Annotated in this window: 51 protein-coding genes and 1 pseudogene (2 of these 52 cut by a window edge); 27 read left to right on the top strand and 25 right to left on the bottom strand. The window is 57.2% G+C overall.

What is annotated here, in order from left to right:
* A protein-coding gene (locus CWM54_RS22205) for a lytic transglycosylase F (protein WP_100698511.1) crosses the window boundary here: on the bottom strand, positions 1-370 show its beginning. The gene continues 1208 nt to the left of window position 1, outside the view; only the first 370 of its 1578 coding nucleotides appear in the window; the start codon lies at positions 368-370; the stop codon falls past the left edge of the window.
* 588 nt (positions 371-958) lie between these two features.
* Between CWM54_RS22205 and CWM54_RS22200 the strand changes: the two genes are divergently transcribed.
* Entirely contained in the window at positions 959-3217 is a 2259-nt protein-coding gene (locus CWM54_RS22200; RefSeq protein WP_133123767.1) for a TonB-dependent siderophore receptor, read from the top strand.
* Between the two features lie 263 nt (positions 3218-3480).
* Here CWM54_RS22200 and CWM54_RS22195 read toward each other — a convergent pair whose 3' ends face one another.
* The 3 genes from CWM54_RS22195 to CWM54_RS22185 all read right to left on the bottom strand — a co-directional run bounded on the left by CWM54_RS22195 (position 3481) and on the right by CWM54_RS22185 (position 6246).
* Entirely contained in the window at positions 3481-3849 is a 369-nt protein-coding gene (locus CWM54_RS22195) for a helix-turn-helix transcriptional regulator (protein ID WP_100698509.1), read from the bottom strand.
* Between the two features lie 33 nt (positions 3850-3882).
* Complete coding sequence (locus CWM54_RS22190) at positions 3883-5643, bottom strand: tannase/feruloyl esterase family alpha/beta hydrolase (protein ID WP_100698507.1); 1761 nt, start codon at positions 5641-5643, stop codon at positions 3883-3885.
* Positions 5644-6015: 372 nt separating this feature from the next.
* Positions 6016-6246 carry a potassium:proton antiporter gene (locus CWM54_RS22185; RefSeq protein WP_100631202.1) on the bottom strand — a complete coding sequence of 77 codons (231 nt, stop codon included), beginning with the start codon at positions 6244-6246 and terminating at the stop codon, positions 6016-6018.
* A 21-nt stretch (positions 6247-6267) separates the two neighbouring features.
* Between CWM54_RS22185 and bamA the strand changes: the two genes are divergently transcribed.
* Complete coding sequence (bamA, locus tag CWM54_RS22180; protein ID WP_012969159.1) at positions 6268-8691, top strand: outer membrane protein assembly factor BamA; 2424 nt, start codon at positions 6268-6270, stop codon at positions 8689-8691.
* 39 nt (positions 8692-8730) lie between these two features.
* Here bamA and CWM54_RS22175 read toward each other — a convergent pair whose 3' ends face one another.
* Entirely contained in the window at positions 8731-9897 is a 1167-nt protein-coding gene (locus CWM54_RS22175; RefSeq protein WP_100698505.1) for an SMP-30/gluconolactonase/LRE family protein, read from the bottom strand.
* A 130-nt stretch (positions 9898-10027) separates the two neighbouring features.
* Here CWM54_RS22175 and CWM54_RS22170 point away from each other — a divergent pair, with 130 nt between their 5' ends.
* On the top strand, positions 10028-10975 hold the full coding sequence (locus CWM54_RS22170; protein ID WP_100698503.1) for a LysR family transcriptional regulator: 948 nt from the start codon (positions 10028-10030) through the stop codon (positions 10973-10975).
* A gap of 270 nt (positions 10976-11245) precedes the next feature.
* Positions 11246-11599, top strand: coding sequence for an anti-adapter protein IraM (gene iraM / locus CWM54_RS22165; RefSeq protein WP_061156114.1), 354 nt, complete (start codon positions 11246-11248; stop codon positions 11597-11599).
* Between the two features lie 38 nt (positions 11600-11637).
* On the opposite strand, the gene CWM54_RS22160 is transcribed toward iraM, so the two are convergent.
* The 3 genes from CWM54_RS22160 to CWM54_RS22150 are packed head-to-tail and all read right to left on the bottom strand — an operon-like array spanning position 11638 to position 14190.
* The gene (locus tag CWM54_RS22160) at positions 11638-12399 is read right to left on the bottom strand and encodes an inositol monophosphatase family protein (RefSeq protein WP_012969157.1); all 762 of its coding nucleotides are present in this window, start codon (positions 12397-12399) and stop codon (positions 11638-11640) included.
* A 10-nt stretch (positions 12400-12409) separates the two neighbouring features.
* Complete coding sequence (locus CWM54_RS22155) at positions 12410-13423, bottom strand: LacI family DNA-binding transcriptional regulator (protein ID WP_100681905.1); 1014 nt, start codon at positions 13421-13423, stop codon at positions 12410-12412.
* Positions 13420-14190 carry an MBL fold metallo-hydrolase gene (locus CWM54_RS22150; protein ID WP_012543176.1) on the bottom strand — a complete coding sequence of 257 codons (771 nt, stop codon included), beginning with the start codon at positions 14188-14190 and terminating at the stop codon, positions 13420-13422. The genes CWM54_RS22155 and CWM54_RS22150 overlap by 4 nt, the downstream gene beginning before the upstream one ends.
* A gap of 162 nt (positions 14191-14352) precedes the next feature.
* Between CWM54_RS22150 and CWM54_RS22145 the strand changes: the two genes are divergently transcribed.
* Genes CWM54_RS22145 through CWM54_RS22130 form a run of 4 tightly spaced genes read left to right on the top strand, consistent with a single transcriptional unit; the run spans position 14353 to position 18301 of the window.
* The gene (locus CWM54_RS22145; RefSeq protein ID WP_100698535.1) at positions 14353-15384 is read left to right on the top strand and encodes an ABC transporter ATP-binding protein; all 1032 of its coding nucleotides are present in this window, start codon (positions 14353-14355) and stop codon (positions 15382-15384) included.
* Positions 15385-15413: 29 nt separating this feature from the next.
* On the top strand, positions 15414-16553 hold the full coding sequence (locus tag CWM54_RS22140) for an extracellular solute-binding protein (RefSeq protein ID WP_008807278.1): 1140 nt from the start codon (positions 15414-15416) through the stop codon (positions 16551-16553).
* Between the two features lie 60 nt (positions 16554-16613).
* Positions 16614-17447 (top strand): ABC transporter permease, encoded by an 834-nt coding sequence (locus CWM54_RS22135; protein ID WP_100698501.1) that lies wholly within the window; start codon positions 16614-16616, stop codon positions 17445-17447.
* The gene (locus CWM54_RS22130) at positions 17444-18301 is read left to right on the top strand and encodes an ABC transporter permease (protein WP_100681907.1); all 858 of its coding nucleotides are present in this window, start codon (positions 17444-17446) and stop codon (positions 18299-18301) included. Before CWM54_RS22135 ends, CWM54_RS22130 begins: the two co-directional genes overlap by 4 nt.
* 46 nt (positions 18302-18347) lie before the next feature.
* Here CWM54_RS22130 and CWM54_RS22125 read toward each other — a convergent pair whose 3' ends face one another.
* A complete protein-coding gene (locus CWM54_RS22125; protein WP_100681908.1) occupies positions 18348-18626 on the bottom strand; it encodes a YjcB family protein in 279 nt (92 codons plus the stop codon).
* 507 nt (positions 18627-19133) lie between these two features.
* Here CWM54_RS22125 and CWM54_RS22120 point away from each other — a divergent pair.
* Positions 19134-20738 (top strand): EAL domain-containing protein, encoded by a 1605-nt coding sequence (locus tag CWM54_RS22120; RefSeq protein WP_100698499.1) that lies wholly within the window; start codon positions 19134-19136, stop codon positions 20736-20738.
* Here CWM54_RS22120 and soxS read toward each other — a convergent pair.
* Positions 20723-21052: a superoxide response transcriptional regulator SoxS gene (gene soxS, locus CWM54_RS22115; RefSeq protein WP_004151738.1), complete on the bottom strand. Its 330-nt coding sequence runs from the start codon at positions 21050-21052 to the stop codon at positions 20723-20725. The genes CWM54_RS22120 and soxS overlap by 16 nt on opposite strands.
* Positions 21053-21136: 84 nt before the next feature.
* On the opposite strand from soxS, the gene soxR reads away from it, so the two are divergent.
* The 4 genes from soxR to CWM54_RS22090 all read left to right on the top strand — a co-directional run bounded on the left by soxR (position 21137) and on the right by CWM54_RS22090 (position 26057).
* Positions 21137-21595: a redox-sensitive transcriptional activator SoxR gene (gene soxR, locus CWM54_RS22110; protein WP_004206331.1), complete on the top strand. Its 459-nt coding sequence runs from the start codon at positions 21137-21139 to the stop codon at positions 21593-21595.
* A gap of 259 nt (positions 21596-21854) precedes the next feature.
* Complete coding sequence (locus tag CWM54_RS22100) at positions 21855-22523, top strand: glutathione S-transferase family protein (protein ID WP_100681910.1); 669 nt, start codon at positions 21855-21857, stop codon at positions 22521-22523.
* A gap of 390 nt (positions 22524-22913) precedes the next feature.
* A complete protein-coding gene (locus tag CWM54_RS22095) occupies positions 22914-24263 on the top strand; it encodes an NCS2 family permease (RefSeq protein WP_061156104.1) in 1350 nt (449 codons plus the stop codon).
* Between the two features lie 147 nt (positions 24264-24410).
* On the top strand, positions 24411-26057 hold the full coding sequence (locus tag CWM54_RS22090) for a Na+/H+ antiporter (RefSeq protein ID WP_012543172.1): 1647 nt from the start codon (positions 24411-24413) through the stop codon (positions 26055-26057).
* Positions 26058-26219: 162 nt separating this feature from the next.
* Here CWM54_RS22090 and CWM54_RS22085 read toward each other — a convergent pair whose 3' ends face one another.
* Positions 26220-27101, bottom strand: coding sequence for a LysR family transcriptional regulator (locus CWM54_RS22085; RefSeq protein ID WP_061156103.1), 882 nt, complete (start codon positions 27099-27101; stop codon positions 26220-26222).
* A 104-nt stretch (positions 27102-27205) separates the two neighbouring features.
* On the opposite strand from CWM54_RS22085, the gene CWM54_RS22080 reads away from it, so the two are divergent.
* From CWM54_RS22080 to CWM54_RS22050, 7 genes are all read left to right on the top strand, one after another.
* The gene (locus CWM54_RS22080; protein WP_100681911.1) at positions 27206-27613 is read left to right on the top strand and encodes a CidA/LrgA family protein; all 408 of its coding nucleotides are present in this window, start codon (positions 27206-27208) and stop codon (positions 27611-27613) included.
* The gene (locus CWM54_RS22075) at positions 27610-28299 is read left to right on the top strand and encodes an LrgB family protein (protein WP_061156101.1); all 690 of its coding nucleotides are present in this window, start codon (positions 27610-27612) and stop codon (positions 28297-28299) included. Before CWM54_RS22080 ends, CWM54_RS22075 begins: the two co-directional genes overlap by 4 nt.
* A 510-nt stretch (positions 28300-28809) precedes the next feature.
* Positions 28810-29367 carry a fimbrial protein gene (locus CWM54_RS22070; RefSeq protein ID WP_162678155.1) on the top strand — a complete coding sequence of 186 codons (558 nt, stop codon included), beginning with the start codon at positions 28810-28812 and terminating at the stop codon, positions 29365-29367.
* Positions 29368-29427: 60 nt separating this feature from the next.
* Positions 29428-30117 (top strand): fimbrial assembly chaperone, encoded by a 690-nt coding sequence (locus CWM54_RS22065; protein ID WP_100681913.1) that lies wholly within the window; start codon positions 29428-29430, stop codon positions 30115-30117.
* Positions 30071-32650 carry a fimbria/pilus outer membrane usher protein gene (locus CWM54_RS22060; protein WP_100681914.1) on the top strand — a complete coding sequence of 860 codons (2580 nt, stop codon included), beginning with the start codon at positions 30071-30073 and terminating at the stop codon, positions 32648-32650. Before CWM54_RS22065 ends, CWM54_RS22060 begins: the two co-directional genes overlap by 47 nt.
* A 36-nt stretch (positions 32651-32686) precedes the next feature.
* Positions 32687-33238 (top strand): fimbrial protein, encoded by a 552-nt coding sequence (locus tag CWM54_RS22055; protein WP_100698533.1) that lies wholly within the window; start codon positions 32687-32689, stop codon positions 33236-33238.
* Positions 33239-33258: 20 nt separating this feature from the next.
* Complete coding sequence (locus tag CWM54_RS22050; RefSeq protein ID WP_100698497.1) at positions 33259-34356, top strand: type 1 fimbrial protein; 1098 nt, start codon at positions 33259-33261, stop codon at positions 34354-34356.
* Positions 34357-34407: 51 nt separating this feature from the next.
* Here the strand turns inward: CWM54_RS22050 and actP are convergent, their stop codons facing one another.
* The 3 genes from actP to acs form a co-directional block, all read right to left on the bottom strand.
* Positions 34408-36063, bottom strand: coding sequence for a cation/acetate symporter ActP (actP, locus tag CWM54_RS22045; RefSeq protein ID WP_100698495.1), 1656 nt, complete (start codon positions 36061-36063; stop codon positions 34408-34410).
* Positions 36060-36371 (bottom strand): DUF485 domain-containing protein, encoded by a 312-nt coding sequence (locus CWM54_RS22040; RefSeq protein ID WP_061156094.1) that lies wholly within the window; start codon positions 36369-36371, stop codon positions 36060-36062. The genes actP and CWM54_RS22040 overlap by 4 nt, the downstream gene beginning before the upstream one ends.
* Positions 36372-36554: 183 nt before the next feature.
* Entirely contained in the window at positions 36555-38513 is a 1959-nt protein-coding gene (acs, locus tag CWM54_RS22030) for an acetate--CoA ligase (RefSeq protein ID WP_061156092.1), read from the bottom strand.
* 100 nt (positions 38514-38613) lie between these two features.
* On the opposite strand from acs, the pseudogene CWM54_RS22025 reads away from it, so the two are divergent.
* Together CWM54_RS22025 and gltP are read left to right on the top strand one after the other, a co-directional pair.
* Positions 38614-38814 (top strand): annotated as a pseudogene (locus CWM54_RS22025) (hypothetical protein).
* 111 nt (positions 38815-38925) lie between these two features.
* Complete coding sequence (gene gltP, locus CWM54_RS22020) at positions 38926-40239, top strand: glutamate/aspartate:proton symporter GltP (protein ID WP_061156091.1); 1314 nt, start codon at positions 38926-38928, stop codon at positions 40237-40239.
* A 34-nt stretch (positions 40240-40273) separates the two neighbouring features.
* On the opposite strand, the gene CWM54_RS22015 is transcribed toward gltP, so the two are convergent.
* Positions 40274-40960 carry a tetratricopeptide repeat protein gene (locus tag CWM54_RS22015; protein ID WP_100681917.1) on the bottom strand — a complete coding sequence of 229 codons (687 nt, stop codon included), beginning with the start codon at positions 40958-40960 and terminating at the stop codon, positions 40274-40276.
* 353 nt (positions 40961-41313) lie between these two features.
* Positions 41314-43461, bottom strand: a complete 2148-nt coding sequence (gene fdhF, locus CWM54_RS22005) for a formate dehydrogenase subunit alpha (protein WP_077625462.1) — start codon at positions 43459-43461, stop codon at positions 41314-41316.
* 272 nt (positions 43462-43733) lie between these two features.
* Between fdhF and CWM54_RS22000 the strand changes: the two genes are divergently transcribed.
* From CWM54_RS22000 to CWM54_RS21990, 3 genes are all read left to right on the top strand, one after another.
* The gene (locus CWM54_RS22000) at positions 43734-44462 is read left to right on the top strand and encodes a response regulator transcription factor (RefSeq protein WP_100681918.1); all 729 of its coding nucleotides are present in this window, start codon (positions 43734-43736) and stop codon (positions 44460-44462) included.
* 83 nt (positions 44463-44545) lie between these two features.
* Complete coding sequence (locus CWM54_RS21995) at positions 44546-45304, top strand: type IV toxin-antitoxin system AbiEi family antitoxin (protein ID WP_040971113.1); 759 nt, start codon at positions 44546-44548, stop codon at positions 45302-45304.
* A gap of 5 nt (positions 45305-45309) precedes the next feature.
* Entirely contained in the window at positions 45310-46227 is a 918-nt protein-coding gene (locus CWM54_RS21990; protein ID WP_100698491.1) for a nucleotidyl transferase AbiEii/AbiGii toxin family protein, read from the top strand.
* Between the two features lie 124 nt (positions 46228-46351).
* On the opposite strand, the gene CWM54_RS21985 is transcribed toward CWM54_RS21990, so the two are convergent.
* The 4 genes from CWM54_RS21985 to CWM54_RS21970 form a co-directional block, all read right to left on the bottom strand.
* Positions 46352-47359, bottom strand: a complete 1008-nt coding sequence (locus tag CWM54_RS21985; RefSeq protein ID WP_022065799.1) for a carbohydrate kinase family protein — start codon at positions 47357-47359, stop codon at positions 46352-46354.
* A 74-nt stretch (positions 47360-47433) separates the two neighbouring features.
* Positions 47434-48375: an ABC transporter substrate-binding protein gene (locus CWM54_RS21980; protein ID WP_012543155.1), complete on the bottom strand. Its 942-nt coding sequence runs from the start codon at positions 48373-48375 to the stop codon at positions 47434-47436.
* Between the two features lie 30 nt (positions 48376-48405).
* Positions 48406-49404 carry an ABC transporter permease subunit gene (locus CWM54_RS21975; protein ID WP_004206363.1) on the bottom strand — a complete coding sequence of 333 codons (999 nt, stop codon included), beginning with the start codon at positions 49402-49404 and terminating at the stop codon, positions 48406-48408.
* Positions 49401-50921, bottom strand: a complete 1521-nt coding sequence (locus CWM54_RS21970; RefSeq protein WP_100681922.1) for a sugar ABC transporter ATP-binding protein — start codon at positions 50919-50921, stop codon at positions 49401-49403. The genes CWM54_RS21975 and CWM54_RS21970 overlap by 4 nt, the downstream gene beginning before the upstream one ends.
* 179 nt (positions 50922-51100) lie before the next feature.
* Between CWM54_RS21970 and CWM54_RS21965 the strand changes: the two genes are divergently transcribed.
* Both CWM54_RS21965 and yjdP read left to right on the top strand, forming a co-directional pair.
* Positions 51101-53386, top strand: coding sequence for an ATP-binding protein (locus CWM54_RS21965; RefSeq protein ID WP_061156084.1), 2286 nt, complete (start codon positions 51101-51103; stop codon positions 53384-53386).
* Between the two features lie 70 nt (positions 53387-53456).
* Positions 53457-53795 carry a DDRRRQL repeat protein YjdP gene (gene yjdP / locus CWM54_RS21960; RefSeq protein ID WP_100681923.1) on the top strand — a complete coding sequence of 113 codons (339 nt, stop codon included), beginning with the start codon at positions 53457-53459 and terminating at the stop codon, positions 53793-53795.
* Positions 53796-53817: 22 nt separating this feature from the next.
* Here the strand turns inward: yjdP and phnP are convergent, their stop codons facing one another.
* From phnP to phnK, 5 genes are all read right to left on the bottom strand, one after another.
* Complete coding sequence (gene phnP, locus CWM54_RS21955; protein WP_100631217.1) at positions 53818-54576, bottom strand: phosphonate metabolism protein PhnP; 759 nt, start codon at positions 54574-54576, stop codon at positions 53818-53820.
* Positions 54577-54591: 15 nt separating this feature from the next.
* Positions 54592-55155 (bottom strand): ribose 1,5-bisphosphokinase, encoded by a 564-nt coding sequence (phnN, locus tag CWM54_RS21950; RefSeq protein WP_100631218.1) that lies wholly within the window; start codon positions 55153-55155, stop codon positions 54592-54594.
* A complete protein-coding gene (phnM, locus tag CWM54_RS21945; protein WP_100698489.1) occupies positions 55155-56291 on the bottom strand; it encodes an alpha-D-ribose 1-methylphosphonate 5-triphosphate diphosphatase in 1137 nt (378 codons plus the stop codon). The genes phnN and phnM overlap by 1 nt, the downstream gene beginning before the upstream one ends.
* Entirely contained in the window at positions 56288-56974 is a 687-nt protein-coding gene (phnL, locus tag CWM54_RS21940; protein ID WP_100681926.1) for a phosphonate C-P lyase system protein PhnL, read from the bottom strand. The genes phnM and phnL overlap by 4 nt, the downstream gene beginning before the upstream one ends.
* 108 nt (positions 56975-57082) lie before the next feature.
* On the bottom strand, positions 57083-57671 hold the 3' portion of the coding sequence (phnK, locus tag CWM54_RS21935) for a phosphonate C-P lyase system protein PhnK (RefSeq protein ID WP_012543148.1). It continues 170 nt past the right edge of the window; the window shows 589 of its 759 coding nt (coding positions 171-759); its start codon lies off the right edge, out of view — the gene reads right to left on this strand; its stop codon occupies positions 57083-57085.

Here is a 57671-nt window from a genome sequence, read left to right as displayed (position 1 = left end):
GCACAAAAACGATATGTAGCTTCAGGTGGCGCTGTTTGAACTTTTTATCCTTCGCCAGTTGCTTATTAAGATCTTTTTCCAGCGCCATAAAGATGTCGTGCGTTGCGCCACGCTGGGTGCCTTTATCAATAAAAAAGAAGGTTTTGCTGTAGGTGGTTAATACCCGAATGGTGCGCCGGTCGGTCATGCCGGGCAGATCGCCTTTCCACGGCTGCAGCATATCGTCGATGTGGATCGACAGCGTATTGTCTTCGGTTGCGACTGGCGGCGCTTTTTCCGCCTCCGCCGCAATCAGAAGAGGGGCGAATAACAGCGCCGCGAGGCAGGTGAGCCAGGCGATAAACAGGCGTGATAGCAAGTTGGCGTTCATGGAGGAACACTCCGCAGGGGGATGTGATTATTTTAGCAGAACGGCTGTCGTTAGCCGGGCACGACAAGGGCGTAAAAAACATAACGATGCCGACAAATAGTTTTCTCCCATTTTATCGCTCACTATTAATGTGCTTTTATCTTTGCTTTAACTATGGAGATAATATGGCGGAAATGTGTTTTTTTAATGATAAATAGAAAATAATGATGATATTTTTATTTTATGCTTCTCCATTTGTTTTGTTGTAACCGTTTGATTATTTGTGTTTATTTTATTTTTCTCCGATATTGATTATTATCATCTTGATAATGAATCTCATTTTTATTACCGTAACACAGCACATTACTCTTATTATTCGCTGTCTGGATTACGCTATCAAAGAATAGCGCGCAGCGCTTTTTCTCTAATGATGAAACAGGGCACTTAATTTTATTATGCCTCATGCTGTTTTCTTATTCCCATGACTATCGGGAAGGGGCTGACCTACGCCAAAATCTGGCGAGGCGCAGAGGCGAGTATTTTATCCCATTGTTTTTTCAATTGGGGAAGGCGTTATGCCCGACAGCAACAGAAAACAGGGCATATTCTATGAAATACACGTCTCACTTCCCGCTGGGGATCGTCATTCCTTTGCTCGCCTGTAGCGTGCCGCTGCAGGCGGCAGAGAATATGACTGAACAATCGACGCGCGATGAGAGCACCCCAACGGCCGAAAACCACGAGGAAACGATGGTGGTGACCGCTGCCAGGCAGAACCTGCAGGCGCCGGGCGTGTCGACCATTACCGCAGAGGAGATTCGCAAACATCCCCCCGCCCGCGATGTATCGGAGTTAATTCGTACGCAACCTGGGGTAAACCTGACCGGCAACTCCACCAGCGGGCAGCGCGGCAACAACCGGCAAATTGATATCCGTGGCATGGGGCCCGAGAATACGCTGGTGCTGGTCGATGGTAAACCGGTGACCAGCCGTAACTCGGTGCGGTATGGCTGGCGCGGCGATCGTGACTCCCGTGGCGATACCAGTTGGGTGCCAGCGGAGATGATCGATCATATCGATGTGATCCGCGGCCCGGCGGCGGCGCGCTATGGTAATGGCGCGATGGGCGGGGTCGTCAACATCGTGACCAAACCGACCACGCCAGAATGGCATGGTTCGTGGAATACCTATATGAATGCTCCGCAGCACCGTAAAGAAGGGGCGACGAAACGTACCAACTTTAGCCTCAATGGTCCGCTGTCGGACAGTGTCAGCTTCAATCTCTGGGGTAATCTGAGTAAAACCCAGGCTGATGCTCAGGACATTAACGCCGGGCATGAAGCTGAACGTACCGGTTCCTACGCCGGTTCTTATCCCGCCGGACGTGAAGGGGTGGTGAACAAAGATATTCACAGTAAGCTGCGCTGGGAGTTCGCCCCGATGCAGGCCCTGGAGTTTGAGGCTGGCTACAGCCGCCAGGGCAACCTCTATGCCGGCGACACGCAAAACACCAATACCAGTACGCTGGTGAAGAGTATGTACGGGAAAGAGACCAACCGTCTCTACCGGCAAACTTACGGCGTCACATGGACCGGCGGCTGGGATAATGGCGTGACCAGCAACAGCTATGCCCAGTACGAACATACCCGTAACTCGCGAATGAATGAAGGGCTGGCGGGCGGTACGGAAGGGATCTTCTCCAGTAGCGAGTTTTCAGATATCGATCTGGCCGATGTCCTGCTACATAGCGAAGTGAATATTCCGTTTACGCTGGGGGTCGATCAGAATCTGACGCTGGGCACCGAATGGAATCAGCAGCGGATGAAAGATGGCGTATCGACAACCCAGGCGCTCTCTTACGGGACTATCGACGGTGTGTCGGCTACCGGTCGTAGCCCGTACTCCAGCGCCGAGATCTTCTCGCTGTTTACCGAAGATAATATGGCGCTAACGGACAGTACCATGCTGACGCCCGCTCTGCGCTTCGATCACCACAGCATCGTCGGCAATAACTGGAGCCCCTCACTGAACCTCTCCCAGGAGTTGACGGATGACTGGACGCTGAAGCTGGGCATTGCCCGCGCTTACAAGGCACCTAACCTCTACCAGTTGAACCCGAACTATATTCTCTACAGCAACGGTCAAGGCTGTTACGCCAGTAGTTCCGCCTGCTATCTGATGGGGAATAGCGACCTGAAAGCGGAGACCAGCGTTAATAAAGAGATTGGTCTTGAGTACAAGCATGATGGCTATCAGGCGGGAATCACCTGGTTCCGTAACGACTATCACAACAAGATTGAGTCAGGGTACGCGGCGGTGGGCACCGCCAGCAACGGCACCACCAATATCTATCAGTGGGAAAACGTACCAAAGGCGTTAGTGGAAGGCCTGGAAGGAACGCTGAATCTTCCGGTGGGGGAGACGGTTAACTGGAGCAATAACCTGACATGGATGCTGCAGAGCAAGAATAAGACGACAGGCGACCGGCTGTCAGTGATCCCGCAGTTTACCCTGAACTCGACTTTGAGCTGGCAGGTTCGTGAAGATCTCTCCCTGCAGAGCACCTTTACCTGGTATGGTCGACAGAAACCAAAACGCTTTAATTATAAGGGCGAGGCGGTCAGCGGCAGCGAACTAAACGAAGTCAGCCCATACAGCATTGTCGGCCTCAGCGCGACCTGGGATGTGAACAAAAATCTGAGCTTCACCAGCGGGATAGATAACCTGTTTGATATTCGCCACTACCGGGCAGGGAATGCGCAAACGACCGGCAACGCGACGACGGGGGCTTATCTGTATGGCGCGGGTGCGGAGACCTATAACGAGTCGGGGCGGACTTTCTTTATGAGCGTTAATACTCATTTCTGATGATCCTGATGAGGAGTAAACCGGGTGCAGCACGACCCGGTTTTTTTATTTCAGATGAGAGCGGAGGAGGTGGTTATAACTCGTGACAAAATCTTCACGCCCTCTACATTATTAGCTCAAAATATCCTTTTATACTGATTTCCGTCGCGCAAGGTCGTTGATCCCGACCGGGTTCGATAATAGCATCCTGCTATTTCCCTTCTGTAATATCCCCTGTCCCCCTTCCATTCCCAACCGCAGCGATGCGGAGGAGGGGGACCTCCTTATTTTTGCCGCGTGATCTGATAGCGATACTGAGTGGGTGTGAGCGCATGATATTTTTTGAAGGTACGATTAAACGCACTGAGATCGTCATAACCGACCATCATACAAATATCGACGATTCGGTAACCAGGCGTCGTCAGCAATAAACGGCAACACAGCGACATGCGCTGCTGGCGGATATATTCCATGGGCGAACGATCAAAATAATGGCGGAAGAGTCGAAATAAATGCCAGGGGGAATAACCAGAGATATCGCTCAGATCGTTGACGGTCAGTTTCTTATCCAGATTATTATCGATCCACAGGAGCAGGTCGTTTAATACCGATTGCTGGAGCGTTTTGCTACGCATGATTGCGGCTACTCCCATAACGAATGGCTCCTCAGCGAGGAGCCTTGGGGTTTATTGAACAGTGAGTTCGCCGTGGCGAACCTGATAATTTTTTTGATTATCAGGGCCAATATAGTCGCTGGCGGGTTTTGCCAGCTGCAGATGACCAAACGCGGTTGATTGTTCTGCATGATAATTTTCACCGTCATTCACGTCGCCGTGTCCGTTATAACGGGCAATGGCCGGAAAGGGATACGCCGGGCGAGTCGCGATAACGGCTGGGGCGGCGTCAGCGTAAGGCTGACTGACTTTCTGCACGCCATGAAACTGCGTTTGGGCATCTGGTTTTTCTGTCATCGGCGGCAGGCTGGTGGCGGCTGGCGCCCGTTTTCCGGCCATGATCTCTTGCGGTGCGATGCCTTCCTCGGTCCAGCGCATCAGTGGAGTCAGGAGATCAATTTGATCGTAACCTTCGCCATTACCGCAATGAGCCACCCCTGGCAGCAGAAACAGCCGCAGGAAGGTATCCGTTGCGGCATGGCCCATCTCTGCTTCTACGCCGCGGTAATAGGCGATAGAAAAGGCTGGGCTGACGGAGTCATCGGCCAGACCGTGCCACAGGATAAGCTTGCCGCCGCGCTGTTGATAGGCATGAAGATTGGTATTTGCCGCGTTATAGAGCGGTGCCAGTTGAGCGACGGCGTCAAAATTCTGCTGGTTCAGTGGGAAATCCCGCATCGATTGGATCTTCTGTTTTCCTCCCGGCAGGAGTACGGATTGCAGAGCCGGCAGTACCATCATTTCCGACATCGAGTGGCCGGTCGGGGTCTCGGGCACTGGCCAGCGTAGCTCGGAGCCCAGCGGCAGACCGCCAGCGACAAACTGGGCGCCATGACTGTCGTAAGCGCCGCGGTAGAGCTTTTTCACCACCTCGATCTCTTCCTGCGTCAGGCAGGCGGAACGGTCCTGAGCGTTGGAGGGACAGCGGGGGAGCCATGACTCAGAGAACTGACAGGCATACGGATTTTGCAGGATACCATCCTGCACGCCGGAAAGCGTCGGGCAGTGAGCCAGCACGGCCTGGTGAATCAGAGGAAGGCGATCTTTCAGCAGGATAGCGGTACCGTCCGGACGCTGATTGGCGGCCACATTCCAGCCGTGGAAGAAGGAATTCTGAAACTGGAAAAAGGCCGCAGGCGCGCCAGCGCTGATACCGTCAAAATCTTGCGGAAAGCGCTGTGCTTCCATCAATGCTTCGCGACCGCCGTCCGAGCAGCCCATAAAGTACGCGTACTTTGGTTGCTGGCGGTAAAGCGTCTGAATCACCGCTTTGGTCAGCACGGCGGTCAGGTGGTTGGCGCGCCAGGCAAAATCGATGCGCTTTTGCGGATCCTCGGCCCATGAAGCATCCATCATACTGCCATGGTGCCCCATATCGGTTGCTGCCACCACGAACTCGCCGTTCATTGCCGGCAGGCAGCCGCTGGCATTCGACAGACTCAGGTTAATACTCCCGCACAGTCCGCCGCAGCCGACCTGCAAGAAACGTTGACTCCAGCGTTGGGTCGGCAGGGCAATCTGCACGCCAATCAGGGGGGCGATAGTGGCGCTCACCTTGCACCAGCTTCCCTGCGCGGAGTTCTGCATTTCAGTGTGGTTGATAGTGACCTTTGCGCCAACGGCGGCGCTGAAGTCGGTCGCGCTCAGCGCATCGCATGTTAGCGCGGGGAGAACCATCGGCAGACTGGCGGCAGCCTGCGTGGGTGAAGCGAACGATAACCCAAAGAGGGCGCAGAGGATGACGGGTAAGATCGTCTTGAGTAAGCGTGTCATACGCAGTTCCCTGTTGCTAATGATGGGAGGCGGCAGGATGGCGAAGCCTATGCCTCACCTTCCCTGGCGAGGCGCCACTGCTTGGCTATTGTAGATAACGATAGACTTTCCTTGATGCCTTGATAAGGCGACCCTACTGTATTCTGCTATTTTGAGGAAAATATGGAGATGTTCGTTAACGGCATCTGGCGGTGTATACGGGGTAGAATGTTGTGATATCAGCTGCATAATTTATTCAATTTCTCTTCATTATATCTGCTGGGTTTCAGGATATTTTCCTCCCTGTTCCTGGTGATCCCAGAGAGCATCATTCCTAACGAGAATTTTCTCCCTTTCCATTAACAAGAAAGGGGGCTTTTTTAATAAAAACGTTCAGGTAAATCTAAATATAGCTCTGGTGTTGGCCATTAGAACCACGGCGTTCAGGAAAAGTTCCATCATTAAATATATTTTTAAAGATGATTTAACATCCTTTTTTTCTCCATTTTGTCGCCATAATTGCATGTAATTCTGCGCCTCGCTCAGGTTATTTTCTGTCGCATATTTTAGAGATGCATCCTGAACAAATAAGCTCAACGCCAGCAGAACACTGCTATTGCTCATTATCTCGTAGACGACACATTCATGTTAAAAAAGACTCATATCATCAGCGGATTATTGATCGCCCCTTTAACGTTATATGCCGCAACATCATATCAAGTTGATGATATCCGTTTTGAAGGGCTACAGCGCGTGACCGTCGGGGCGGCGCTATTAAGTATGCCATTGCACGCGGGAGATGCGGTGACGCCAGAAGATGTCAGCGAGGCTGTGCGCGCGCTGTATGCGAGCGGCAATTTCGAGAATGTGCAGATCCTGCGCGATGGGAAAACGCTGGTGGTGCAGGTTAAGGAACGGCCCACTATTGCCAGCGTCAGTTTTTCCGGGAATAAGTCAGTGAAGGATGATGCGCTAAAGGAAAATCTCACCGCGTCCGGTATTTCTGCAGGTAGCGCACTGGACAGAAATTCGCTTAGCGAAATAGAAAAAGGGTTACAGGATTTCTATTACAGTGCGGGGAAATACAGTGCGCAGGTTCACGCGGTGGTGACCCCGTTACCGCGTAATCGCGTTGACTTAACGTTCGTCTTTCAGGAAGGCATCTCGGCGAAAATCGCACAAATAAACATTATCGGTAATCAGGCGTTTCGGGAAGAGACGCTCCTGGACCAGCTTCAGCTACGCGATAATGTGCCGTGGTGGAACGTGGTAGCCGATAAAAAATACCAGAAGCAGAAGCTGGAAGCCGATCTGGAAACGCTGCGCAGTTTTTATCTCGATCGCGGCTATGCGCGCTTTGCTATCGAGTCCACGCAGGTCAGTATGACGCCAGATAAAAAATCCCTGTATATCACTATCGCCCTCAATGAAGGCGAACGTTATCGGGTCGACCGAACTCAGGTGACAGGCGACCTGGCGCAGCATGGCCCAGAGATCGAGGCCCTTGCCCAGCCGCTGGCGGGGGCATGGTACAGCGGGGCGCAAGTCACCACAGTTGAAAATGAGATCAAAAAGCGTTTCGGTAAGTATGGTTATGCCTGGCCGCAGGTGACGACCACGCCGGAAATCGATGATGCGCATCACCGCGTGGCGCTGCATATTCAGGTCAACGCGGGCCGCCGCTACTCGGTACGCCAGATCCGCTTTTCCGGTAACGACACCTCCCGGGACGCGGTGCTGCGTCGTGAAATGCGCCAAATGGAAGGGGCGTGGCTCAACAACGAAAAAGTCGAACAAGGGAAAGTACGTCTTGACCGAACGGGTTTTTTTGAGAACGTTGAACAGCAGATCGTTCCGGTCAGTGGGACGGCAGATCAGGTCGATGTGGTCTACAAGGTGAAGGAGCGCAACACCGGCTCATTTAACGTGGGCCTGGGATTTGGTACGGACAGCGGCGTGAGCTATCAGCTTGGCGTGACTCAGGATAACTGGCTGGGAACGGGTAATAGCGTTAGCTTCAACGGGACGCGCAACAGCTACCAGTCTTATCTTGAACTGGGGGCGACGAACCCGTGGTTTACCGTCGATGGCATCAGCCTGGGCGGAAAGATTTTTTATAACAGCTATGATGCTTCCGATGCGGATGCCGGGAGCTATAACCAGCAGAGCTATGGCTTAGGCAGTACGCTGGGGTTTCCCATTAGCGAAAATAACTCCCTGAACCTGGGACTGGATTATGTTCATAATCGCCTGACCAATATGGATCCGGAGCTGACGACCTGGCGCTACCTCAGCTCCCGGGGAATCGAGCCCAGCGTGGTGACGAAAGATGGCGACAGCGGCGCGAAATATAGCGCCAACGACTATTTTGTGAGTCTTGGATGGGGATATAACGATCTCGATCGCGGCTTCTTCCCGCGTGCGGGAAACAAGAGCAGTCTTAGCGGTAAAGTGACCCTCCCCGGTTCGGATAATAGCTACTACAAGCTCTCATTTGACACCGCCCAGTATCTGCCGCTGAGCGAGAATAAGCGCTGGGTCTGGATGGAACGTTTGCGTGCAGGCTATGCCGGTGGGTTAGACGGCAAAAGTGTACCGTTCTACGATAACTTTTACGCCGGCGGCTCGTCGTCAGTGCGCGGCTTCTCTTCTAACACCATTGGGCCTAAAGCGGCCTATTACCGCTGCAATGGTAGCGAAAGCAGCTATAGCGCCTGCCCGCTGGACGCCTCATCTGATGCGGTCGGCGGGAATGCCATGGCGGTGCTGAACAGCGAATTTATCATTCCAACCCCCTTTGTGAATGATAAGTACGCCGATAGCTTGCGAACCTCGCTGTTTGTTGATGCCGGGACGGTCTGGAGCACATCCTGGCAGAACACCGCGCAGACGCTGGCGGCAGGGATCCCTGATTACGGCGATCCGGGTCATATTCGTCTCTCCGCGGGGATTGCCGTGCAGTGGATGTCTCCCCTCGGTCCACTGGTCTTCTCCTGGGCAGAGCCATTTAAAAAGTATGATGGCGATAAAGCAGAACAGTTTCAGTTTAATATTGGCAAAACCTGGTAAAAACGCAGGCAGGTCCAACGGGCCTGCCTGCCGTGTGGATCAGGGTTGCACCACTTTCCAGATGGTATATTTCTCTTCTCCCGGCTTTACCGCCTGAGCGAAGTGTTGGTTCAAATGGCTGGCGGTGAACATTACCGCGCCATCCGGGCCGATAGTCGGCGTATCGGGCCAGTACACGCGATCGTCAGCGGCCAGCAGGGTGAACCGCCCGCTCTGCGGGCGATAACGGACAATACCGTTATGGGTCACATCGGTGATATAGAGTGCGCCATGCTTATCGACCACGATCCCATCGCTATTCCCGCCGACCTCACCCGCGGTACGGATGGCCGCGGCGAGCTGGCGTTCGTTCATCGCGGGATCGCGCAGCGCGGCGGTGGCGATGGTCCGCGCCGTGGTACCGGTGGTGACCGTCCAGTAGAGGGTTTCCTGGTCCGGTGACAGCGCAATACCGTTGATACCAAGCATAATCGGGTTGCCCGGCCAGACCGTTTCCCCATGTGAAACCACCTGCAGGCCGGCAACCGGCATCAGCGCCGGGTGCTGGTTCAGTACCCGGCGGACCGTCCCGCGGTTAGCATCCACGACGATCAGTCCGGCCTGATTGTCCGGCGCGCTGCGCAGGCCGCTGTCGGCGATATATGCCACCCGGCGCGCCTCATCGACCACAATATCGTTGAGGAAGCTTCCTTCCCGGTCGGCGACGCTGTCGAGTGGAATGCGCTGCACCAGATGACCGTCGCTGAGCGCATAGATCATGATTTTTTGCGCCCCCGGCGGCGCCGTCTTTTCGCCTGCGACAAAGCCCTGATCTAACGCCCATAGCCAGCCGTTGCGGTTATCGACGTAAAAGCCCAGCACATTGCGCAGGTGCGTGCGGGGATCGGCGCTGATGCTGTTGGCCGCGGTGGACGGAAAGGCAGTGAGTCGTGCCGGGCCGCTCAGGGACTTGGTATCGAGCAGACTGAGCGTGGCGGGCGCCTGGGTCGAAATCAGACGTGGGGTGCTGACAAACGCCCGACCGGCGGCGTCAAAGTGCAATCCTGCGATGGGCGCATTGACGGAATGCGCATCGACGCGCTGCTGCCAGGTGACCCCGGTATAGCTGCGCCATAGCGCCAGATGGGCAGGGGCGTCAGGCCCGGCCGCCAGTGCGGTCTGCCCCAGGGACAGCAGGCCGAGAACGAAGAGTGAAAAACGATGCATCATGGTCTCCAGAAAGCAGTAAAAAAAGAGGGGCAGATAGCCCGGTTAAGCCTCGGTAAACGATTTTATTAAATCCCTTCGGGAAGATAAGATGCCTGGAATGACAATCATTTGTTCTCTGGAGAACCAAATGGCCCGGCGGTTTGATTATCTTGCGGATGTGGAAGTCTTTCTGGCGGTGGCCGAGCGCGGGTCGTTTACCGCCGGCGCGGTGGCGCTGTCGTCGACGCCGTCGGTGTTGAGCCGGGCTGTCACCCGTCTTGAAGCGCGCCTGGGGTGCCAGCTGCTGCGTCGCTCCACCCGGCGGATCAGCCTGACCGAGGCCGGAAGCGCCTATCTGAGTCAGGTCCGCCAGGCGTTTGAGGTGCTGGATAATGCCGAACGGGAGACGCAGGGGCAAAAAGGGGCGTTATCCGGGCACGTTAAATTGAGCGCTCCCACCACCTGGGGACACTATCGTTTGCCCGCCCGGCTGGCGTTGTACCGTCAGCTGCACCCCGACGTACAGATTGAGCTGAATATTACCAACCGTAATGTCGATATTATCGCTGAGGGCTTCGATCTGGTGGTGCGCCAGGGACATTTACCCGACAGCGGCCTGGTGGCAAAAAAGCTGGAAGATGCGGCGCTATGTCTGGTGGCCTCGCCGGCCTATTTACGCTCGACAGCGAGACCGCTGAGTAAAATAGCCGATTTGCGCCACCATTCATGCCTGACATTTATTATGCCGGCAACGGGAAAAGTCGCCGAATGGGTATTTCGTGAGGATGGCCAGGATATCAGCTGGCTGCCAACGTCATCTCTGCATGTTTCCGATGATGTGCTCGGGGTGGTCTCGCTGGCCCTGCAGGGGGCGGGGATCTGTCAGAGCTATGCGTTTATTGTGCAGGAGGCGATCGCGCGCGGGGAGCTGGTTCCTGTTCTTCCGGCGTTCGCCGGACGTTCACGGCCTTTCTCGGTGCTTTACCCGCCGCATAAAAGCCAGTCAGCCGCTGCCCGGGCATTAATTACCCTGCTGACCATGCCAGTCGAGGCGCTGGCGACGCTGCGCGCGACATTGCCTGATACCCATGACTGAGAGCTCATCCACAAGGACTAAGACGTTTTGTCAATTATGTTTATATTATCTTATTTTTTATTATATTTTCTTTTCTGTGGTTAATTTATTTCTTTTTTTATAGAGGCTAATCATTAATCTCTTAATGAAGAATTAAGGTTACCGATAATGGGTTATGTTGTTAGGGATTGTCTTAAGTCACATAATTGTCAGGTGTGCTTGCAGTTTATAATAATGGATGCTATCACTATATAAGCTAATAATTTGTAACATCTGTTATAAGGAAGGAATATGAAATGGACTATTCTTAATACTCTCATCTGCCCGCAATCCGGCATCGCCTTTTCGGCAATATCCAGCCTGCGTTTCTTAAAGTTTATTATGTGGTACGAGGCCGATGTGATACTGCTGCCCGGCGAGTCGATGAAGCTCTATTCCTCGAGAGTTTTAATTAATGACCAGTATCATTCATTAAAAATCTACAATATTGCGGTGTATGACGAGGCGCAGTGGGAGAAATTACGCGAACGGCCATCATGCCCGTATCAGGCTGGCGGCAAGCGGTCTGACTCCTGTTTTTTCCAGTCCTTTTGCGCGATTAAGCGCTGCCCGAATAATATTCCCCGCGGTGAACCCTGGCGTTAGCCCGAGAACGCCGCCGGTCGGCTACCGGCGGCGCGATGTTATTTGACCAGCAGGGCGGCCATTCGTGGCTGGACGCTTGCGCAGCCGGCGAGGACGAGGTTGCCTTGCCGCAGCCCTTCATTGGCGAGAAATGCATTGCACGTTCCCCCCGCCTCCTCAATCAACAGCATCCCCGCCAGCGCGTCCCAGCTGTTCATATGCGCTTCAAAATAGCCATGGATCTGACCGGCAGCGACATGCGCCAGCATCAGGGCGCCCGCGCCAAAACGGCGATACTCCAGGCCGGCGTCGAGCAGCGTGTCGATGGCCCGGGCATAGTCGCTGGCCGGGGCGCGGCTTGAGCGCCCCATGCCGATCACCACCGCGTCGGGATCCGGCTCGCGCAGCGTCAGGCGACGACCGTTGAGAAATGCCCCTTCGCCGCGGCCGGCGAAGAAAAACTCATTGCGATCGGGGGCGTAGATGATGCCGAGCGAGAGTTCGCCCTGGCACACTCTCGCCAGTGAGATACACCAGTAATCCATGCCAAGGATAAAGTTGGTGGTGCCATCCACGGGGTCAAGCACCCAGACGGTGTGCTCATCGCCTTCGAAACCGCTCTCTTCACCGAGGAAACCCTCCTGCGGAAAGTGCGCCTTCAGCCACCCTTTAATCTCCTGTTCTACCGCGAGATCCGCTTGCGACACAAAGTCCTGGCGCGATTTTTTATCGACCTGCAATCCCGCATCGCGCAGCGCCTGGGCGTGGGCGCCTGCCTGGCGAATCAAGGCGCATAATGACTCTCGTTGTGCTTCCGTCATGGTCCTGCTCTCAGATAACAAAGGGCGACGTGCGCCGGTGAATTAACGTCACCTCCACCCAGGTGGTGCGTGAAGGTTGTAAAGGGTCGACGGTGCGCTCCTGCAGCCGGGCGAGCGCCTGGCGGGAGATCGCCGCCACATCCTGATGTAGCGTGGTGAGCTGGTAGCTATATTGCGCGGTCGGCGGCGTGTTATCAAAACCAATTAGCTGGTAATCCTCAGGCGCCTGTTTGCCGCGCTGGCGCATTCCATCGAGAAAGCCGCAGGCAAGCTGGGCGTTGGCGCAGAAGATCCCCTCCAGCGCCTCGTCGGCGAGCGCTGCGGCCTGAAACCCGCCCGTATAGCCCTCTTCCGGGCAGGTGAGGATCGCCAGATCGCGTTCGACGTCCGCTCCGCGCGCCTGCAGTGCCCGGCTGAATGCTTCCCCACGCATGCGCCCGGCCCAGGTGGAAGGAGAGTGGTTGAGCCAGCCAAACCGCCGGCAGCCGCTGCGCAGCAGCTGGTCGGCCGCCAGTTCGGCTCCCGCGACGTTATCAGAGCAGACGTAATCCACCCCGGGGATCGTCGGCTGGCGGTTTATGCCCACTACCGGGATATGCTGCTGGACGCACTCGTTCACCAACGCCTCCGGCGGCTGGCCGGAGGTGACGATAACGCCGGAGACGCGAAACTGCGTGAAACGGCGCAGGGTGTGCGCCAGGTCCTGCTCGCTGTGGATCTCGCTCACCAGCGCCTGAAAGCCCTGGCGCTGGATCTCGTTGAGCAGCGCATCAAGCAGAGCGCTGCGAAAAGGATCGCTGATGCGCGAGACGACCACGCCGATTAAGTGGCTGCGCTGGCGATTGAGCCCCTGGGCAAGGAAGTTAACCTGGTACCCCAGCTCTTCGGCGGCGCGCAGTACCCGCGCCCGGGCGTCGGGAGAGATGCTACCGTTGCTGCTCAGCGCGCGTGACACCACCGCCCGGGAGACGCCGGCCAGTCTGGCAACGTCCTGGGCGGTGACGCTGGGTTTACGTGGGCTCATAGGGCATGCGCCTCATCGGCGAATGCGGGACGCGGCAGCGTAAAGTGGTCCCCATCCTGCGACACGAATAATCCCTGCCACGGCTGACAGGCTTGCTTCAGCGCCGACAGGGCGGCGTCCTCGCAGTGATAGAGCCCCAGCGCCGGGAGCTGCAGCGTTCTGAACAGCATCAGGCAGGAGGGGAAATCGCCATGAGAAGCATCGTCGTCAAGGGCCGCCACTGAGGCACATTCCTGAAACGCCAGCCCGGCGCCGGCCATCAGGGCTATCGAGTCGGCGGTTGGCCGGCCATCGCCGCTGTAAAACAGCGTCTGCCCGGCAATGGTGATGCGGATGGCGCGATTACTCAGCTCATGCTGGGTGGCGGCGGTGCGGATCTGCCAGTCCTGCCACGTCCAGGCTTCGCGGCATTCCTGCCAGTCGATGGTGAAACCAGGGTCCGCCTGAGGCCAGTTCGCCAGCGCGGCCAGCTGCATGAGCACCGGCTGCTGCGCTGGCTGGCAGTAGATAATCAGCGGCTTCTGACGGGAGCCACTTTTCCAGTAATTCAGCAGCGCCGTCAGACCGGTACAGTGATCCGGATGGACGTGGGTGAAGTAGATTGCGTCAATATCATTGACCCCACCGCCGCGCTGCCAGAGTGCGCGGGGAACGGTGGGGCCGCAGTCGATTAACCACTGTTTGTTGTCCGCGTCGATCACCCGCAGCGCGGAGGTATTTTGCGTGCAGGAAAAGGCGCTCCCGCAGCCAAGCACATCTATTTTCATTGACCCTCGCCAAAATTTTTTGCCGCTTAATTAAATTGTCATAAATACCCGACAAAGTAGGCTCACATCATGTCGAGTTAACGTTGCATTTTTTTTACAGCCAAATGAACACGTGTTCACCTTGCTAAAAAAATGCCGCAGCAGCGCTTTCAGGTAGCGAATATGAGTTATTTACAGATCACCGGCCTTAAAATTAGTTATGGCGATAACGTGGTTTTACATAATATCGATCTGGCGGTCGAGCAAGGGGAAATGATTGCCCTGCTGGGTCCGTCGGGATGCGGAAAAACCACGCTGCTGAACGCGCTCTGCGGCTTTATTCCGGTGCAAAGCGGCGAGATGGCTATTGCCAGTCGAACGATCACCCATCTTGCGCCGGAGCAGCGCAATATCACCATGGTGTTTCAAAGCTACGCCCTGTGGCCGCACCTGACGGTAGCGCGCAATATCGGCTATGGCCTGAAGCTGCGCAAATGGCGCGGGGCGGATATCGCGCGGCGGGTGGCGGAGCTGCTGCGAATAGTGAATCTTGAGGGACTTGGCGAGGTGAAAGTGACCGAACTGTCGGGCGGTCAGCGGCAGCGGGTGGCGCTGGCAAGAGCCCTGGCCATAGAGCCCCAGGTGCTGGTGCTGGATGAGCCGTTATCTAATCTGGATGCCAAAGTGCGCCTGAATGTGCGCCATGAAATTAAATCTCTGCAAAAGAGACTGGGTTTCACATCATTAATTGTCACCCACGATCAGCAGGAAGCCTTAGTGATGGCGGACCGCATTGCGGTATTAAATCAGGGGCGTATTGAACAAACTGGCACCCCGGAACAAATATATCAACATCCTGCGACGCCCTTCGTCGCTGATTTTATGGGCGCCGATAATAAAATAACCTCCGGTGAATTATCCGCTGCCGCAATATCCGGTTTATCCGCCGCTCAGCAGGGGGAAAAAGTTATTTATTTTCGCAGCGCTGATGCCGCGCTCGCTGAATTAACGCAGCCTGCGCCGCAGGAGGGACTTGCTCTGGAGGGCGTGGTGGAGCAAAGCGCGTTTCTGGGCAATCTGTATCGCCACAGCGTGCGCTGTCATGACCGCCTGCTACTGGCCGATGCCGCGCAATGCTGGCCGACGAGAAGCCGCGTTCGGCTCCATGTGCCAACGCCGGCCCTGCATATTTTTCCTTTACCACTATCACAGTGATATCAGCGTGTTCATTCTGGGGACAATCCATGTTGACTAAGACGAAAGCAGCGATCGTAACGACCCTCTTCCTGAGCCTTGGCGCACAGGCCGACACCATTCTGAATGTCGCCACCGCGGGCGATCAGAATATGGTGGATTATGTAAAAACCTGGCTGGGGCCAAAATTTGAAGCCGCTCATCCCGGCGTCAAGGTGCGGGTGATCGGTACCGGCCCCGGCGACGCCGGGTCGAATAAAATTAGCGAGAAGCTAACGGCCCAGCAGGAGAGCGGCGCGCAGCAGTGGGATATCGACGTCGCGGTAGTGCACCAGAAGGCGGGCGGTGAGCAGGTGGAAAAGGGATTACTGCAAAAATACCGTCAGGATATTCAGACCGGCGGCATGGTGAGTTCGCCGAGCGCCACTCAGGCGCTGGGCGTTAACGTCGACGGATACGTCATGCCGATGTTCTTAAGCCAGACCGCTATCGCCTGGAACAGCGATCTGCTCAGTACCCCACCGGCGTCGTATGACGAGCTGGTGGCCTGGACGCAGAAACATCCGCAGGCTTTTGGCTATAACGGCATCAAGAACGGCATGTCCGGCGTCAGCTTTGTGGTGGGCTGGATCTACGCCTACGGGACCGACGCCCAGCGTCTCTCCGCCGGGCCCTATGATAAAAGCGTCGAAAAAGGCTGGCAGCAGGCCTATGAGAAGCTGAAGGCGTTCAATAAAAACGTAACTTTTACCCCGGGCAACGCCGGGACGCTCGACATGCTGAGCCGGGGGGAAATCGCCATGGGCCCGGTGTGGGTCGATATGTTCTATAGCTGGAAAGATCAGGGCAAGCTGCCGCCCTCGATCAAGCTTGCTTTACTGGCGCCGGGTATGCCGGGTCAGCCGATGTATTACGTCATCCCGGCGAAGGCGGCGAATCCGCAGCTGGCGCGCGACTTTATCGCGCTGGCCACCAGCCCGGAAGTGCAGGCGCAGGGGATCGTTAAGCAGTTTAACTGGTATCCGGGCATCGACGCCGGCCAGGTGAAGCCGAAGCTGGATACGGCGACCTGGCAAAAGCTGTTTGCCGAAATCTCGCCGGAAGCGCTGGCAAAGTATGGCAAAAGCTTCCCGATCGCTCCCTATTTTGACGACATCAAAGAGGGTTACGAAAGCCAGGTGGCCAACTAACGCCTTCTCCCGCCCGGGTTGTCGGCCCGGGCGCTTTCTTGTGCTGACGCCAGGTGCATTATGTCCAGTTCATTAAAATATCTGCTGCTGGTTGCTCCGGCGGCGCTGATGATCGCGATCCTGTTTTTGTATCCGCAGGGGTTTTCGCTGGTCTCGGCGTTTACCGCGCCGGGACAGCCGTTCACGCTCGATCACTTCCGCAAGGTCTATGCGCTTTACGCCAGTGATGTGCTCTTTTCGCTGATTATCGTACTGGTCTCAGTGGCGCTGTTAGCGCTGATCGCCATTACCCTGTCGGCAGTGATTGCGCTGTCACCGTGCCGACCCGTTGTTCGTCTGCTGGGTTTTTTGTATCGCTTACCGCTGTTTATTCCGTTTATCGTTGTCGCCCAGATGATGCGCACTTTTCTCGCCAAAAATGGCCTGATGAACAATGCGCTGGTGGCGGCCGACCTGGTCACACCGCTGGAGACGCTCTCCTGGCTGGGATGGAAAGGGATAGTGATCACCTTTGTCTGGAAGCAACTGGCCTTTGCCACGCTGCTGATCTGCGGAGCGATGGCGGCGCTGGAGTCGTCACAGATCCTTGCTGCGCGTAACCTTGGCGCCTCCCGGCCGCGGATCCTGTTCGATATCATGCTGCCGCAGGTCCTGCCGACCATCGGCGTGGCGCTGGTGCTGTCGACGGTGACCATGATGTCGGTGCTGTCGGTACCGTTGATGATCGGCGTAGGGACGCCGACGATGCTGACGGTGGATATGGCGTTTCGCGTGAATTCCTATGGCGATTACGCGGTGGCGAATGCGCTTGGTGTGGTGTCGCTGGCGATCTGCGGCGCGCTGTCGTGGTTTTACCTGCGCCACAGCCTGCAGCAAAAAGGAGGGGAATCATGAAAGCGCTGACCCTCGCCTCATCCCCGTCATGGTGGATGAAAGGGCGCCGTAAAGTGCGCGCCAGCCTGGCGCTGCAGACCCTGCTGCTGCTGTTTATGCTGCTGGCGATGTTTGGCCCGCTGCTGAACCTGTTGATCTGGACCGTAGCGGAAAGCTGGTATTTTCCCCATTCGCTGCCCAGTCAGTGGGGGCTGAAGTACTGGTATCAGGTTTTCAACCCATACAGCGATGTGTCCGGTTCGCTGTTAACCAGCGTGTTGATCGCCCTGTTGTCGGTGGGGGTCTGTTTACTGATTTCCGTACCTGCCGGCTATGCACTTTCCCGGCGGAAAATGCCGCTGCGGGTGCTGTTTATGCTGCTGTTTCTCACCCCGCAGGCCTTTCCCAACCTGACGGTATACATGAATGTTGCCCGATTGTTTTATCAGTGGGGATTGAACGGCAGTATCGCGGGGGTGGTGCTGGTGCATAGCGTCCACGGCCTGATGTATTCGGTGTGGATCTGTGTGGCCGCCTTCTCATCCATCGACCCGCTGCTGGCGCGGGCGTCGCGTAACCTTGGCGCCGGACCGGTGTATACCTTCTGGCACATTGTGCTGCCGCAGGCGGCGCCGGGGATCGTTGCCGCCAGCATCTTCGTTTTTCTGGAATCGCTGGATGAATTTACCGGCACCTTCTTTGTCGGTGCGCCGGATATCACCACGCTGCCGCTACTGCTCTATAACGCCAGCATGTCGGGTAACTATCAGGTCTCGTCGATTACGGCGCTGATTTTGCTGGTGCCATCGCTGCTCTTTATGGTGGTGATCCATAAATTTATGCGTCCGGAGATGATGGCGAAACTGGGGAAATAAGGACGGTAGAAAACAAAAAAGCTTCCCGGTGGGAAGCTTTTTAACATCAGGTCATCATCATTGGCCATTCTGGCGGCGTCTGACTCATGACCTCAATCATCACATCTTTGATATTACCCCAGATTTTTGCGATATCGATCAGGGTGATCCCCAGCAAACCGGTGGCGAACCAGCAGGCGGCGGCAAGGCCGAGGCAGCTGCAGATCACTGCCAGACCGGCATAATCGCTTTTCCGTAGCTGGATATTCAACGAGCTGGCGAGAAACATCAGTACCGCGCTCACCAGGGGCCAGCGCAACAAAACGACACTGGTAGTAATGGCCATTAACCTATCCTCAAAGAAAGTCGGGGAGCCATAGATGACCTGGCGCGACTGACGATGGCATAGCGCTCTGGTCTTGACTGGCAAACTAGAGAGTGATGAAACGTCATTCCTGTTTCATCAACTTGTGTGAACTATATCACACTTGGCGCTTTATTCACCAGTCAAAAAATGAGCTTTCGCCGCGCTTAATAAGCCTGATATTTATGTGGATATGGGTGAGCGATGGTCATTAATTATTTTCATTCTGCGGCTAATGATTATTATTCTGCGGGTTTTATTACCTGTTCTTGTTTATTACACGGAGAAACCGAGTCAGATGCACGTCTATTCTTAATCTGACGAGAATATCTTTCGAATACCTGATAAATAAGTATTATTCAACACTACCCGCTGGAATGATGGCGCCTGTGAAGGGCCTGCCACTTACTCCGGGTGTCTATCGCAGTCGCGATTGCTAACGTGTTCGGGCTACCTTAATTAAGGCATATCGCATGGATGAAAGCGTAAATGGGTGACAGTGCGCCGCATAAGGCGCTCAGACTCGTCGGGATCGGTGTCGTTATTTTATTGCCGGTGGTGTTGGCATTGTGGTTTGCCCAGCTGCGGGCCAAAGCCGAAACTATTGATCAATTACACTCATTTTCGCAGCTGGCGCTGCAAAAAACGGAAATGGTTATCCGGGAAGCGGATCAGGCTCGGGCGAAAGCTAGCCAGTATCGCGGGGAACTGTGCTCAGCGGAGCACCAGCGTTATTTACTGCATATTGTTCGCGGTCTGCTGTATGTGGAAGATATGATCTACGCTCAGGGCCAGCGCTTTATCTGTTCAACGTCTGTCCATCCCGCGACCGGCTGGCGGATGCCGGCGGCGAATTATACTAAAAAGCCGGATGTGGCGATTTACTACTACCGGGATACGCCGTTTTACCCGGGCTTTGCCATGAATTATATGCAGAAGGGGCCCTATGTAGTGGTGGTCAACCCCTACTCGTTCAGCTCGGTGATTGCCAGCGACCGCGATTTAGCCTATGGCGTTTTCGATACCAAAACTCACCTCTTTTTCTCGCTGAGTGATAATGTCGAACCCGCCGAACTCCAGGCGTTAATTCGCGAAGGCGATGCTTTTTTTAATCAGAATGGTCGGGTGTATACGATAGCCCGCTCTGCTATCCGGCCGATCGCGGTCATCATGTCCACCTCACGGGCCAGCTACTACCACAACTTCTGTGACCAGGCGAGCCTGACCCTGCCGCTGGGGCTGATTTGCAGTATTTTACTGGTGCTGGTGTGGACACGAACCCGTCGGCAGTATCATTCGCCGCGCAATATGCTGCAGCGGGCTCTGAGCTGCCGCCAGCTGCGGCTGCACTACCAGCCGATTATTGATATTAAAAATAACCGCTGCGTTGGGGCGGAAGCGCTACTGCGCTGGCCGGGATTTGACGGCCCGGTGATGAATCCGGCGGAGTTTATTCCGCTGGCGGAAAATGAAGGCATGATTGCCCAGATCACGGACTACGTGGTGGACGAGCTGTTTTATGAAATGGGTGAGTTTCTTGCCAGCCATCCGCAGCTGTATGTGGCGATCAATCTCTCTGCGTCCGATTTCCACTCGGCGCGACTTATTTCCCAGATCAGCGAGAAAGCGCACAGCTATGCGGTCTGCATCGGGCAGATCAAAATCGAAGTGACCGAGCGCGGGTTTATCGACGTGGCGAAAACGACGCCGGTGATCCAGGCGTTCCGCGAAGCAGGCTATGAGATTGCGATCGATGATTTCGGTACCGGCTACTCGAATCTGCATAATCTGCACGCGCTGAACGTCGATATCCTCAAAATCGATAAAACCTTCGTTGATACGCTGACCACCAACAACACCAGCCATCTGATCGCTGAGCACATCATCGAGATGGCGCGCGGGCTGCGTTTAAAAACTATCGCGGAAGGGGTGGAGACCCCGGAGCAGGTAAGCTGGCTCTACAAGCGCGGCGTGCAATTTTGTCAGGGCTGGCTGTTTGCGAAAGCCATGCCGGCGCGGGAGTTTATGCAGTGGTTAGCGAATGCTCCCACGCCTATAAGCAGGCCTCAGCCGCCGCATCACGCGGAGATCTGATGGCGGTAGTCGCTGGGAGTGCGGTCGAACTCGCGGCGGAACACCCGGGAGAAGGTTTGCTGCGAGACGTAGCCCAGATCCATCGCGATATCAAAGATAGGTCGCTGAGTGGTTCGCAACGCTTCCGCCGCCAGCAGCAGGCGGCGCTGACGAATATAATCACCCAGCGTCTGATGCATTACGGTACGGAACATCCGCTGCAGATACCATTTCGAGTATCCTGACTTTCTGGCGACTATATCAATGTTAAGTGGTTGATCGATATGTTCATCAATCCATTCAATCAGTGTTTGAATAATATCCTGATGGGACATAAAGCGGCCTCTCTCAATTCTCGATTCGTCGTTTTGTCTGCGGGCGAGTATAATTCCTCAAGTTAACTTGAGGTAAAGCGCTTTATGGAAAAGAAATCACCCCGTATCAAAATGCTGCTGACGCCCGGGGAAGTGGCAAAACGAACCGGCGTGGCGGTCTCGGCTCTCCATTTTTATGAGAGTAAGGGGTTGATCCACAGCCAGCGGAATGCCGGCAACCAGCGGCGTTACCGGCGCGATGTCCTGCGCGCGGTGGCGATAATCAAAATTGCGCAACGCATCGGCATCCCGCTGGCGACCATCGGCGACGCGTTTGGCGTACTGCCGGAAGGGCACAATCTCAGCGCAAAAGAGTGGAAGATGCTGTCATCGCAGTGGCGTGAGGAGCTGGACCGGCGTATTCATACCCTGACGGCGCTACGCGACCAGCTCGACGGCTGCATCGGTTGCGGCTGTTTATCACGGCGCGACTGCCCGCTGCGCAACCCAGGCGATAAGCTGGGGGAAGAGGGGACCGGCGCCCGGCTGCTGGAAGAGGAGTAATAAAACTAAAGCGCCACAACTGGGCGCTTTAGTTGTTTTCCGGTCTTTGTCTTTCGCATTATCTCGCTGGTTCACGAGAGGGTTTCCCCCGACATCGACGTCCCTCAGTATTGCGCAATCTGTTGATGGAGGTTCCGGTTTGCGTCGACACTTTAACTATGGCATCTGCCGCCATTTTTTCCTCACTATTTTGCCGAAATTTTCCCGGCAATGAGCGCCAGTTCCTATAGTTAATTCGAACAAACCACGGGAGAGGCCCATGCTGACAGTACACCATCTTAATCAATCACGATCGCAACGCGTACTGTGGGCACTGGAAGAGCTGCAGCTGCCTTATCAGATAGTCCGCTATCAGCGGGAAAAGTCGATGCTGGCGCCGGCGGCGCTGAAGAAAATCCATCCGTTGGGGAAATCGCCGGTGCTGGAAGACAACGGCTATGTGCTGGCGGAGTCCGGGGCCATTCTCGAGTATTTGCAGGAGACCTGGGACAGCGGCGGGCTGCTGAAGCCGCAGGCGATAGAGGACAAACTGCAGTACCGCTTCTGGCTGCACTATGCCGAAGGCTCGCTGATGCCGCTGCTGTTAATGAAGCTGGTGTTCGCCAGCCTGGGTAAACCCCCTGTGCCCTTTGGCGTCCGCTCGCTGGGCGCCCTGCTGGGCAAGGGCATTCAAAAAGCGTGGCTGGATCCCCAGCTGGCCACCCATACGCGGTTTATTGACGACCATCTTTCCACGCGGCCATGGTTTGCCGGCGAGCGACTGAGTATGGCCGATATCCAGATGAGCTTCCCGGTGATGGCGCTGTTGGCGCGCGGTGGCGTGCATGACCTTGTCCATATCGAGGCCTGGCGACAGCGGGTGGAGCAGCGCCCGGCCTGGCAGCGGGCCATCGAGCGCGGCGGCCCCTTTTCCTTACCTGGCGCCTGAGGTATCAGCGGATCCGATGACGCTGATAAATGAAAGCAACTCACTAAAAATTTGTTAGCGGATTGCGCATAGACGATAACGTTTGCGCATCGTCTGGTTATTTTCTGCTCGTCATAAGCGAAATTTAGCGAAATACGATAAACATCGGTTGAAAAGGGTTATCTAAAGGCCGGATAATCGTTTGCCTTTCTGTTTTGCTCCCTCTTTTTTCTGCTATCCAGAGGGAGGAGATAAGGTTGACACACCGTAGTGTATGCGCGGAGTTAAACGTTTGCTTTTTTGCAGCCCCCCTGGCGCTGCGATTCGGTACAAGGAGATCGCGTTTAACTGGCAGTGGAGGGTCCACCACGCATATCAACGAACAATAAAAATTTTCAGGGGAAGTTTTCTATGTCTACGCCTTCAGCGCGTACCGGCGGTTCATTAGACGCCTGGTTTAAAATTTCGGCGCGCGGTAGCACCGTGCGTCAGGAGATTGTTGCAGGTCTTACTACCTTTCTGGCGATGGTTTACTCCGTCATCGTGGTGCCGGGCATGCTCGGTAAAGCGGGCTTCCCGCCGGCCGCGGTGTTTGTCTCGACCTGTCTGGTGGCGGGCGTTGGCTCGCTGGTGATGGGGTTATGGGCAAATCTGCCGATGGCTATCGGCTGCGCCATTTCGTTGACTGCCTTTACCGCCTTCAGCCTGGTGCTGGGGCAGCAGATCAGTATTCCGGTGGCCCTCGGCGCGGTATTCCTGATGGGTGTCCTGTTTACGGTGATCTCGGCGACCGGCATCCGCAGCTGGATCTTGCGCAACCTGCCGCAGGGCGTGGCGCACGGTACCGGGATCGGGATTGGCCTGTTTCTGCTGCTGATTGCCGCCAACGGCGTTGGCCTGGTGATCAAAAACCCGCTGGACGGTCTGCCGGTGGCGCTGGGCAAATTTGACAGCTTCCCGGTAGTGATGTCGCTGATTGGCCTTGCGGTGATCATTGGTCTGGAAAAAATGAAGGTGCCGGGCGGCATTCTGCTGACCATTATTGGCGTGTCGATTGTGGGGCTTATTTTCGATCCGAACGTCCATTTCTCCGGTATTTTCGCCATGCCATCCCTGAGTGATGATAAAGGCAACTCGCTGATTGGCAGCCTCGACATCGTCGGCGCGCTGAACCCGGTTGTGCTGCCAAGCGTGCTGGCGCTGGTGATGACGGCGGTGTTTGACGCCACCGGTACTATCCGCGCGGTGGCCGGCCAGGCGAACCTGCTGGACAAAGACGGGCAGATCATCAACGGCGGTAAAGCGTTGACCACCGACTCCCTGAGCAGCGTCTTCTCCGGTTTAGTCGGGGCGGCGCCGGCGGCGGTGTATATTGAATCGGCGGCGGGTACCGCGGCCGGCGGTAAAACCGGTCTGACCGCGGTGACGGTCGGTGTCCTGTTCCTGCTGATCCTGTTCCTCTCTCCGCTCTCTTATCTGGTTCCGGCCTACGCGACCGCGCCGGCGCTGATGTACGTCGGCCTGCTGATGCTGAGCAACGTGGCGAAAATCGATTTCAATGACTTCGTTGACGCGATGGCTGGCCTGATCACCGCGGTGTTTATCGTGCTGACCTGTAACATCGTGACCGGCATCATGATCGGTTTTGCTACCCTGGTGATTGGCCGTCTGGTCTCCGGCGAGTGGCGCAAGCTGAACCTCGGTACGGTGATTATCGCCGTGGCGCTGGTGGCGTTCTACGCGGGCGGTTGGGCGATTTAAACCCTTCGTGCTCCTCACGGGCGGCTCAGGCCGCCCGTTTTATTTTTAAGCCACATCCTGTTTCCATTTGCGTTAATCTGGGTGGCGTATGATTCACAGGCACGACGCCTCACAGGTATAAAAGAAAACGCAGCAAACAGGGAACACATGGAAATATTCTTTACCATCCTCATCATGACCCTCGTGGTCTCACTGTCCGGGGTAGTGACACGTGTACTGCCCTTTCAGGTTCCACTCCCACTGATGCAAATCGCCATTGGCGCGCTTCTGGCATGGCCGACCTTCGGTTTGCACGTTGAATTTGATCCAGAGCTGTTTCTGGTCCTGTTTATCCCGCCGCTGCTGTTCGCCGACGGTTGGAAAACGCCGACCCGTGAATTTATTGAACACGGGCGGGAGATCCTTGGCCTGGCGCTGGCGCTGGTGGTCGTGACGGTAGTCGGCATCGGCTTTCTGATCTACTGGATTGTGCCTGGCATTCCGCTGATCCCGGCGTTCGCGCTGGCGGCCGTGCTCTCGCCGACCGATGCCGTGGCGCTCTCCGGTATCGTCGGGGAAGGGCGGATACCGAAAAAAATCATGGGTATTCTGCAGGGCGAGGCGTTAATGAACGATGCCTCTGGCCTGGTCTCACTCAAGTTTGCCGTCGCGGTGGCGATGGGCACCATGGTCTTCACCGTTGGCGGCGCGACCGTAGAGTTTCTGAAGGTGGCGATCGGCGGCGTGCTGGCCGGGTTTGTGGTGAGCTGGTCGTATGGCCGTTCGATGCGTTTCCTCAGCCGCTGGGGCGGGGATGAACCCGCCACGCAGATTGTCCTGCTGTTCCTGCTGCCGTTTGCCTCCTATCTGATTGCCGAACATATCGGTGTCTCCGGCATCCTGGCGGCGGTGGCGGCGGGGATGACCATCACCCGTTCCGGCGTGATGCGTACCGCGCCGTTGGCCATGCGCCTGCGCGCCAACAGCACCTGGGCGATGCTGGAGTTTGTCTTTAACGGCATGGTCTTCCTGCTGTTGGGCCTGCAGCTGCCGGATATCCTCTCCAGCTCGCTGGTGGCGGCGGAAGCTGACCCCAACGTCGAGACCTGGATGCTGTTTACCGACATTATCCTGATCTATGCCGCGCTGATGCTGGTGCGTTTTGGCTGGCTGTGGTCGATGCGTAAGCTTAGCCAGCGCTTCCTGAAGAAGAAACCGATGGAGTTTGGCTCCTGGACCACCCGCGAGCTGCTGATCTCCTCTGTGGCCGGGGTGCGTGGGGCGATTACCCTCGCCGGTGTGCTCTCGATCCCGCTGCTGCTGCCGGACGGGAATGTTTTCCCGGCGCGCTATGAGCTGATTTTCCTCGCCGCCGGGGTGATCCTGTTCTCGCTGTTCGTCGGGGTGATTGCGCTGCCGATCCTGCTGCGCCACATTGAATCGAGTGACAACGTGCAGCAGCGGAAAGAGGAACGACTGGCGCGCGCAGCGACGGCAGACGTGGCGATTGTGGCGATCCAGAAGATGGAAGAGCGGCTGGCGGCGGATACCAAAGAGAATATCGATAACCAGCTGCTGACCGAAGTCAGTTCGCGGGTAATCGGTAACCTGCGCCGCCGCGTCGATGGTCGTAACGACGTGGAAACCTCTATGCTGGAGGAGAGTCTGGAGCGTCGCTTCCGTCTGGCGGCGCTGCGCTCTGAACGCGGAGAGCTATATCATCTGCGCGCCACCCGGCAGATCAGTAACGAGACGCTGCAGAAGCTGCTGCACGATCTCGACCTGCTGGAAGCGCTGTTAATCGAAGATCAATAACCTGTAATCCGGATAGCGCGACGCTTATTCGGGCTACTGGCGAGACTGCAGTAAATGTGTCGCCCCGGTAAGCGTTAGCGCGACCGGGGGAAGCCCGGGCAGCGGCGCAAGCGCCTGACCCGGGCTACCCATTCCTCTGCGAAACGCGTTGTCACCAGGGGATTATTCCAGCCAGAACGCTTTACTGCACGCCAGCCAGGCCTCAGCGCTGCGCGACATATACACGCCCTCCCGCCAAATCATCCCCAGCTCCCAGCGCAGCTCGCTTTGCAATGGGATCCAGCAAAAGTTCTGCGGGTCGAGACGCTGGCAAATCGGCTCGGGCAGGATCGCCACGCCAATGCCGGCCTGCACCATCGCGGCGAGAAAATCCCACTGACCGCTGCGCACCGCGATACGCGGCTTCACGTCATGCTCGGTAAACAGGCGCATCAGCTGCTGGCTGAGGGCAAATTCTTCGTTGTAGATGACCAGCGGATATGCCGCCAGCTCTGCCGGCGAGAGGGCGGTCACGCCCTCCCACGGCGCGGTTCTTGGCGTCAGGACGCACAGCGGGTGGTTGAACAACGGCAGCGTGGTGAGATGGCTACCCTCTTCGATGGGCAGGGCGGTCATTGCCATATCGAGCTCGCCGTTGCTGACCGCCTGCTGGACCGTCAGGCCGCCAAACTCGGCGATTTTCAGCTCGACGCCCGGGTAGCGCTCGCGGAAGCGGCTGATCGGCTCCGCCATCAGCATTCCGACCATCGGTGGAATGCCAAGCCGCAGCACCCCTTTATGCAGGTGGTTGATATCGCTCAGTTCTGACTCCAGCTGGCTGAACTCGCCAAGGATGGCCTGGCCGCGTTCAAAAACGACGCGCCCGGTATCGGTGAGCAGCAGTTTACGACCATCGCGGATCAACAGTGTGCAGTTCAGTTCATCTTCGAGATTTTTGAGCATCTTGCTGATGGTGGGCTGTGTGACGAACAGCTTTTCCGCCGCGCGAGTAAAACTCTGCTGACGAACCACTTCAACGAAATAGCGCAGCGTTCGGATATCCATAATTATTCCCTGAGACTATACCTGCGATGATTTTAATTCATTTCTGTCCGCTTCGGCGGCTCTCTATACTGCTTGCCTGACTTCTTTTTTCAGGAATCTCGCTCATGGCCTTCGCGCCAGCTCGCGTTGCCCCCGCCGTGGCGCAGCGACTTCAGATCCCGGCGCAGGTGCTCCTCTATGTCGGGTTATTTATTTTTGCGCAATATCTGGTGAATACGTGGCAGGTTCCGTTGCCGCCTAATCTGGTCGGCATGGTGATGCTCCTGCTGCTGATCGTCTGCCGGGTGATCCCCCTGAACTGGGTTCGCGCCGGCGCCCGCTGGTTGCTGGCGGAGATGCTGCTGTTTTTCGTCCCGGCGGTGGTCGCGGTGGTCAACTATGCGCAGCTGCTGATGGTTGATGGCTGGCGGATTTTCCTGGTGATTGCCTTAAGCACGCTGATGGTGCTGGGCGCCACGGCCTGGGTCGTCGACAGGGTTTACCGTTACGAAGTGAGCCGGCTAAAAAAATGAATGATGTCATGCTGAGCATTCTGTGTCTGGTGGCGACGCTGGGTCTCTATTACGCCAATAAAAGACTGTATCGCCGTTTTCATAAACTGCCGCTGATGCCGCTGGTGTTCACGCCGATCCTGCTGGTGCTGATCCTGGTGCTGGGCCATATCTCTTATCAGAGCTACATGGGAGAGACCCACTGGCTGCTGTGGCTGCTGGGCCCGGCGACTATCGCCTTTGCCGTCCCGGTCTATGAAAATGTCGCGGTGATCAAACGCCACTGGATGTCGCTCAGCGCCGGGGTGGTGACGGCGGTGGTGGTGGCGGTGACCAGCTCCGTATGGCTGGCGCGCGGATTGATGTTGTCTGATGAAATCCAGCGCAGCCTGGCGGTGCGCTCGGTGACTACGCCCTTTGCGCTGGCGGCGGCGAAACCGCTCGGTGGTCAGCCTGATCTGGTGGCGCTGTTTGTGGTGATCACCGGCGTCTTTGGCATGGCGGTAGGGGATATGCTGTTTTTACGCCTTGCTATTCGGGAAGGGATGGCGAAAGGGGCCGGGTTTGGCGCGGCGTCCCACGGGGCGGGGACCGCGCGATCCTATGAGCTGGGCCAGCAGGAGGGCGTGGTGGCCAGCCTGGTGATGATGCTGTCCGGCGTAGTGGTGGTACTGGCAGCGCCGTTAGTGCGCTGGCTGCTGTTTTAACGTTATCCCGTAGCCTGATGTTATGAAATATTGAGGGAGGGAATAGTTATGAGCTATTTTCGCCCCTTTTTGTTTATGCCCGTTATTGGTCATCAGAAAAGATTAAGTCAATTCTTATTGCCATCCTCTCTTTGTAACTAAATATTACACAGCCGGTGGTGATCTAATTACATCACGAATGATGTACAGATTTTCTATTATCTCCGCGAATTTTATAAGTTTTTATCTCAATGATTTTAAAGGTGGTTTCTTTTATTTCGCTAATTCTTTAAGGCGCTTTGTTAAAAAATCAATTTTTACATTAATAATTGAGATTCTACCCTCTGTTCGTTATTCTTTTTACGCGGGCTTGTATTATTGAATGGATTCAAATGCTGGTCGTTTATTTATGTATAATATTAATTATCATAAATCATATGTCACGTAAATGTGTATGTGACGCCGCGCGGATGCAAATTCATTCTCTAATATATCTGCATAAAACAATTGACGGACTGATTGTCTTTTATAATGGATATGGGAATAAATATGAAGATGAGTAAAAAATTTCTGGCGGGTGCCCTGATTTTCTCTGCCTGCAGCGCGCTGTCTACTGTTGCCCAGGCTGATAACACCATTATCTTTAAAGGTATTGTTTCAGATACCACCTGCACGGCGACCATTGATGGCGGTGTGACTACCATTGATATGGGCACCACCTCAGTGGCGGATCTGAAAGCGTATGAATTCGGTGCAGCCAAAAACTTCTCCTTTAGCTTAGCCGATTGCCCGACCACGGAAGACGGTGGCAACAGCATCGCCCGCGTCACTTTTGGTGGCGTTTCGGATACCGCGAATAGCGATTACTTTAAAAACCAGGCGACAGTTGACGCGGCAACGGGGGTCGCTGTGGCGCTTTATGACGAAGCTGGCAGCCTGATGAAGAATAACGAAGAAGGTTCGGATGTCGATATTTCTTCCGGCGCCGCAACCATTCCGTTCACCGTTAAAATGGTAAAAGCGGGTGCTGCCGACCCGACGAAAGGTACCGTTCAGACAACTGTAACTTATAACGTGACCTATTATTAATTCGGCGTTTTGTTGAATGGAGAAAGGGGAATCGTCTGTTATTCCCCTTTAATTAAACGTATGAGATATCTTTTTTTTGTGGTCGGTTTTTTGCTGTCATCCTCTATTGCGCAAGCCAGCGTGGTCGTGGGCGGCACGCGTCTGGTGTTTGATGGTGCGAAAAACAACGCCGTCATTACGGTTGAGAATAAAGATCAGAGCAGCAATATCGTACAGTCCTGGCTCTCGGTGGTGGATGCCGCTTCGCCAGCCAAAGACGCGTTTATTATTACGCCGCCGCTGTTCCGTCTCAAAGCCGGAGAGAAAGGATTCGTGCGCGTTGTCCGCTCAGGAAAAAAACTACCCGACGATCGCGAGTCGATGTTTTGGCTCAATATCAAAGGGATCCCGGCAACGGAATATGTCCCGGATAAAAATGTGGTGCAGTTTGCCATCAACTCGAAAATAAAATTGATTTATCGACCTGCCGCGTTAAAAGGCAATACACCGGAATCGTATGCCGAAAAATTACAGTGGGCAAAAGAGGGGGCATCGGTGACGGTAAAAAACAACTCACCGCTGTATATGAATTTTTCCCAGGTTAGCCTTAACGGAAAAAATATTTCTGGCGCATGGTTTGCTGCCCCCTTTTCTACCTTAAAAATACCCGTGCAGAGTACCCTGTCCGCGACAGGGAAAAAAGAGATCACATGGAGCGTGATTAATGATTATGGTATGTCAGGGAAGAAATATACCGCTATCATTCAGTAGCGTTGAGCTACTGTTTTCAACCAAAAGTATCTGCGTCGCTATTGTTTTGTGCCTGAGTACCTTATCTTCTCGCGCTGAGGCCGGTGAATATTTCAACCCGAATTTACTCGAAGTCGCCGAGGATCCTGTGGCTTCGGTTGATCTGTCCTATTTTTCGCATGATGGCGTACCGCCGGGTACCTATCACCTGGATGTTTACATCAATGATAAGTACGTCAGTTCAGAATCACTGACCTTTCAGGAAGTTGGCCATGATGCAGGCGCGACCGCTTCTCCCTGTCTTTCCACGGAGTATCTGAATTCGTGGTTGATTAATACCACCGCCTATCCGCAGCTATTTGAAGCAGGGGAAACCTGCGCCCGGCTGTCGGCGATCCCCGGGATGACGTTCTCGGTGACTCTTGCCCAGCAGCGAATCGATTTTACCGTCCCGCAGGCCGCGATGCTGAATCGCCCAAGAGACTATATACCGGAGAGCCAGTGGCAGCAGGGGATCAACGCCGGTCTTCTCAACTATAGTGTCACCGGGCAGCGCAATGCGCCGCGGCATAATGGCGCGACCGTAGACAGCCAGTTTGTTAGCCTGCAGCCTGGGGTGAATCTGGGGCCATGGCGTCTGCGCAACTACAGTACCTATAGCCACAGCGACAACAACAGCCGCTGGGAGTCGGTTTACTCGTACCTTGCCCGCGATATTCATACCCTGCGCAGCCAGATGGTGGTGGGCAGCACTTATACGTCGTCCGGTATTTTCGACAGCCTGAGCTTTACCGGTCTGCAGCTCAGTTCGGACAAAGAGATGCTGCCGGATAGTCTGCATGGCTTTGCACCAACGATTCGAGGGATCGCGCGTACCACCGCAGAGGTTTCGGTTTATCAGAATGGTTACAGCATTTATAAAACCACCGTCGCCCCCGGCGCGTTTGAGATTAACGATCTGTATGCCACCGGCAGCGCCGGCGATCTGTACGTCACCGTTAAAGAGTCTGACGGCAGCGAGCAAAACTTTGTGGTGCCTTTTGCCTCGCTGGCGGTCCTGCAGCGCGAGGGCCAGCTGGACTATGCGCTGAGCAGCGGCAGGACGCGCTCAGGCAGCTCCGACGATAAAGAATACAACTTTATTCAGTCTTCCCTGGCCTATGGCGCCACCAGTAACTTCACCCTCTATACCGGCTTCCAGCAGGCGGAAGATAAATACACCAACCTGCTGTTAGGCGCCGGCTTTAACCTTGGCACCATCGGCGCGCTGTCATTCGATGGCTCTCAGTCGTGGGCCGACGTGAAAACCAGCGATACGGCCTCGTCAACCAGCAAAGAACAGGGGCAATCGTATCGCGTCCGCTTCAGTAAAAGCTTTCTGCAGACGGGCACCAACTTTTCCGTGGCCGGCTATCGCTATTCCACCTCGGGATACTATTCGTTTCAGGATTTTGTCGATAACGCCTCCACGCAGCGCGACTGCTGTACGCAGAGCGGCAGGACAAAAGGCCGGTTTGACGCTTCGCTGTCGCAGACGCTGTTCGGCTATGGCTCGCTCTCCCTCTCACTGGTCAATGAAACCTACTGGGACAGCTCGCGCATGGAGTCGGTGGGCGTGGGCTATAGCGGGTCGATCGGCAAGGCTTCCTACTTTATTAACTATTCCTATAACCGCAATGTGCAAAGTACCGATGACAGCGGCAATAACCGGCCGGCCAGCGATACTATCGTCTCCCTGACGCTAAGCATCCCACTTGGCGAGACGCTCTCGGCGAATTACAGCATGAACCATGGTCGGCATAACGACACCACGCACAACGTGGGGCTCAACGGCTCGGCGTTCGAGGATCGCTCTCTCAACTGGAGCCTCCAGGAGGGTTACAACACCCAGGATAAGAGCACCTCCGGCAACCTCAGCGTCAATTATCAGGGAGCAAAAGGCGATGTCGCCGGCGGCTATGGCTACGACCACTACAGCAATCACTACAATTATTCGCTGCGTGGCGGCATGGTCGCCCATGCGGGCGGACTCACGCTGTCACGCTTTCTGGGCGAGAGTTCTGCGCTGGTTGAAACGCCCGGCGTCAGCGATGTGCGGGTTCAGGGCCAGACCAACGTGACAACGGATGGCGCCGGGTATGCCGTCGTACCGTATGTTCGCCCTTACCATCGCAACAGCCTGGCGCTGGATGAACAGCAGGTGGCTGGCGCCGAGGTGGATAACGTCGCCAGAACGGTGGTCCCAACGCGCAACGCGATCGTCAAAGTGCAGTATGACACCCGAATCGGCTACAAGGCGATGCTCACCCTGCGTACCCGCAGCGGTGTGGTGCCTTTCGGCGCGTTGGTGACCCTTGATAATGATCGCGCCAGCGCGGCGCGCAGCAATATTGTCGGCGATGAGGGGCAGGTGTATCTCACAGGGCTGCAGAAAAAAGGCCAGCTGTTAGCGCGCTGGGGGGAGAAAAGCAGTGAGCAGTGTACCGTTCATTATGATTTCTCCAGCACCACATTGAGCGACGATATTCTGTTTTATCAGGCCGAATGCCGGTAATGGACGCACGTTTTCAACATGGAAGAAGAGGTTGATATGAATATGCGAAACAGCAGCACAGTGGGCATCCTGGTGGCCAGCCTTTTGCTGCTCTCCCTTCCGGCGCTGGCTTATGATGGCAGCAGCACGATCAATTTTAACGTCACGGGCACCATCAAAGCGCCCTCCTGTGAGGTGGCCGTGGAGCCGTCGAACAGTATCGATTTAGGCACTGTCTCCTCGCAGACGTTCTCCGGACATGCCGGGGCGAGCGGAGCCAGCGTGCCGGTTAAGCTGGTCTTTTCCAGCTGTTCCGCCGATGCGTCGGCGGTGACCATCGCATTTAGCGGTACCAGCTTCGATAGCACCCACGCTTCAATTTATAAAAACTTCCAGACTGGCAGCAACGGTGCCAGCGGCGTCGGTTTGCAGCTGCAGAGCATGGCCGACCAGCAGCCCCTCGGCCCCGGTGACCAGTATCTCTATACCTTTGGGGACAATGCAGATATCCATATGTTCAATATGGTGGCGCGCATGTATTCACCCTATGGCCAGGTGAATCCCGGGATTGTCGGGTTTACCGCCACGTTTGATGTGGCCTACAAATAATATTTTCGACAGGGATGGGTATGAAAAAACTGATCTTCTTGTTCATGCTGGTACTGTGCCCGCTCTATAGCTGGGCGACTTGCGGCGGAACCAACTTTGGCGATGTCTCAATGACCAACCTGCCGGAAAAGATCCTGGTCAACGCCGGGAGCTACACCGCGGGCACCGTGCTGTATGACTCGGGAAAAATTACCCGCGCACAAACGGAGATTACTAACTGTCAGGGCAGTGTCTACGCGGTGTTTGCCTGGTCCTCGAACAATGCCGGGGCGCTGATAGGGGATAATATTTATGCCACCTCGGTGCAGGGGATCGGTCTTCGTGTCAAAGTGTGGCTCAATATTAGCGGTGAATATGATGGAGATACCGATGATTTCAGCCCTGACTCGCAGGTGCATTATATCGGGGATGTGAACTACTACCTCGGTAAGCCCACCGGTCTGTTTGATTATTATGCTTCCACTTATTACACCCCGGCATATCAGCTGCAGCTGGTGGCCACCGGCGGCGTTATCGCCAGCAATAGTCAATTATCATTTAGCGATCCGGTGGCCACGGTATCAGCAAAGGATAGTGGCGGGACGATCTCCATTTCGCGGCTGCACATCAGCGGCACGACCAGCATCCAGCTAATCCCGATGGGATGTATCGTCAGCAGCAATAATCTCAGTTTTGCCATGGGCACCATCAACGCCAGCGAATTCAACACCGCGACGAAGGTGGGGTCAGCACGGCAGACCCTGACTCTCGCCTGCGAGCAGGGGACCAACGTTTCGATGCGGGTGGCGGCGGCACAAGCGAGTGGGGATAACCCAAACAACACCGTGATGGCCTTAACGGCAGAGGCGAATGCGGCTACCGGAGTTGGGGTTCAGTTGAATATGAATGACGAAGCACTGCCGTTGAATACCGATATCAGCCTCTATACCTCGAGCCGTACCACGGTGACCAACAGCGGCGCGGATGCCAGCTACAGCTATTTCACCAACCCCGACAGCCCCGGCGGCGCAGCAGCCATGCAGACGCTTGTCTTTTCCACTAACTATTACAAGACGGGAAGCACGGTGACCGCTGGCTCGGCAAATGCCACCGGGGTGATCACCTTAACCTATAATTGAGGCCAACCGAAGAGCCCTTCCCCCGGCCATACCGGAGGAAGGGGGAGACGATCAATGCGCCTGACCTTTCTCAATACCAATCCCGGTCTGCGAACGGATAAACTGCGCGCGGAACTGCTCGCGCTCGCGCATCCCTTCCGGTGAGTTATCGGTCGCGGAGAAGACCCAAATGCCGATGAAGGCGATGGCAATGGAGAACAGCGCCGGATATTCATACGGGAACAGCGCTTTCTCATGACCGAGGATCTGCACCCAAATGGTCGGGCCGAGGATCATCAAAATCACAGCGGTCAGCAGGCCCAGCCAGCCGCCGATCATCGCGCCGCGGGTGGTCAGCTTCGACCAGTACATCGACAGCAGGATAATCGGGAAGTTACAGCTGGCGGCAATGGAGAAGGCCAGGCCGACCATGAAAGCGATGTTCTGATTTTCAAACAGAATACCCAGCAGAATGGCCACCACCCCGAGGATCAGCACGGTGATCTTGGACACCTTCAGCTCCTGGCGCTCGGTCGCGCCCTTGCGGAAGACGTTGGCGTACAGGTCGTGCGACACCGCTGACGCGCCGGCGAGCGTCAGGCCAGCCACCACCGCCAGAATCGTGGCGAAAGCGACCGCGGAGATAAAGCCGAGGAACAGATTGCCCCCCACCGCATCCGCCAGATGTACCGCCGCCATGTTATTGCCGCCGATAAGCTGTCCGGCCGCGTCTTTAAACGCCGGGTTCGCGCCGACCAGCATGATGGCGCCGAAGCCGATAATAAAGGTCAGGATATAGAAATAGCCCATAAAACCGGTGGCGTAGAAGACGCTTTTACGCGCTTCTTTGGCATCGCTCACGGTAAAGAAGCGCATCAGAATATGCGGCAGGCCGGCGGTACCGAACATCAGACCCAGACCCAGAGAGAGCGCCGATATCGGATCTTTCACCAGCCCGCCGGGACTCATAATCGCCGCCCCTTTCGGGTGGACGGCCATCGCCTCGGTAAACAGGTTATTGAAGCTGAAGCCGACGTGCTTCATCACCATAAAGGCCATAAAGCTGGCGCCACACAGCAGCAGAACCGCTTTAATAATCTGCACCCAGGTGGTCGCCAGCATGCCGCCGAACAGGACATACAGCACCATCAGGACGCCAACCAGCACCACGGCGACATGGTAATTAAGGCCGAACAGCAGCTGGATTAACTTGCCGGCGCCCACCATCTGGGCAATCAGATACAGGGCCACCACCACCAGCGAACCGCAGGCGGAGAGAGTGCGAATCGGACCCTGCTTCAGGCGGTACGAGGCGACGTCGGCAAAGGTATAGCGGCCAAGGTTGCGCAGACGTTCGGCGATCAGAAACAGGATAATCGGCCAGCCGACGAGAAAGCCCAGCGAGTAGATCAGTCCGTCGTAGCCGGAGGTATACACCAGCGCGGAGATACCGAGGAAAGAAGCCGCTGACATAAAGTCACCGGCAATCGCCAGCCCGTTCTGGAAGCCGGTGATATTGCCGCCAGCGGTGTAGTAATCGCTGCGCGAACGTACCCGTTTTGACGCCCAGTAAGTGATGTATAAGGTGAGGGCGACGAAAATCAGGAACATGATAATCGCTTGCCAGTTGGTCGGCTGGCGCTGTACCGCGCCGGTAATGGCGTCTGCGGCGTGAGCGCCAAGGGGCAGCAGCGTGGCGGCGAGCGCCGTCAGTACTCTCTTGCTCATGCTTTTACCTCGTTCAGAACGCTTTTGGTCAAACGGTCGAATTCACCGTTGGCCCGCCAGACATAAATACCGGTCAGGACAAACGAAATGACGATCACGCCAATGCCCAGCGGGATCCCACGGGTAACGCTGGTCCCGGCGTGCAGAGGAGTACCGAGCCAGCCGGGCGCGAAGGCGATAAGCAAAATAAAGCCCACATAGATCACTAACATAATCAGTGACAGAATGGCGGCAAACCGTTGCCGTGATGCAACTAACTCCCTGAAATGCGCACTATTTTCTATCCGCTGACAAAGTTGTTCATTCATCTTAGCGTCTCCAGAGGTCTCCCTTTCGTCATCCACTCAGCGGACGCTGGCGACAGCAACCCCTCCGGCGATGGAGCCGGGATACGGTTTACTGACGGCGTTCCTGCGAGTGAAATCCTGGGGGAGGGACTTATTTTTATCCTCTCCCCGGCGGGGGAGAGGGTGTAGGGAATCGGTCCTTGCTTACGATGGCATCGTCATGGCCTGCTTCTCTTCGAGCAGTTTTTCCACGACGCCAGGATCGGCGAGAGTCGAGGTATCGCCGAGGTTGCTGGTGTCGCCCGCGGCAATCTTACGTAGAATGCGACGCATGATTTTGCCCGAGCGGGTTTTCGGTAGCGAATCGGTCCAGTGCAGCACATCCGGCGTCGCCAGCGGGCCGATCTCTTTGCGCACCCAGTTACGCACTTCCGCATACAGCTCCGGGGTAGGCTCTTCGCCGTGATTGAGCGTCACGTAGGCGTAGATGGCCTGGCCTTTGATGTTGTGCGGGATCCCCACCACCGCCGCTTCGGCGATTTTCGGGTGCGACACCAGCGCCGATTCGATCTCGGCGGTACCCAGACGGTGGCCTGAGACGTTCAGGACGTCATCCACGCGGCCGGTGATCCAGTAGTAACCATCTTCATCACGGCGTGCGCCATCGCCGCTAAAGTACATATTTTTGAAGGTGGAGAAGTAGGTTTGCTCAAAGCGCTCATGGTCGCCGAACAGGGTACGCGCCTGGCCAGGCCAGGAGTCGGCGATGGCAAGGTTGCCCTCGGTCGCGCCATCCAGCGGCAGGCCTTCGTTATCCACCAACACTGGCTGGACACCGAAGAACGGACGGGTAGCGGAGCCGGCCTTCAGTTCGATCGCGCCCGGCAGCGGAGTGATCATAAAGCCGCCGGTTTCGGTCTGCCACCAGGTGTCCATCACCGGGCACTTTTCGTTGCCGATCTTCTTCCAGTACCACTCCCAGGCTTCCGGGTTAATCGGTTCGCCGACCGAGCCGAGAATGCGCAGTGAGGAACGGTCTGTGCCTTCGATCGCCTTGTCGCCTTCCGCCATCAGGGCGCGGATAGCCGTCGGGGCGGTATAGAGAATGCTGACCTTGTGCTTATCGACGACCTGGCACATACGTGCCGGGGTTGGCCAGTTCGGCACCCCTTCGAACATCAGGGTGGTGGCACCGCAGGCCAGCGGACCATACAGCAGATAGCTGTGGCCGGTGACCCAGCCCACATCGGCGGTGCACCAGTAAATATCGCCAGGATGGTAGTCGAAAACGTATTTGAAGGTGGTGGCCGCGTAGACCAGGTAGCCGCCGGTGGTGTGCAGCACCCCTTTCGGTTTACCGGTGGAGCCAGAGGTATAGAGGATGAACAGCGGATCTTCGGCGTTCATCTCGACGGGCCGGTGTTCGGCGCTGGCGTTCGCCATCAGGTCGCTCCACCACAGATCGCGGCCTTCCTGCCAGTCGATGTTGCCGCCAGTACGTTTCAGGACCACGACGTGCTCAATGCTTTTGACGTTCGGGTTTTTCAGCGCGTCATCGACGTTTTTCTTCAGCGGGATGGCGCGACCAGCGCGCAGCCCTTCGTCAGCGGTGATCACCAGGCGCGAGCTGGAGTCGATAATGCGTCCGGCCACCGCCTCCGGCGAGAAGCCGCCGAAAATCACGGAGTGGATAGCGCCGATGCGGGCGCAGGCCAGCATCGCCACCGCGGCTTCCGGCACCATCGGCATATAAATGGCGACCACGTCGCCTTTTTTAATCCCAAGGTCGAGCAGCGCATTGGCGAAGCGGCACACGTCCGCATGCAGTTCACGGTAGGTGATGTGCTTGCTCTGGCTGGCGTCGTCGCCTTCCCAGATGATGGCGGTTTGATCGCCGCGCTCGGCGAGATGACGGTCGAGGCAGTTGGCGGCGAGGTTCAGGGTGCCATCTTCATACCATTTGATGGAAATGTTACCCGGCGCGAAAGAGGTGTTCTTCACGCGGGTATACGGGCGCATCCAGTCAAGGATTTTGCCCTGCTCGCCCCAAAATGTATCAGGGTCGGTTATGGATTGTTGGTACTGCGCCTTGTACTGATCCGGGTTAATCAGGCAACGTTCCGCGATATTAGCGGGAATAGGGTGTTTGTGTATTTGGCTCATGGCTTTTTTTCTCCTTTGAACTTGTTAAATATATGTCAAACAAACGTTAAGAGTAGGGGTTTTGACAGCTTTGTTTGTTAATTGGGGGGCAGATCACGCAATGATTCAACTGAATGAAATTTCATCAAATGAAACTTTGAAGTGAAATAGTTACGTAAATGAATTTATAGAAACGGAAGGTGTGAAATATTTTTTATTACAAATACTTATGCATTGTAACTGGGGAAAATTCGTGACTTTATGCAGAAAACCAGAAGAAAGCCCTATTCTTAAAGGCTTGCGCAGCATGCCGTGCAAATGATACTGATATTGCGCGTTAAATAACCCCACAAAGCAACGCAACACAATTCATACCCCCTGCAGTGGGTACCATGACGAAAAGGAATGGTGCCTTTCATTGAGGAAGTCAGTAGTGAAGAAAACGAAAAAAGTCAGTCTGGCCTGGCAAATCTTGCTAGCCCTGGTGCTGGGTATCCTTCTGGGCAGTTATCTGCATTACCACGCCGAAAGTCGCGATTGGTTGATTAGCAATTTGCTGACGCCGGCGGGCGATATCTTTATCCATCTGATTAAAATGATCGTGGTCCCGATTGTCATTTCGACCCTGGTGGTCGGGATTGCCGGCGTGGGCGATGCCAAGCAGTTAGGCCGGATCGGCGCCAAAACCATTATCTATTTCGAAGTGATCACCACGGTGGCGATTGTGCTGGGTATCACCCTGGCCAACGTTTTCCAGCCGGGAACGGGCATTGATATGTCGCAGCTGGCGGCGGTCGATATTTCGAAATACCAAAGCACCACTGCCGAGGTGCAGAGCCATGCGCATGGCCTGATGGGTACTATCCTGTCGCTGGTGCCGACCAACATCGTGGCGTCGATGGCGAAAGGCGATATGCTGCCGATTATCTTCTTCTCGGTGCTGTTTGGTCTGGGGCTCTCCTCGCTGCCGGCGACCCACCGTGAGCCGCTGGTGACGGTCTTCCGCTCCATCTCCGAGACCATGTTTAAAGTCACCCATATGGTAATGCGCTATGCGCCGATCGGGGTATTCGCCCTGATTTCGGTGACTGTCGCCACCTTTGGTTTCGCCTCGCTGTGGCCGCTGGCCAAGCTGGTGCTGCTGGTTTACTTCGCGATCCTGTTCTTCGCGCTGGTGGTGCTGGGGATTGTCGCGCGTCTGTGTGGCCTGAGTATCTGGATCCTGATCCGCATCCTGAAAGATGAGCTGATTCTGGCCTACTCCACCGCCAGCTCCGAAAGCGTGCTGCCGCGCATTATCGAGAAGATGGAAGCCTATGGCGCGCCGGCGTCGATCACCAGCTTTGTGGTGCCGACCGGTTACTCCTTCAACCTCGATGGTTCAACGCTGTATCAGAGCATCGCGGCGATCTTTATCGCCCAGCTGTACGGTATCGACCTCTCTATCTGGCAGGAGATCACCCTGGTGCTGACCTTAATGGTGACCTCGAAAGGGATCGCTGGCGTGCCGGGCGTCTCCTTCGTGGTGCTGCTGGCAACCCTGGGTAGCGTGGGGATCCCGCTGGAAGGCCTCGCCTTTATCGCCGGTGTCGACCGTATTCTCGACATGGCACGTACCGCGCTGAACGTGGTGGGCAATGCGCTGGCGGTGCTGGTTATCGCCAAATGGGAGCATAAGTTCGACCGCAAAAAAGCGCTGGCGTATGAACGCGAAGTGCTGGGCAAGTTTGATAAAACCGCCCGATAAAACACAAAGCCCGGCGCGAGCGCCGGGCTTTTTCTTAGCCTTTACTGATCCGGTCAAACTCTTCGCAGCCGGTATCAAACCCCTCCAGGCAGCTGACGTTGAGCCAGTGCAGCGCCTTCTGTTTATTCGGTTCGATAAAACCTTTCTCTCCCAGCTGGAACATCATGCCGGCCCAGTATTCGGCATAGCCGGTCCGTGAGAGCGCCGAGCTACCTTTAAAGTATTCGCTCGCTTTCACATCATCCTCCGGGCCATCCACGCCGCTGGCGTAGATCAACCCCAGCAGCATCTGGGCGTCCACCGCTGCATCGCTTTCGCTATCCTTAGCGGCATCCTGCAGGAGCTTGATGGCGTGCGGCACGTCGGTGGGGCCGGCCTGACTGTTGACCAGCACCCGCGCCAGAACGATCTCCCCGGATTTACTGCCCGCCTCGACGGCTTTTTCCGCCAGCTGGCGGGCCTGCGGATAGTCCGCCTGTTGGGAGTTGCGAATTTTGAGCTGCGCCAACAATGCCAGCGCGTCGCCATCGCCCTGTGCCGCGGCTTTCTGCGCCCAGTATTCGGCTTTCTGATAATCGCCGGAGCTGACCCAGGTATCGGCAAGGTAATATTGCGCGCGTCGATCGCCGGCTTCCGCCTGCTGTTGATACTGGCTGCCGGGTTCGGTGGCGACCGCTGCGCCGCTGGTGAAAACCAGTAAAAATAAAAAGAGGTATTTCATTTGTATTTATTATCAGCAAGGAACATAGCGCGCAGTATAAAGGGAGGCGAAAAAGAAGAAAATGGCGGGAATTAGCGGGGTGAATACCCGGAGAAGGCGCAACGCGCCGCCTCCGGAGAAAATCCCCGGTGGCGCTAACGCTTACCGGGGCTACAGCGTTGTGCGATTTGGTAGCCCGGAGAAGGCGCAATGCGCCGCCTCCGGAGAAAATCCCCGGTGGCGCTAACGCTTACCGGGGCTACAGCGTTGTGCGATTTGGTAGCCCGGAGAAGGCGCAATGCGCCGCCTCCGGGGAAAATCCCCGGTAGCGCTATCGCTTACCGGGGCTACTCAATGGTACAAAGGTTCGAACCTTAACCCATCGCGCTTTCGCGCAGGCGGGCTTTCAGCTTGTTGTACTCGTCGATCACGTACTGTTCCGCCGCGCGCTGATCGGCAATCCGCTCAACGTTGACCGCGCAGTACTTGTACTCCGGCGTTTTGGTTATCGGACTCAGGTTCTCCGACACCAGCTCGTTACAGGCGCCGATCCACCACTGGTAGGTCATGTACACCGCGCCTTTATTCGGCCGGTCACTGACCTGCGCGCGGGTGATGATCCGACCCTTACGCGAATTCACCCACACCAGCGCTTCATCTTCGATGCCTAACCGTTCGGCGTCGGCGGTGTTGATTTGCGCATAGCCAGGTTCATCCGCCAGCGCCGCCAGCGCCGCGCAGTTACCGGTCATCGAACGGCACGAGTAGTGGCCGACTTCGCGCACCGTCGACAGCACCATTGGGTACTCGTCGGTGAGCTTATCGATCGGTGCGACCCAGTCGCAGGTGAAGAACTGCGCCAGCCCGTTCGGGGTATCGAACTTCTCTTTAAACAGATACGACGTCCCCTGGTCGGCGTCGGACTCATCGCGGCATGGCCACATGACATAGCCGAGTTCACCCATTTTCTCATAGGTGGCGCCATAGAAGTCCGGGCACAGATGCCGCAACTCGTCCCAGATTTCCTGGGTGTTGTTGTAGTGCATCTTGTAACCCATCCGGGTGGCGATTTCGCTGATGATCTGCCAGTCGGTTTTCAGGTCCCACTTCGGCTCCACCGCTTTAAAGAAGCGCTGGAAGCCGCGGTCCGCTGCGGTATACACGCCTTCGTGCTCGCCCCACGAGGTGGACGGCAGGATGACGTCGGCCGCGGAGGCGGTTTTGGTCATGAAAATGTCCTGGACGATAACCAGTTCCAGATCGTCGAACGCTTTGCGGACCGCCGAGAGTTCGGCATCGGTCTGCAGCGGATCCTCACCCATGATGTACGCCGCCCGCACTTCACCGTGCGCCGCGCGATGCGGCAGCTCGCTGATGCGATAGCCAGTATGTTCCGGCAGGCTGTCGACGCCCCAGGCTTTGGCGAACTTCTCGCGGTTCTCCGGGAACTTGACGTACTGATAGCCCGGATAGGTATCCGGCAGCGCGCCCATATCGCAGGCCCCCTGGACGTTGTTCTGGCCGCGTACCGGGTTGACGCCGACGCTCGGCTTGCCGAGGTTGCCGGTGAGGATCGCCAGGCTGGTCAGCGACCGGACCGTCTCCACGCCCTGATAGAACTGGGTGACACCCATGCCCCACAGGATAGCGGCGGATTTGGCGCTGGCGTACATCCGGGCGCAGGCGCGGATCTCCTGGGCGCTAACCCCGGTGATCGCTTCCACCGACTCCGGCGTATAACCTTCAACGATTTTGCGATACTCCTCGAAGCCCTCGGAACGACTGGCGACGAAGGATTTATCGTACAGATCCTCTTCAATAATGACGTGGCCAATGGCGTTGAGCAGCGCGATATTCGAGCCGTTCTTCAGCGCAATGTGCATGTCGGCGATGCGCGCGGTTTCAATTTTGCGCGGGTCGCAGACGATGATTTTCGCCCCGTTGCGTTTGGCGTTAATGACGTGATTCGCCACGATAGGGTGGGAATCCGCCGGGTTGTAACCGAAGATAAACACCAGATCGGTGTTATCAATCTCCGTGATGGCATTACTCATGGCGCCGTTACCGACCGACTGGTGCAGACCTGCAACCGAAGGGCCGTGTCAGACGCGAGCGCAGCAGTCGACGTTATTGGTACCAATAACGGCGCGCGCGAATTTTTGCATCACATAGTTGGTTTCATTACCGGTGCCGCGGGAGGAGCCGGTGGTTTGGATCGCATCCGGGCCATATTTGGCTTTAATGGCGCTGAGGCGAGTGGCGACGTAATCCAGCGCCTCATCCCAGGAGACAGCTTCCAGCTTGCCGCCGCGTTGACGACGGATCATGGGGGTTTTCAGGCGCGGCGTCAGGATCTGGGTATCGTTAATAAAGTCCCAGCCATAATAGCCCTTCAGGCACAGGGTTCCCTGGTTGGTTTTCCCCTGCGCCGCTTCAGCCCGAACGATTTTGCCGTTATCGACCACCAGGTTGATTTTGCAACCTGATGCGCAATACGGGCAAACCGTGACGACTTTTTTCATCGGTCTTGCTCCAGTTATTCAATGGGCGCGTTTGCGCTATCGCGCCGTCACTATGCATCTTCTATGCCATATTTTCATTGTGGATATTCCTTGATGATACGCGGCTTTTTTGGGCGAAATGCTGACGAAAAACAGCCTGTCGACAGATTTGACGTGTCGATACGCTGGAGATGTGACGGCGCTTGAAAAAATGCCACCGGGAGAGGAATTTGTCGGCGCAGGCTTGCAGAATCGATCAGACTGACACTAATTCCCCGCGGGCAGAGGCAAAGATGAAACCAGTCATTTTGGTGGTGGATGACGACATAGCGATGGGCGAACTGCTCAGCGATGTGCTTGGCGCGCACGCGTTTGAAGTATTGGTCTGCCAGACCGGCGGCGACGCGCTGGCGATGGTGGCGCAGCGGGCAGACATCGCGCTGGTTTTGCTGGATATGATCCTGCCGGATACCCATGGTCTGCAGGTGCTTCAGCAGCTGCAGCGCACGCGGCCTGAGTTGCCGGTGGTGATGCTGTCTGGTCTGGGCAGTGAGTCTGATGTGGTGTTGGGCCTGGAGATGGGCGCCGATGATTACATCGCCAAACCTTTCAGCTCGCGGGTGGTGGTCGCCCGGGTGAAAGCGGTACTGCGCCGCAGCGGGGCGCTGGCCGGCGAGACGTCGGGCGTCGGCAGCGGCCTGACGTTTAACGGCTGGCGGCTGGATACCACGCGCTGTGAACTGTATAACCCGCAGCAGCAGGCCGTTCCTCTGACTCAGGGAGAATATGGCCTGCTGCTGGCGCTGGCGCAGAACGCGCGCCGGGTATTGAATCGCGAACAGCTGCTGGCGTTGACCCATAATGAAAGCACCGAGGTGTTCGACCGGACCATCGACGTGCTGATCATGCGCCTGCGCCGCAAAATCGAGTTAAACCCGCATCAGCCGACGTTGATTAAAACCCTGCGCGGTCTGGGCTATGTCTTTTCCGCCGACGTGACCCACAGTGAGAAGGCGGCGTAGGGCGGGGGCTGCCAACCCGCTCTTGACTTTATTTGGCGTAGCGAGTTTACTTTTTTTATTAAAGTGACACTCTGGGTTAATCTATGCCATCAAAATTAAACTGGCTGCTGCAAAACAGTGCTCCCGGAGATGTGATCCTTCAGTCCTGGTTAAGCCGGCATGCCATCTCGCCCTCTCTGGCCTTTAAATACACGCAAAGTGGCTGGTTAAAAAAACGAGGCAACGGCGTATACGCGCGTGCGGGACGTGAGCCGGAGTGGAACGATGCATTAGCATGTTTGCAAAACCAGCTAGCCGCTCCGGTGTATGTCGCGGGGCTCAGTAGCTTAGTCTGGCAGGGTCGTTCACACTATCTACAGCTCAAACAAAACCAGTGCTGGCTGAGTATGGAAAATAAAGCGCTGCTGCCAAAATGGTTCAGGGAATTCCCGGGTGTGGAGTGGATAGTCATATCGGGGCAAAAACTGCCGGTGCTGGATGATAAATACCGCGTAATGCTTGATGTAAAAGGGAAAAGACTCACCGGCAGTGCGCCGGAACTGGCTGCTTACGAGTTGTTGAGTGCGGTACCGGGGACCCTCTCATTTAACCACGCGGCAGAGCTTTTCCAGGGACTGGTTAATCTTAATCCTCGTAAAGTAGAGTATCTGCTTTCTGTCAGCCAGTCCGTGCAGACCAAGCGTTTGTATCTCTTTTTCGCCAGTTTTTACGAGCATGGTTGGCTCAGACGAATCGATAGCCAAAAAATCGATCTGGGAGCGGGTAAGCGGCAAATCGTGGTAAATGGCAAGTTCAATGCTCAATACCAAATCACTGTGCCTGAACGCTTTCAAAAGGAATAAAAAATATGGATATACAGGCGCCCTATTATCGGCAGGTTGCTCTGTTAATGCGGGTTTTACCCTATGTTGCCGTCGAACGGGAATTTGCTCTGAAAGGTGGCACGGCAATCAATCTCTTTATCCGTGATTTCCCACGATTATCGGTGGATATCGACCTCGCCTGGGTGCCCCTGGAAAGCAGAGCGATCGCTTTACCTCATATACGGGATGCGCTTGCACGTATTGCCGCCAATCTGCAACAACAGGCAGGTATGAACGCTGTATTACAAGCTAATCGTTCCGATGAGATGCGTGTCGTTGTTACTACCGATAGCGCACAAATAAAGATAGAGGTCTCACCGGTCGCACGGGGAACATTATATCCACCACAGGAGCGAGAAGTGGTGGGGGCGGTAGAGGACGTTTTTGGCTATGCCAGCCTTCCGGTGGTTTCGTTGCCCGATCTCTACGGTGGAAAATTATGCGCGGCGCTGGATCGCCAGCATCCCAGAGATTTTTATGATGTGAAATTACTTCTTGATGCGCAGGAGCTTAACCGTCCCATTTTCAATGGGTTTATCGCGTATTTACTTAGCCATAATCGGCCTCTGGCTGAAGTGCTTAGTCCTCGCTGGAAAGATATTGCTGAACCTTTTTACCGTGAATTCAGCGGGATGACATTTGAGACGATAGCCCTGAAGGAACTGACAGCAGTCCCTTACAGGATGATTGATGCGTTAAAATCCTGTTTCACGCAACAGGATGTCGATTTTTTGCTGTCATTTAAACGAGGCGAACCAGACTGGCGTTTAGCGCCGGAAACGCGTATTCAGGATTTGCCTGCCGTGCAGTGGAAATTGCGCAATATTCATCAGATGCCAGCGATAAAACGCGCTGAGTCATTAGATAAACTGGAAAAGGTGTTGGCCGAGTGGCGCAGTTAGTCATCTGGCCCGCCCTTGTTGAACTCAGCGTAAAACAGGCGTGATTTGAATAAACCGTATCCCTTTTCTCGCCATGATACGTCGTTCTCCTGTGGCATCGCCCTGATAGCGGGATCTGCCCAGTCTAACCATTCTGCAACTGAATAAACGCCTGCAGCTCAGGGAGCGTTTTGGCGCCGTCGATCGCATTGGCGGCCTGCAGGCTAGCGCGGGCGCAGGCGTGGGCCAGCTGCAGACTGTCGGTTAACGGCCAGCGTTCGTGACTGCCATACAGCAGGCCGGCGCAGAAGGCATCCCCCGCGCCGACGCTGCCGATAATCTCCTCCGGCGGCAGCCGCCATGACGGTACCCAGCGCCCGGCTTCCGTGCGGGATACGCCCCATGCGCCCTCCGGACAATGGATCACCACCCGCTGGCGCACGCCGGCGTCAAGTAATGCGCTGGCGGCGCGGGCGATATTGGCGACGTGCGGCTCGCCGTTGGGCAGGCGGATTTCCAGCCCGCTAAACTCGCTGGCCTCCAGCTCATTGATGGTCAGGTAGTCGAGATGCGCCAGCGCCGGGAGGACCCGCGGGCGGTAGTGCGGATCGCCTTTGCGCGACACCAGGTCGAGGGACACTTCATAGCCTCGATCGCGCATCTGCGCCAGCAGTCGCGCACTGCGGGTGCCGAACGCCTCGTCGGGCCGATCAAGGCTTTCGAGCAGCAGCAGATAGCCGAGATGGAAAATCTTCAGCGGCGTATCCAGCGGCTCAAAGGCCGGGAGGTCAAGCAGTCGGTTGGCGCCGGGAGAGTGAAAGAAAGTGCGCTGGCCGTCGGCGTCGGTCATCACCTGGGTCATCGAGGTGGGGGCGGAGCTGGTGCGCTGCACGAGCTGGCGATTGATATGGTACTGATCGAGCATGGCGGTAATGTAGTCGCCGTCGTTATCCTCGCCAATCAGGCCAACCGCCTGCAGCGGCAGTCCGGCATGCATTTTAGCCAGGGTCAGCAGGACATTCAGCGGCGCGCCGCCGGTGGCGCGTTCACTATGGACAATTTCCACCAGCCAGCCGCGCTCCGGCCACTGCCTGATCTGGTGGACATGATCGACCAGCATGTTGCCTGCGGCAATAATCCCTTTACGTTCCATGATCGCTACTCCGCGCCGTCATACTCGTTAAGCGTAGCGCACAATCGGCGGAACGATTGTGCGCCGGGTTGCGCTTATTTCACGGTCCAGCCTTTGTAAGAGCTGACGTTGTTTTTGTCGATCATGGTCACCGGGATTAGCACTGGCGCGGTCGGCGCCGGTTTGCCCTGCAGGATGTCGTAGCCAATCTCCACCGCCTTCGCCGCCATGACCTGCGGATCCTGCGCCGGCGTCGCGACGAACAGGGAGTTCTTACGCTTCAGCGCCTCTTCGCCGTCCGGGCTGCCGTCGACGCCCACGATGAAGAACTCGCTACGCTGTGCCTGTTTCGCCGCCAGATCGGCGCCAATCGCCGTCGGATCGTTGATCGCGAACACGCCGTCAATCTTCGGATTGGCCGCCAGCAGGGAGGTCATCACCTCCAGGCCGCCTTCCCGGCTGCCTTTGGCGTTCTGGTTGGAGGAGAGGATTTTTATATCCGGGTGTTTTTTGAACTCCGTTTCGCAGCCTTCGACGCGGTTTTGTACCGCAGATACCGGCGGCCCGTTGATGATCACCACGCTGCCTTTGTTGTTCAGGCGGTCGCTAATGTATTTACAGGCCAGCTCGCCCGCCTGGGTGTTATCGGAGGTAATGGTGGCGTCGGCGCCTTCGGCGGCGACGTCAACCGCCACCACCACGATCCCGGCCTCTTTGGCCCGCTTCACCGCCGGGCCAATGCCCTTCGAATCGGCGGCGTTGAGGATGATCATATCGACTTTGGCGGCGATAAAGTTATCGATCTGCGCCACCTGCTGGCCCAAATCGTAGCCGCTGGAGACCAGCGTCACTTTGACGTTATCTCCCGCCAGCTTACGGGCCTCCAGCTCCGCCCCTTTGGTGATCTGCACAAAGAACGGGTTGGCAAGGTCGCCCACCGTCACGCCAATCGCTTTCAGCTCTTTGGCCGACGCAAAGGGGGAGGCGGCCAGCAGCGCGCCAGCACACAGCGCGGTCACTATCGGTTTTAAACGCATTCGCTTTTCCTCGCAGGTAAGATGTTGTTGTTATGCACTTTGATGGTGTCGGGTACGGTATTTGTCGATCAGCACCGCAATGATGATCACCGCCCCTTTGATCACCAGTTGCCAGAAGTAGGAGACCCCCATCAGGGTCATGCCGTTATTGAGGGTGGCGATAATCAGCGCCCCCACCAGCGTACCGGTGATGGTGCCGATACCGCCGACGAAGCTGGTGCCGCCGAGGATCACCGCGGCGATGGCATCCAGCTCGTAGCCGACGCCGAGGTTGCCGTTGGCGCTGTACAGCCGCGAGGCGCTCATTACCCCGCCAAGACCGGAGAGCAGGCCGCTCATGCCGTAGACAAACAGCAGCACCAGCCAGACTTTGATGCCGGTTAGCCGCGCCGCCTGCATGTTGCCGCCCACCGCGTAGATATGCACCCCAAGGGTGGTACGGCGCAGGATAAACCAGCACACCGCGATAACCGCCAGGGCGATGACCACCAGCCACGGCACCGGGCCGAGATAGTCATTGCCGATCCACTCAAAGCTGATATCGGAGTTGATCACCGTGGTGCCGTCAGCCAGCAGATAGGCGGCGCCGCGCAGCGCCGTGTAGGTGCCGAGGGTGACGATAAACGGCGGTAGCCCGGCGAAGGCGACCAGCGCGCCGTTGAACAGCCCAAGCAGCAGGCCGAGCATCAGCGCCGCCGGAATCGACAGCAACGCCAGCTCCGGGATCAGCGACACTACCATTGCCGCCACCGCGGTGGTGCCGAGAATGGAGCCGACGGAGAGGTCAATGCCGCCGGTAAGAATGATGAAGGTCATTCCCGCCGCCAGCACAATGTTGATCGAGGCCTGGCGGGTTATATTCAGCAGATTGCTTTCCGTGAAGAAGTTGGGGGCGATAAAGCCGAACACGGCGACGATCAGGATGAGGATCGGCAGAATGCCGACGGTCTGCATCAGGTCGCCCATCAACATTTTTTTCGCCGAAGCGGATTTCGCGACCGGCGCGGAGGTCTCTTTCGGTATGCTCATAGTTGCCCTGCCTTAAGGTGAGAATCGTTCACGCCGGTGGCCAGCGTCATGATGCTTTCCTGGCTGATATCGCCGGCCTGCAGCTCGCCAGCGATAGTGCCCTCGCGCATCACATAGACCCGGTCGCTCATGCCCACCACTTCGGGCAGCTCGCTGGAGATCATCAGAATGGCGACGCCCTGGCGCGCCATGTCGTTCATGATGCGGTAAATCTCGCTTTTCGCGCCGACGTCGACGCCGCGGGTGGGTTCATCGAGGATCAGAATGCGTGGGCCAATCGCCACCCAGCGTGAAATCAATAATTTCTGCTGGTTGCCGCCGGACAGCCCGCCGGCGCGCACCTGGGCGTGCGGCACGCGGATGTTAAGCAACTGGATGGCGTCATCGGAGATGGTTTGCGCCTTCCGGCGGTTGAGCATCCCCCAGTTCGCATCGCGTTCCAGCGTCGCCATGGTGATGTTTTCCTGGGCTGCCAGTTCGAGAAATAACCCCTGTTCTTTGCGGTTTTCGGTCAGAAAGCCGATCCCGAGGTCGATGGCTTCGCGCGGCGAGTGGATCACCACCGGCTCGCCGTCGATCTCAATCACCCCACCGGTGGCTTTGCGCACGCCGAAAATCAGCTGCGCCAGTTCGGACCGTCCGGCGCCGACCAGTCCGGCGAGGCCGACGATTTCGCCAGCATGCACTACCAGGCTGCTGGGCTTAACCTTGCCGCCATCGGTCAGATCCTCGACCCGCAGGCGCGGCTGGCCGCGGGGAATATCGCGCGCTTTATTGAACAGATCGCTGAGCGGACGACCGACCATCATGCGCACCAGCTCCGCCGCGTTGAGCTTGTCGCGTACCAGGCTGCCGACATACTGCCCATCGCGCAGGACGCTGACGCGGTCGGAAAGCTCATATACTTCCGCCATGCGATGGCTGATATAGATAATCGCCATCCCCTCATCGCGCAGGCGCAGGATGAGCTCGAACAGGCGCTGGGTTTCCCGCGAGGAGAGGGCGGCGGTGGGTTCATCCATCACCAGAATGCGGCTTTGACGGTGGAGTGCGCGGGCGATCTCCACTTGCTGCTGTTCGGCGATGGTCAGGGTCATCACCCGGTCGCTGGCTTTGAACTGAGCGCCGAGGCGGTCGATCACCGCCTGCGCCTGGCTGAGCATCGCTTTACGCTGCACCAGACCACCGCGCGCCAGCTCGCTGCCGAGGAAAATGTTTTCCGCGACGGTGAGGTTCGGCGCCAACTGCATCTCCTGGTAGATCAGCGTGATCCCAGCGGCCAGCGCGTCCTTGGGGCCGCGGATGGTTTGCGGTTTACCGTCGATCAGGATCTCGCCGCTGGTGGCGGTATAGGCGCCGGCAAGGATCTTCATCAGCGTGCTTTTTCCGGCGCCGTTTTCTCCCATCAGGGCATGGATCTCCCCTGGCCAGACCGTCAGGTCTACGCCTTTCAGCGCGTAGAATTTGCCAAAGACTTTGGCAATATGGCGCATTTCCAGTACCGGGGTGGCGGTCATCGCGGCGCTCCTGTCTGTGAGAACAATAGCTGCAGTCCACCACCGGAAAATAAATGCAGAATGTCAGAATCCATTCATATTTGTCATAGTGATAAATAGTTAACCGCGATCACAGTTACGCGGCGTCATTTTCTGCACCGTCACGCTTATCTGCCGACCGATCCTTCACTGGAGTTGCTATGACCGCTCGCCGACACCCGTTTTTCACCAGCGCCCGTGGCCGCCTGCTCTCCTTTAATCTGCTGATGGGCGTGGTCACCCTGCTGGTCAGCGGCGTGGCGGTGTTTGGCTTTCACCACGCCAGCCAGCTGCAGGAGCAGGTGCAGCGCCAGACTCTCAACGACATGCGCGGCAGTATGGATCTGGCGCGGGACACGGCGAATGTCGCCACGGCGGCGGTGCGCCTGTCGCAGGTGGTGGGGGCGCTGGAGTACAAAAGCGAAGCGGAACGGCTGCTGGCGACGCAGCAGGCGCTGAAGCACTCGCTGGCCCAGCTGGCGGCGGCCCCGCTGGCGCAGCAGGAACAGGCGCGGGTGGCCAATATTATTCGCCGCAGCAACGCGCTGCAGCAGAGCGTGGCGGAGATGCTGGAGCGCGGCCAGCGCCGCCATCTGCAGCGCAATGCGCTGCTGAGTTCGCTTTACCAGAATCAGAGCAACCTGCGCCATCTCGCCGATCTTAACGATCGCGGCGGGGATAAGGCGATCGATCCGCGCCGCCTGGCCGAGATGGACCGGCTGATCGTGGCCGCGATCCATACCGTTACGCCGCGGTCGATCGTCCTGCAGCTCGACCAGCTGCGCGGAGACCTGCCTGCAGGCAGCGCCGATCCCGCGCTGGCGTTTTTTCTTCCCGACGTCACCGGGGAGCTGGCGAAGCTGGCCCCGCTGTCGGCCCAGCTGGAGGAGAGTGACCTGACGATCAGCTGGTACATGTACCACATCAAAGCGCTGGTCGCGTTGCTTAACGAGGATATCAATCAGTACGTGACCCGGGTGGCGGAAGCCTCAGAGCAGCGGGCGGCGCAGAGCCATCGGGAGCTGCGCTCCATCAGCATGTTTATTCTGCTTTCCGCGCTGCTGGCGCTGGCGATCACCGGCTGCGCCGGGTGGTATATCTACCGTAACCTCGGCTCGAACCTGACCGCCATCTCCCTGGCGATGTCACGGCTGGCTCAGGGAGAGCCGAACGTCTCGGTGCCGGCCCTGCAGCGGCGTGATGAGCTGGGCGAGCTGGCGCGGGCCTTTAACGTTTTCGCCCGCAATACGGCGTCGCTGGAACACACCACCCGGCTGCTGAAAGAGAAGACCACCCAGATGGAGATCGATCGGATTAAGCGCCAGGAGCTGGAAGAGGCGCTGCTGCACAGCCAGAAGATGAAGGCCGTCGGCCAGTTGACCGGGGGGCTGGCGCATGACTTTAACAACCTGCTGGCGGTGATCATCGGCAGCCTCGAGCTGGTGGAACCGGACGCACGCGATGCGCCGCGACTCTCCAGGGCGCTGAAGGCGGCGGAGCGTGGGGCGCTTCTGACCCAGCGGCTGCTGGCCTTTTCGCGCAAACAGGCGCTGCATCCCCAGGCGGTGGCGATGGCGCCGCTGCTGGAGAACCTCAGCGAGCTGATGCGTCACTCCCTGCCAGCGACCTTAAGCCTGGAAATTGAGGCGCAGTCGCCGGCGTGGCCGGCATGGATAGACGTTGGCCAGCTGGAAAACGCCCTGATCAATCTGGTGATGAACGCCCGCGACGCCATGGCCGGGCGCGACGGGGTTATCAAAATACGCACCTGGAATCAGCGGGTCACCCGCAGCAGCGGCCAGCGGCAGGATATGGTGGCGCTGGAGGTAATCGATCATGGCAGTGGGATGTCGCAGGCGGTGAAAGCCCGGGTGTTTGAACCGTTCTTCACCACTAAAGCCACCGGCAGCGGCAGCGGTCTGGGGCTGTCGATGGTGTATGGTTTTGTGCGCCAGTCGGGCGGTAGGGTGGCGCTGGAGAGCGCGCCGGGGCAGGGGACGACGGTGCGGCTGCAGCTGCCGCGGGCGATGACCGAGGTTGAGACGACGGTGGCGCCAGCGGAGGACGAGCCGCTGCCGGCGGGAGAACGGCTGGCGCTGGTGCTGGAAGATGAAGAGGATGTCCGCCAGACGCTGTGTGAACAGCTGCATCAGCTGGGCTGGCTGACGCTGGAGACGCCGAGTGGCGAAGAGGCGCTGCAGCTGCTGGAGGCGTCGCCAGATATTGCGCTGTTGATTAGCGATCTGATGCTGCCCGGCGCACTGAGCGGTGCCGACGTGATCCATACCGCCCGACGCCGCTTTCCGGCGCTGCCGGTGCTGCTGATTAGCGGCCAGGATTTGCGTCCGGCGCAGAACCCGGCCCTGCCGGAAGTGGAGTGGCTGCGTAAGCCGTTTACCCGCGCCCAGCTGGCGCAGGCGCTGAGCGCGGCGTACGCGAGGATTTGAGATTCCTCCGCTACTCGGGTGGCGTTCGCTTGATTAAGGTAGCGGCAGGACTCTGACGAGATTGGCCCCGATGAAACGTTACGCAACCGCACTGTTCTTTTGCACCCTGTCGCTGACCAGCCTGGCCGCTCGCGCCGATATTATCGACGACGCGATCGGCAATATTCAGCAAGCCATTAACGACGCCTATAACCCGGGCAGCAGCCGTTCCAGTGACGACGACGGGCGCTACGATGACGGTAGCTATCAGGGGAGCCGTCAGCAGAGCCGCGACAGCCAGCGTCAGTATGACGATCGACAACGGCAACTGGACGATCGCCGCCGCCAGCTTGACGAACGCCAGCGCCAGCTCGATCAGGATCGTCGCCAGTTAGAAAGCGACCAGCGTCGCCTGGATGATAGCTACTGATCGCCCTGCGGCAGACCCGCGCTTAATCCAGCACGATTTCCATCCCGTCATATCCCGCTTCGAAACCTGTCGGCAGCGGGTTATCCATCATCCAGACATCTAACTGGTGGCTGATATGGGTGAGGATCACTCGCGGACAGCCGATCACCTGGTTAAGGTGGCGGACGGTGTTCAGATCGTTATGGTTACGCGGGGTCTGCGCGCGCGGCTCATGACTGCAATCGATGATCATCGCCTGCGGGCGGTTGTTGAGTAAAAACTTCAGCGTCTTGTCCGGCAGTCCGGCGGTATCCGAGAGCCAGGCCACCCGGCTGTGGGCCGACTCCAGCAGATAACCGAAGGTCAGCTTCGAGTGGTTGAGCGGCAGGGGCGTCACCCGCAGCCCCTGCAGGTCAAACACCACAAATGGCGTGACGGTATGGCTAAAATCGAGCAGGCCGGGGTGCTTGAGCAGATCGTCGCAGCCGGCGTCGTCCGGCGGGCCATAGACCGGGATCGGCGCGCCGACTCCCCAGCGCAGCGGAAACAGCCCCTGCACATGATCCAGATGATAGTGGGTCAGCAGCACCTGCTGAAAACTACCGGCGGGATGATGTTCCATCAGTTCCGGCCTCCCGGCATCCAGCAACGTCACGGCGTTGTTGAACGTCACCACTCCGCTACAGGGGCGGCGGCGGTGATTTTCCTCGCGGCGGGCGCGGCGGCAGGCCGCGCAGTCGCAACCGAAGACGGGTACCAGCTGGGCGCCGCCGGTGCCGGTTAAGCGGATTGTCAGGCTCATCGTGTCACCTTTCACTCATACCGGTTGATTCTCTACGCGTGCCACGTGGCTGCGCAGCAGGCGGAAGAAATCGTCAACCGATTGTCTGAGACTCCCGTCATTATTCAACGTCAGGCAATTGTCTGGCTTATAGCGCGCGGCACGATCCAGACGCTGGGCGATTTCTACTGCATTTTCCCGGCCGCGCTGCTCCAGCCGCTGGCGCAGCACCGGCGGCGAGACAGCGAGACAGATCGGCACCAATACCTCACCGTAGCGTTCCCGCGCCAGCGCCAGATGGGCGCGGGAGCCGTTGGCCACCACGTCGAAGCCGGCGTGCAGCCACAGGTCGATCTCCACGCCAATGCCATAGTAAGTATTGTTGGCGTGCCAGCTGAGAGCAAAAAGATGCTGCTCGGCGCGGGTAAAAAATTCATGTTCGCTGAGGGCGATATGATTCTCGCTGCCCGCGTTAAACGGACGGGTAATGTAACGATGGGCCACCAGCAGCTGCGGGTGCTCGCGTTCGCGCAGTGCCGCCAGCAGGCTGTCTTTACCGGAGCCGGAAGGGCCCACCAGCCAAATCAATTTTCCCGGCATTAAAAGACCCTCGTTCCCTGGCGCCAGACATGGTCGATGTGCACATGCTCGCCGCGACGGTGCGCCAGCACCAGGTCGGCGCGTTTCCCCTCGGCGATAACGCCGCGATCGTCGAGGCCCAGCGCCTGCGCCGGATGCTTGCTGACCAGACGGATCGCCTGTGCCAGGGTGAAGGCGTTATCCTCGGCGTCGGCGATGCGGAACGCCGCATCCAGCAGACTGGCCGGATAGTAGTCAGACGAGAGAATATCCAGCAATCCACTGCTCGCCAGCTGGTGCGCCGCGATGTTGCCGGAGTGCGAACCGCCGCGCACGATATTGGGCGCCCCCATCAGGACGTGGAGGCCGTGCTGGCGGGAGGCCCGGGCGGCGGCCAGCGTAGTGGGAAACTCGGCGATCACGCTCCCCAGCTGGTGGGATTCGACCACGTGCTCCTCGGTGGCGTCGTCGTGGCTGGCAAGGGCGATATGGCGTGAGCGGCACATGGCGGCGATGGTCTGGCGATTCGGCTGCGACCAGGTGGCGGCCAGGGCCATCTGCTCGGCTTCAAAACGGTCCATCTCGTCATGCGTCAGATGATATTTGCCCTGATAATAATCGCGGTACTTGCTGCGATCGGCGTACTGACGCTGGCCTGGCGAGTGGTCCATCAGAGAGACCATGCTCACTGACTCGCGGTCAATCAGCTTTTCGAACAGCGGTAGCGTGGTGTGATGCGGCAGCTCGCAGCGCAGGTGCAGGCGGTGCTCGGCGCGGTTGAGGCCGCGCTTTTGCGTCTCTTCCACCGCATTGACCATCTTCTCCAGATTCTCAAGACGATCGCCGCCATCGCGCACGTCGCCAATCGCCACGGCATCCAGCACGGTGGTGATGCCGCTGGCGACCATCATGGCGTCATGGCTGCTCATCGCCGAGTGGGCTGGCCAATCCACTTTTGGCCGCGGCGTAAAGAATTTGTCGAGATTATCGGTATGCAGCTCGATAAGGCCCGGCAGCAGCCAGCCGCCTTCTCCATCCAGCGCCTGTGGCAGCCGGCTCTGGCTTTCGGCAAAGGCGAGGATGCGACCGTGCTGGACTTCCAGTGAGCCGTGGACCACGTCGTGGTCGAGAACCAGTTTTACGTTATTGATAATCATGCTGTCATTCCCATGGAGTGCAGTCGGTCGGCGACCTGGCGGCGCACTCCTTCGTCATGGAAAATCCCCACGATGGCCGCGCCGCGCGCTTTGGCATCGTGGATCAGGTTGACCACGGCAGCACTGTTTTTGGCATCCAGTGAGGCGGTGGGCTCATCAAGGAGCAGAATCGGATAGTCGACCGCAAAGCCGCGGGCGATGTTGACCCGCTGCTGCTCGCCGCCTGAAAAGGTCGACGGCGCAAGGTGCCACAGGCGTTCCGGAACGTTGAGGCGGGTCAGGAGTTGGGCGGCTTTCGCGGCGCTCGCTTCACGCGGCGTCCCAAGGTCGAGCAGCGGCTGCATCACCACCTCCAGTGCTGAAATGCGCGGGATCACCCGCAGAAACTGGCTGACCCAGCCGATGGTGGTTTTGCGCACTTCCAGTACCTTGCGTGGGGTGGCGGTGACCAGATCCACCCATTCCTCGCCGTGGCGGATGTGGATATGGCCGCTGTCCGGCAGATAATTGGCATACAGCGAACGCAGCAACGTCGATTTGCCGCTGCCGGAGTGACCGTGGAGTACCACGCACTCCCCGGCGTTAACGGTCAGCGAGGCGTCGGCCAGCACCGGCAGGCGCACGCCGTGCTGTTGGTGCAGAACAAAGGTTTTATGGATGTTTTCAACGCGTATGGCGTTCATTTTTAGCCTCATTAGCATTTGAGCCTCCCCGGCGTCGCGTTGCTCGGCCGGGCTACTCTGAATTTGTAGCCCGGCCAAGCGCAGCGCCGCCGGGAATGGCACCGAGGGTTAGTTCTGCAACACCGACGACACCAGCAGCTGGGTGTAAGGGTGGTGCGGATCGTCGAGCACCCGGTCGGTTAAGCCACTCTCGACTACCTGGCCCTGCTTCATCACCAGCAGACGGTTCGCCAGCAGGCGGGCGACGCCGAGATCGTGGGTAACAATCACCACCGCCAGATTCAGTTCCACCGCGAGGCCGCGCAGCAGGTCAAGCAGCCTCGCCTGCACGGACACATCCAGCCCGCCGGTGGGTTCATCCATAAACACCAGCTTCGGCTGGGTGACGAGGTTGCGGGCGATCTGCAGACGCTGCTGCATGCCGCCGGAAAAGGTGGTGGGCAGGTCGTCGATGCGCGAGGGCGGGATCTCCACCTCTTGCAGCCACTTTTCGGCGGTGGCGCGAATGTTGCCGTAGTGGCGGGCGCCGGTGGCCATCAGCCGTTCGCCGATGTTGCCCCCGGCGGAGACCTGGCGACGCAGGCCGTCCATCGGGTGCTGATGCACCACGCCCCATTCGGTACGTAGCAGGCGGCGGCGTTCGGCTTCGCTCATGGCATACAGCGAGCGCTGCTGGTACAGCACCTCGCCCTGCTGC

The organism is Klebsiella sp. D-Nf1, assembly GCF_002810515.1.
Classification (GTDB): Bacteria; Pseudomonadota; Gammaproteobacteria; order Enterobacterales; family Enterobacteriaceae; genus Klebsiella; species Klebsiella variicola.
This window is presented reverse-complemented; position numbering and strand designations above follow the sequence as displayed.

What these genes read in the sequence shown, in the direction of transcription:
- CWM54_RS22200 (WP_133123767.1), top strand. Translation starts at nt 959, where the DNA reads ATGAAATACACGTCTCACTTCCCGCTGGGGATCGTCATTCCTTTGCTC.
- CWM54_RS22195 (WP_100698509.1), bottom strand. Translation starts at nt 3,849, where the DNA reads ATGGGAGTAGCCGCAATCATGCGTAGCAAAACGCTCCAGCAATCGGTA.
- CWM54_RS22190 (WP_100698507.1), bottom strand. Translation starts at nt 5,643, where the DNA reads ATGACACGCTTACTCAAGACGATCTTACCCGTCATCCTCTGCGCCCTC.
- CWM54_RS22185 (WP_100631202.1), bottom strand. Translation starts at nt 6,246, where the DNA reads ATGAGCAATAGCAGTGTTCTGCTGGCGTTGAGCTTATTTGTTCAGGAT.
- bamA (WP_012969159.1), top strand. Translation starts at nt 6,268, where the DNA reads ATGTTAAAAAAGACTCATATCATCAGCGGATTATTGATCGCCCCTTTA.
- CWM54_RS22175 (WP_100698505.1), bottom strand. Translation starts at nt 9,897, where the DNA reads ATGCATCGTTTTTCACTCTTCGTTCTCGGCCTGCTGTCCCTGGGGCAG.
- CWM54_RS22170 (WP_100698503.1), top strand. Translation starts at nt 10,028, where the DNA reads ATGGCCCGGCGGTTTGATTATCTTGCGGATGTGGAAGTCTTTCTGGCG.
- iraM (WP_061156114.1), top strand. Translation starts at nt 11,246, where the DNA reads ATGAAATGGACTATTCTTAATACTCTCATCTGCCCGCAATCCGGCATC.
- CWM54_RS22160 (WP_012969157.1), bottom strand. Translation starts at nt 12,399, where the DNA reads ATGACGGAAGCACAACGAGAGTCATTATGCGCCTTGATTCGCCAGGCA.
- CWM54_RS22155 (WP_100681905.1), bottom strand. Translation starts at nt 13,423, where the DNA reads ATGAGCCCACGTAAACCCAGCGTCACCGCCCAGGACGTTGCCAGACTG.
- CWM54_RS22150 (WP_012543176.1), bottom strand. Translation starts at nt 14,190, where the DNA reads ATGAAAATAGATGTGCTTGGCTGCGGGAGCGCCTTTTCCTGCACGCAA.
- CWM54_RS22145 (WP_100698535.1), top strand. Translation starts at nt 14,353, where the DNA reads ATGAGTTATTTACAGATCACCGGCCTTAAAATTAGTTATGGCGATAAC.
- CWM54_RS22140 (WP_008807278.1), top strand. Translation starts at nt 15,414, where the DNA reads ATGTTGACTAAGACGAAAGCAGCGATCGTAACGACCCTCTTCCTGAGC.
- CWM54_RS22135 (WP_100698501.1), top strand. Translation starts at nt 16,614, where the DNA reads ATGTCCAGTTCATTAAAATATCTGCTGCTGGTTGCTCCGGCGGCGCTG.
- CWM54_RS22130 (WP_100681907.1), top strand. Translation starts at nt 17,444, where the DNA reads ATGAAAGCGCTGACCCTCGCCTCATCCCCGTCATGGTGGATGAAAGGG.
- CWM54_RS22125 (WP_100681908.1), bottom strand. Translation starts at nt 18,626, where the DNA reads ATGGCCATTACTACCAGTGTCGTTTTGTTGCGCTGGCCCCTGGTGAGC.
- CWM54_RS22120 (WP_100698499.1), top strand. Translation starts at nt 19,134, where the DNA reads ATGGGTGACAGTGCGCCGCATAAGGCGCTCAGACTCGTCGGGATCGGT.
- soxS (WP_004151738.1), bottom strand. Translation starts at nt 21,052, where the DNA reads ATGTCCCATCAGGATATTATTCAAACACTGATTGAATGGATTGATGAA.
- soxR (WP_004206331.1), top strand. Translation starts at nt 21,137, where the DNA reads ATGGAAAAGAAATCACCCCGTATCAAAATGCTGCTGACGCCCGGGGAA.
- CWM54_RS22100 (WP_100681910.1), top strand. Translation starts at nt 21,855, where the DNA reads ATGCTGACAGTACACCATCTTAATCAATCACGATCGCAACGCGTACTG.
- CWM54_RS22095 (WP_061156104.1), top strand. Translation starts at nt 22,914, where the DNA reads ATGTCTACGCCTTCAGCGCGTACCGGCGGTTCATTAGACGCCTGGTTT.
- CWM54_RS22090 (WP_012543172.1), top strand. Translation starts at nt 24,411, where the DNA reads ATGGAAATATTCTTTACCATCCTCATCATGACCCTCGTGGTCTCACTG.
- CWM54_RS22085 (WP_061156103.1), bottom strand. Translation starts at nt 27,101, where the DNA reads ATGGATATCCGAACGCTGCGCTATTTCGTTGAAGTGGTTCGTCAGCAG.
- CWM54_RS22080 (WP_100681911.1), top strand. Translation starts at nt 27,206, where the DNA reads ATGGCCTTCGCGCCAGCTCGCGTTGCCCCCGCCGTGGCGCAGCGACTT.
- CWM54_RS22075 (WP_061156101.1), top strand. Translation starts at nt 27,610, where the DNA reads ATGAATGATGTCATGCTGAGCATTCTGTGTCTGGTGGCGACGCTGGGT.
- CWM54_RS22070 (WP_162678155.1), top strand. Translation starts at nt 28,810, where the DNA reads ATGGATATGGGAATAAATATGAAGATGAGTAAAAAATTTCTGGCGGGT.
- CWM54_RS22065 (WP_100681913.1), top strand. Translation starts at nt 29,428, where the DNA reads ATGAGATATCTTTTTTTTGTGGTCGGTTTTTTGCTGTCATCCTCTATT.
- CWM54_RS22060 (WP_100681914.1), top strand. Translation starts at nt 30,071, where the DNA reads ATGATTATGGTATGTCAGGGAAGAAATATACCGCTATCATTCAGTAGC.
- CWM54_RS22055 (WP_100698533.1), top strand. Translation starts at nt 32,687, where the DNA reads ATGAATATGCGAAACAGCAGCACAGTGGGCATCCTGGTGGCCAGCCTT.
- CWM54_RS22050 (WP_100698497.1), top strand. Translation starts at nt 33,259, where the DNA reads ATGAAAAAACTGATCTTCTTGTTCATGCTGGTACTGTGCCCGCTCTAT.
- actP (WP_100698495.1), bottom strand. Translation starts at nt 36,063, where the DNA reads ATGAGCAAGAGAGTACTGACGGCGCTCGCCGCCACGCTGCTGCCCCTT.
- CWM54_RS22040 (WP_061156094.1), bottom strand. Translation starts at nt 36,371, where the DNA reads ATGAATGAACAACTTTGTCAGCGGATAGAAAATAGTGCGCATTTCAGG.
- acs (WP_061156092.1), bottom strand. Translation starts at nt 38,513, where the DNA reads ATGAGCCAAATACACAAACACCCTATTCCCGCTAATATCGCGGAACGT.
- CWM54_RS22015 (WP_100681917.1), bottom strand. Translation starts at nt 40,960, where the DNA reads ATGAAATACCTCTTTTTATTTTTACTGGTTTTCACCAGCGGCGCAGCG.
- CWM54_RS22000 (WP_100681918.1), top strand. Translation starts at nt 43,734, where the DNA reads ATGAAACCAGTCATTTTGGTGGTGGATGACGACATAGCGATGGGCGAA.
- CWM54_RS21995 (WP_040971113.1), top strand. Translation starts at nt 44,546, where the DNA reads ATGCCATCAAAATTAAACTGGCTGCTGCAAAACAGTGCTCCCGGAGAT.
- CWM54_RS21990 (WP_100698491.1), top strand. Translation starts at nt 45,310, where the DNA reads ATGGATATACAGGCGCCCTATTATCGGCAGGTTGCTCTGTTAATGCGG.
- CWM54_RS21985 (WP_022065799.1), bottom strand. Translation starts at nt 47,359, where the DNA reads ATGGAACGTAAAGGGATTATTGCCGCAGGCAACATGCTGGTCGATCAT.
- CWM54_RS21980 (WP_012543155.1), bottom strand. Translation starts at nt 48,375, where the DNA reads ATGCGTTTAAAACCGATAGTGACCGCGCTGTGTGCTGGCGCGCTGCTG.
- CWM54_RS21975 (WP_004206363.1), bottom strand. Translation starts at nt 49,404, where the DNA reads ATGAGCATACCGAAAGAGACCTCCGCGCCGGTCGCGAAATCCGCTTCG.
- CWM54_RS21970 (WP_100681922.1), bottom strand. Translation starts at nt 50,921, where the DNA reads ATGACCGCCACCCCGGTACTGGAAATGCGCCATATTGCCAAAGTCTTT.
- CWM54_RS21965 (WP_061156084.1), top strand. Translation starts at nt 51,101, where the DNA reads ATGACCGCTCGCCGACACCCGTTTTTCACCAGCGCCCGTGGCCGCCTG.
- yjdP (WP_100681923.1), top strand. Translation starts at nt 53,457, where the DNA reads ATGAAACGTTACGCAACCGCACTGTTCTTTTGCACCCTGTCGCTGACC.
- phnP (WP_100631217.1), bottom strand. Translation starts at nt 54,576, where the DNA reads ATGAGCCTGACAATCCGCTTAACCGGCACCGGCGGCGCCCAGCTGGTA.
- phnN (WP_100631218.1), bottom strand. Translation starts at nt 55,155, where the DNA reads ATGCCGGGAAAATTGATTTGGCTGGTGGGCCCTTCCGGCTCCGGTAAA.
- phnM (WP_100698489.1), bottom strand. Translation starts at nt 56,291, where the DNA reads ATGATTATCAATAACGTAAAACTGGTTCTCGACCACGACGTGGTCCAC.
- phnL (WP_100681926.1), bottom strand. Translation starts at nt 56,974, where the DNA reads ATGAACGCCATACGCGTTGAAAACATCCATAAAACCTTTGTTCTGCAC.